The organism is Duganella flavida, from assembly GCF_009857445.1.
In the GTDB taxonomy this organism is placed as follows: domain Bacteria; phylum Pseudomonadota; class Gammaproteobacteria; order Burkholderiales; family Burkholderiaceae_D; genus Rugamonas; species Rugamonas flavida.
Map to the genome: position 1 here is coordinate 170,470 of NZ_WWCN01000011.1, position 55,092 is coordinate 225,561.

A 55,092-nucleotide genomic window follows, 5' to 3' on the forward strand; every position below is an offset into this window, starting at 1 on the left:
GCGAAGTAGTCGAGGTATTCCTGCGCCACCAGTGGATTCAGCAAGTCGGTAATGCTGCGTCCCGCCAGCGGCTCCACCTGGTAGCCCAGGTATTTGTCACAGGCCGGGTTGGTCATCTGGATGCGGCCATCGGCTTCGATGATCAGCAAGCCCTCGGCCATGTTGTTGACGATGGTGCGCAGGCGCTCGGCCTGTTCTTCATGGGTCTCGCTCTTGCTGCGGATTTGCAGTTGCGTACGCACGCGCGCGCTTACTTCCGGCATGCGCAACGGCTTGCTGATGTAATCGACCGCGCCGATATCGAAACCAGCCACCACATCGTCGGTGCCAGTGCGCGCGCTCATGAAGATGACGGGAATGCGCTGCGTCGATGCCTGGCTTTTCAACTGGCGGCAGGTCTCGTAACCGTCCATGCCCGGCATGACGATGTCCAGCAAAATCAAATCAGGATGGACGCGCTGCGCGATTTTCAGCGCGCGCTCGCCGGAGGTCGCGACAAAAGTCTGGTAGCCCTGCTGGACCAGCATCTTGCGCAGCGCCCCGAGATTTTCAGGTGCATCATCAACGATCAATATCGCGGCATCGCGCCGCGTGGCGTAGCTTAGACTTCCAGGAATCATTGGGAATCGCCTTTAACCTGGTGGGTTGCGTTGGCGTGAGACGGCAGTTGCGCGGGTGGGCAACGGCGAGGGCAAGCGAAGGTGATGGGTACGCGTTTCAACAAGGGCACGCCTGATATGAAAGTGACTATCCGTCCAAATCATAACGCGTTGCAAGGGTTGCCGGGGAAAAATAATCCAGCGATTTTCGAGGATAGTCTCGGTTGTGCCGAAGCGCAGCCAGACTTGCGCCTATTGGTATAAGTAATGTTGGCGGGATGCTAAAGGATTCAGGTGTTTTTGTGACTATTGGTGATAAAGTCAGCGCCGGCGGTGTTGTATTTTTGTGGGCGGCGAGCGCCGCCCACGGATGTTGCGAATGTGCTGCTAGTGCTTAGATCTTGGCGGCGATCAGTTTGCCGAGGATCTCGATGCCCTGGCGGATACGCTCCGGCGGCACGGTCACGAAGGACAGACGCAGGGTGTTGGTTTCCGGCTCGTTGGCGTAGAACGGCGAACCTGGTACGAAGGCCACTTTCTGCGCGATCGCTTCATCCAGCAGCTGCATGGCGTTGATATGCTTCGGCAGCGTAACCCAGATGAACATGCCGCCTTCCGGTTTGGTCCACTCGACGCTGGCCGGGAAGTGCTGGGCCATTGCGTCCAGCATGACCTGGCACTGGTCGCCGTACAGGGCGCGGATTTTTGGAATGTGCTGGTCGAGGAAACCATCCTTGATGACTTCGTGCACCACCATCTGGGTCAGCTGCGAAGTGTGCAGGTCGGCCGCTTGCTTGGCCAGTTCCAGGCGGCGTGCCAGTGGCAGCGGGGCGCAAACATAACCGAGGCGGATGCCAGGGGTCAGCACCTTGGAGAAGGAGCCCATGTAGATTACGCCGTCCGGGTTCATCGCCACCATCTTCGGCGATGGCTCGCCCTTGTAGCTCAGCGAGCCATAAGGATCATCTTCGATCAGCGGCAGGCCGTGACGGGCGCAGGTTTCCACCAGTTCCAGGCGGCGCTCAACCGACAGCGAACGGCCGGTTGGGTTCTGGAAGTTAGGCAGGGAGTACAGCAGGCGCGCGCCTTCTGCCACGGCGTCGATCGACGATGGCACCAGGCCATGTTCGTCGGTGGCCACCGATTTGAATTCCGGCAGGTAGACCGAGAACGCTTGCAGGGCGCCCAGGTAGGACGGGGTCTCTACCAGTACGCGGCTGCCTTCGTCGATCAGCACTTTGCCCAGCAGGTCCAGTGCTTGCTGCGAACCGGAGGTCATCAGGATTTGTTCAGGGACGATCTTGGCGCCGCCGGTCGACAGCGAGTCGGCGATCCATTGACGCAGCGGGGTGTAGCCGTCGGTCGGACCGTATTGCAGGGCCACTTTACCGTTCTGGGTCAGCACCTTGTCGTAGGCGACTTTCATTTCTTCGACCGGGAAGGTGGCAGGCGATGGCAGGCCGCCGGCGAAGGAGATGATCTCTGGCTGCTGCGTGATCTTCAGGATCTCGCGGATGAAGGAAGCTTGCAGCTGCTCGGCGCGTTCAGCGAAGCGCCATTCGATCGGGTTTGGATTTTCGATTTTCATACTTGTCTCACTAAGGGATGCTATTTGTACTTACGCGACTTCTGCGATCAATTCGATTTCCACGCAGGCGCCCAGCGGGATTTGCGCCACGCCGAAGGCCGAGCGGGCGTGCTTGCCGGCGTCGCCGAAGACTTCGCCCAGCAGCTCGGAAGCGCCGTTGGTGACCAGGTGCTGTTCGGTGAAGTCTGGGGTGGAATTCACCAGGCTCATCACTTTGACGATGCGCTTGACGCGGGTCAGGTCGCCGCCGACGGCCGCTTGCAGGGTGCCGATCAAGTCGATGGCGATGGCCCGCGCGGCGGCCTTGCCTTCAGCGGTGTCGATGTTCTTGCCCAGCTGGCCGACCCATACGCTGCCGTCGGCGCGTTTGGCGATGTGACCCGATAGGAATACCAGATTGCCGGTTTGGGCGTACATGACGTAGGCGGCGGCTGGCGTAGCCGGTGCTGCCAGGGTGATATCAAGCGCTTTTAGTTTTTCGTAAACAGACATGTGGTTTCCAGTTGTTAGATGTTTTTTGTGTTGAGACTGATATTGTACTCTTGCCGCAGGGGATGCTCACAATAGAGGCAAAATCAAGATACTGTATGGTGTCAGCCCCGTTTTACCTGCATTTTGCGGCCCGTGCCCACCACCGCGATGACGGCAATTGCGAAGATGACAGTTTGCCATTCCAGCGCCTCGCCCAGCACCACGGTAGCCGCCAGTACAGATAGAAAGGGCTGCACTAACTGTACTTGGCCGACCCGCGCCACTCCACCCAGCGCCATGCCGCGATACCAGAAGAAGAATCCGATAAACATTGAAAATACTGAAACGTAGGCGAAGCCGGTCCATGCGGCGGCGCTGGCGTGGGCGATTTGCGGCGCCTCGTGCCACGCCAGCCAGCCGACGACCGGCAGCAGCAGCGGCGCGGCCAGCACCAGCGCCCAGCAGATGGTTTGCTGTCCACCCAGCGTTTGCGAAAGGCAGCCGCCGGCGGCGTAGCCCATGGCTGCCAGCAGTACAGCCAGGAAGATGGCGATATCGGCCGCGTGCAGAGTGCCGCCGCTCTGGCGTAGCGCAAAGCCTGCTACCAGTACAGAGCCTAAGATGGCCATGATCCAGAAGCCTTTGGACGGTTTTTCACCGCCCAGCAGGGCCGCGAACATGGCAGTGGCCAGCGGCAGTACACCGACCAGTACAGCGCCGTGGGCGGCGGGCAGGCTGCGCATGGCGACGGAAGTCAGCCACGGAAAGCCAATCACGCAGCCGATGGCGACCATCGCCAGTGCGGGCAGGGCGCTGCGCGGTGGCAGCGGCGCGCGTTTCCAGTACAGCCAGCCGCCGGCCAGTACAGCTGCCGCCAGCGCGCGGCCGAGGGCAACGAACATCGGCGACAGGCCGTCGGCGCTGGTCCCTGCGCCTACGGCCAGCCGGGTGAAGGGGAGCGTCAGGCTGAAGATGGCGACGCCGATCAGGCCGAGCAGCATGCCGTTCGTTTCGTCGCTCCAGCGGCGGTGGGTGGTAAGAGTGGGTGCGATAGGATTCATGGTTTAATCCTACGTGACAAAACCAGTACAGTGCCAGTACACTTGACAACATAATTCCTCATACTGTGACGGTAAAATGACCAATACACGACCACGCACTTCCCTGTTGGGCGCCGCCGCAGCAGCAGCGGCGGAGGCAGTCAATGAGGCGCTGGCCGCCGCACACGCCCGTTCAATCGCGGCACAGACGCCCGGGCCTGCGGTGGCGTCCGTGCCGGTGTCGGCACCGCCCAAGCCCGCAGCAGGGCCGATGATCGGTTTGCTGCTGCGCGAATCGGGCGAAACGCTGATCGACCAGATCGTGCGTTCGGTGGCGGCGCGCATCGACGACCGTCTGCTGCGCGGCGGCGCGCGCATGCCGTCGATCCGCTCATTCGCGGCTTCGCACAATGTGTCGGCATTTACCGTGGTGGCCGCGTACGACAAACTGGTGGCCACCGGTTATCTTGAGTCGCGCCGCGGCGCAGGATTTTTCGTGCGTGAGCGGCCGGCGATGGCGCTTAACCACGCCGACAGCGGTGCGGCGGTCGCCCCGCTGCGCGCCGCACAATCGGGCTTCGATTCCAAGCCGATTGACGTAGTCTGGCTAGTACGGAATATGTTCCGCCAGATGCCGCACCAGCAAATGCCCGGCTCCGGCGTGATGCCGCCCGAGTGGCTGGATGGCCCGGCCATCGCCAATGCGCTGCGTGCCGTCAGCCGCCAGAATCCTAATCTGCTCCTGAGCTATGGCGTGCCGCAAGGCTTCCTGCCACTGCGCCAGCAGCTGCAGCACAAATTGGCGGAACTGGAAATCGCCGCTGCGCCGGAGCAAATCGTCACCACTGCCGGCGTGACGCAAGCGCTGGACATGGTGGCGCGCGAATTCACCCGTCCTGGCGACACCATCTTCGTCGACGATCCGGCCTGGTTCCTGATGTTCGGCTCCTTCGCCGCGCTGGGGGCGAAAGTGATCGGCATCCCGCGCTTGGCCGACGGCCCGGATATCGCGCGACTGGCGGAGCTGGCGGCGCTGCACAATCCCAAGCTGTACATCATCAACTCCGTGCTGCACAACCCAAGTTCCACCTCGCTGTCGGCGGCCAAGGCCTTCCAGGTACTGCGTCTCTCCGAAGAACACGACTTCCTGATCGTGGAAGACGATATCTACTGCGACCTGCATCCCGGTAGCGCCGTGCAGCCGGCTACCCGATTGGCGGCGCTGGACCAGCTGCAGCGCGTGATCTATCTCGGCGGCTTCTCCAAGACCATGGCCGCCAACCTGCGAGTGGGCTTCATCGCCACCTCGGGCGAACGCGCCGAGCGGCTGGCTGACCGCAAGATGCTGTCCACGCTGACCACCAGCGATATCGGCGAACGCGTGGTGTACAAAGTGCTGTCCGAAGGCTCCTACCGCAAGCACGCCGACCGCATGCGCGCGCGATTGGACGGTATCCGTGCCAAGGCCCTGCGCCAGATGGAGCGCGTCGGCCTGAAAGTAGATGCCTCGCCGCCGGCCGGTATGTTCGTCTGGGTCGATGCGGGCTGCGACACCAACGTCCTGACCGAGCGCGCCATGGCGCACAACCTGCTGCTGGCGCCGGGCAGCCTGTTCTCGCCCAAGCAGCTGCCGTCCACCCGCATGCGCCTGAACGTGGCGGCGATGCAGGAACCAGCCATCTGGCGCTTCCTTGAGCGGGAACTCTTGAAATAGCCCTTATAATCCCCACGTCGTTTAAATCTCAACCAATCAACCATAAGACTATCTCCAAATGGCCGATACTGAAAAACAAACCCTTGGCTTCCAGGCCGAAGTGAAACAGCTGCTGCAGCTGATGATTCACTCCCTGTACTCCAACAAAGAGATTTTCCTGCGCGAGCTGATTTCCAACGCGTCCGACGCGTCCGACAAGCTGCGTTTTGAAGCCATCAACAACGACGCCCTGTACGGCAACGACCACGAACTGAAGATCAAAGTCTCGTTCGACAAAGCCGCGCGCACCGTCACCATTTCCGACAACGGCATCGGCATGAGCCGCGACGAGGCGATTTCGCACCTCGGCACCATCGCCAAATCGGGCACCAAGGAATTCTTCGGCAAGCTGTCCGGCGACCAGCAGCAGGATGCGGCCCTGATCGGCCAGTTCGGCGTGGGCTTCTACTCCGGCTTCATCGTGGCCGACAAGATCACCGTCGAATCGCGCCGCGCCGGCGCCGCTGCGTCGGAAGGCGTGCGCTGGGAATCGGCCGGTGAGGGCGACTACTCGATCGAGCAAATCGAAAAAGTCAGCCGCGGCACCGATATCATCCTGCACCTGCGTGAAGGCGAGGACGAGCTGCTGTCGTCGTGGAAGATCAAATCGATCATCCGCAAATACTCGGACCACATCTCGCTGCCGATCGTGATGCAGAAAGAAGAGTGGGACGAAGAGAAGAGCGAATCCGTCCTCAAAGATGAACTGGAAACCGTCAACCAGGCCAGCGCGCTGTGGGCCCGTAGCAAATCCGATATCACGCCGGAACAGTACGAGGAATTCTACAAACACGTTTCGCACGACTTCCAGCCGCCGCTGACCCACACTCACAACCGCGTGGAAGGCCGCAGCGAATACACCCAGCTGCTGTACATCCCAACCAAGGCGCCGTTCGACCTGTGGGACCGCAACAAGCGTGGCGGCATCAAGTTGTACGTCAAGCGCGTGTTCATCATGGACGATGCCGAGCAGCTGATGCCGACCTACCTGCGCTTCGTCAAAGGCGTGATCGATTCGGCCGACCTGCCGCTGAACGTCTCGCGCGAAATCCTGCAAGAGTCGCGCGATGTGAAAGTGATCCGCGACGGTTCGACCAAACGCGTGATCGGCATGCTGGAAGAACTGGCGAACGCTGATGAGCAGGAAAAGAAAGACAAGTACCAAACCTTCTGGACCGAATTCGGTCAGGTGCTGAAAGAGGGCATCGGCGAAGACGCGACCAACAAGGACCGCCTGGCCAAGCTGCTGCGCTTCGCTTCGACCGCCAACGACAGCGATGAGCAAATCACTTCGCTGGAGCAGTACCTCGCCCGCGCCAAGGAAGGCCAGGACAAGATCTACTTCGTCACCGCCGATAACTACGTGGCCGCGAAAAACAGCCCGCACCTCGAAATCTTCCGCAAGAAGGGCGTCGAAGTGCTGCTGCTGACCGACCGCGTGGACGAGTGGATGCTGTCCTTCCTGACAGAGTTCGAAGGCAAGGAACTGGTCTCGGTAGCGAAAGGTGGCCTGGATCTGGGCGCACTGGAAGATGAAGCCGAGAAGAAGGAACACGAAGAGACTGAAACCTCGTACAAGGATCTGGTTGAAAAGATGAAGGAAGTGCTGGCCGATAAAGCCAAGGACGTGCGCGTCACCTTCCGCCTGACCGATTCGCCGGCCTGCCTGGTGGCGGACGAGCACGAGCTGTCGGGCAACCTGCTGCGTATGCTGAAAGCCGCAGGCCAGGCCGCGCCTGAGTCCAAGCCTATCCTGGAAATCAATCCTGATCACCCGCTGGTGCAGCGCCTGAAGGCCGAAGACGTAGCCAGCTCGTTCAGCGACTGGTCCAACCTGCTGTTCGATCAAGCCTTGCTGGCAGAAGGCGGCTCGCTAAGCGATCCTGCCTCGTTTGTGAAGCGCCTGAACGAACTGCTGCTGGCGAAATAAGCTAACTCCGGGGTCAGGTCCCCCATTTCTACACGGGCTGGGCGCTGCCGTGCAGTACGGCGGAGGCCGTGTAGAATTGGGGGACCTGACCCCGGAGTTGCTTATGAAGAAAACCGCACTTGCGCTGGCTGTTCTGGCCAGCGTGTTCCTCGCTGCACACGCGCAAAATCCCCTGCCGAGCGAAACGCCGGATGAATTCAAGGCGCCGGTCGACAGCTTCGACTATATCAAGCGCTCGGTGATGATACCGATGCGCGATGGTGTCAAACTCAATACCGTCATCGTCATTCCGCGCAAGGCCCGCAACGCGCCGATGCTGCTCACCCGCACGCCGTACAACGCGGCCGATATGACCAATCACGCCGAGAGCTCGCAGATGGACGTCATGTTGCAGGGCTACGATAACCTGCCGGATGTGATCGGGAAGGGCGGCTATATCCGCGTGGTGCAGGATGTGCGCGGCAAGTACGGCTCGGAAGGCGATTACGTGATGAACCGGCCGATGGCGGGGAGCGCGTTCAACGCTTCGCAGGTCGACCATTCCACCGATGCCTGGGATACCATCGAGTGGCTCACCAAGAATGTGCCTGAGTCGAACGGCAAGGTCGGCATCATTGGCGGTTCTTATGATGGCTTCACGCCGCTGATGGCGCTGGTGAATCCGCATCCGGCGTTAAAGGTGGCGGTGCCGATGAATCCTATGGTGGACGGCTGGCGCGGCGACGATTGGTTCCATCACGGCGCGTTCCGGCAGGTGAATCTGGCTTACATCATGGAGCAGGTGGTCACGCGCCGCAACGACGCGCACTGGTTCACCAGCCATTACGACGATTACGATGTATTCCTGCGTGCCGGTTCGGCCGGCGAGCTGGCGCGCCAGCGTGGCGTGGAGCAGAGCGGCTTCTGGCGCAAGGTGGCGGCCCACCCCGCCTATGACAGTTTCTGGCAAAGCCAGGCGGTGGACCAGATCCTCGCCAAACAGCCGGTCACGGTGCCGACGCTGCTGGTGCACGGGTTGTGGGATGCGGAGGATATCTACGGCGCCATTGCGGTCTACAAGGCGATCAAGCCGAACGACAAGGACAACAAGGTGTTCCTCGTGATGGGACCGTGGAATCACGGCGGGCAGGATGGCGATGGCAGCTCGCTCGGGCCGGTCAAATTCAGTAGCGATACCGGTTTGCATTTCCGCGAAGAGATCCTGCTACCTTTCCTTGACAGCTATCTGAAAGATGATGCGCCGGCAGCCAAGATCGCGCCGGTAACGGCTTTCGAAACCGGCACTAACAAATGGCGCGCGCTGGATACCTGGCCGGCAGGCTGCACCACCGGCTGTGCGATTGCGCCGGCCACGCTGCGCCTCGGCGCCAATGCAAAGCTGAACCTGACCAACTCCGTACCAGCGCCACTTAATGCGCCATCGCAGAAAAACGCCTACGACGAATACATCTCCGATCCGGCCAAGCCGGTGCCGTACCGCCAGCGCCCGATCCCGCAGTTCGGCTACGACGAAGCCAAGGGCCAGACCTGGCCACGCTGGCTGGTCGATGATCAACGTGAAGCGTCGGGCCGCACCGACGTACTCACCTACACCACCGGCGTGCTGAGCGCCCCGGTCAAAATCAGCGGCGAACCGATTGCCAACTTGCTGGCCTCCACCAGTGGCACGGACGCGGATTGGGTAGTGAAACTGATCGATGTCTATCCGGATCAAGTGGCCGCGCAACCGGCGATGGGCGGCTACCAGCTGATGGTGTCGGCCGATATTTTCCGTGGCCGCTACCGCGAGAGCTGGGCCACGGCCAAGCCTATCGTTGCCAACGCGCCGCTGCCATACCGCTTCTCGCTGCCGACCGCCAACCATGTGTTCCTGCCGGGCCACCGCATCATGGTGCAGATCCAGTCCAGCTGGTTCCCGCTGTACGACCGCAATCCGCAGACCTTTGTGCAGAATATCTTCTACGCGCAGCCTGCGGATTACAAGAAAGCGACCCAGCGCATCTACCACGACAGTTACATTGAGCTGCCGCTGGTAGGCGCCACCGTCAAGTAGATTTGCGGCGGCGACGCGCCATCATCAGCACGGCCGGCAAGCCGAGACCCAGCATGCCTATGCTGACTGGTTCTGGCACTGGTGAAGTCGGTATAAGGAAGCCGCGGATTTCGCCGCCCGGGAAAGCGCTGCTATGGATGTTGAGGTAGGCACTGCCGGAGTTCAGCCCGGCGAACAAGGCCGCTTCCGCACCGGTAGTGCTGCCGCCGTGCGTCGTCAGGAAGTCGGGATCCCAGCTGCTGGCCAGTGACGTATCAAAGATGTGGTGATAGGCGCCGGTCTGTACGCCGAGCGGGAAGCCGGTGAAAGTGGGGATTTCGGTCGCCACGCCAGCCGTGCCGTCGCCCGGCGTGCTGGTGCAGCAATGAATGTGCGAAGCCGCGCTATCGCCCAGCAGGCCGGCGAAGGCCTCGCCGATTTCCAGCACGTGCGTGGTGGCGTCGAACTTGACGGTCGCCGCGCCGATACCTTCTGAAGTATTGGGCACGGCTTCCTTGGCGCCAGTGAGGATGGTGGTGTAAGTGGCGGCGCTGGCGCCGGCACTGACGATGGCGGCGCACAGCAAGCCTGCCGCCACAGCTGCGTTACGAATACACTGTTTCATGGTTCCTCCCTTGTTAGTGTTTAGATTAGAGAGGAGATCCGTGAGAGAGTTCCCGTATCAGAGCGCTGTTCGGAGTGCAAAAAGTTCCGGGAACAGCACGACGTCCAGCATCTTGCGCAGGTAGCTGACGCCGGCCGTGCCGCCGGTGCCGGTCTTGAAGCCGATGATGCGCTCGACCGTAGTCACGTGGCGGAAGCGCCAGAAGCGGAACGCGGTTTCCATGTCCACCAGTTTCTCGGCCAATTCGTACAGCGCCCAGTAACGGGTGGGGTCGCGGTAGACTTCCAGCCAGGCGTTCTGTACCGAGTCGTCTGCCACGGTAGGCAGGCTAGGGTCGGCGTTCAAGCGTTCGGCGGAAATTGGCAGGCCGTTACGGGCCAGCAGCTTGATTGCTTCATCGTAGATCGATGGCGTGACCAGCGCTTCCTGCAGCAGCGGGAATTCCGGCGTGGTCGCATGGACGTTGAGCAGGGCCGCGTTCTTGTTACCGAGGATGAACTCGATTTCACGGTACTGGTAGGACTGGAAGCCCGACGACGCGCCCAGGTAAGGGCGAATCGCGGTGTATTCCGGCGGCGTCATGGTGGCCAGCACGTCCCAGGCGTGTACTAGCTGGTCCATGATGCGGGCCACGCGGGCCAGCATTTTGAAGGCCGGCGGCAGGTCGTCCGCTTGCAGGTGCGTGCGCACGGCGCGCATTTCGTGCAGCATCAGCTTCATCCACAGTTCGCTGGTCTGGTGCTGGACGATGAACAGCATCTCGTTATGATTCGGCGACAGTGGGTGCTGGGCGTGCAGGATCTGGTTCAGGCCCAGATAGTCGCCGTAGCTCATGTCGTTGCTGAAGTCCATTTTGGCATCGTGCCATTCAGCACTGCCATGCATAGGGCATTTATTTTCGCTCATACTGTTTATCTCGTTTTCAGGTCACGCTTAAGTCACTGCATCGCGTTTGGCGTCGACGTTGTAGTCCTGGCGGTCCAGGATCTCGCGCAGGATTTCCACCGCATCCCATACATCAGCATAGCTGGTGTACAGCGGCGTGAAGCCGAAACGCATGATGGCCGGTTCGCGGTAGTCGCCGATCACGCCGCGCGCAATCAGGGCTTGCATCACGGCGTAGCCGTGCGGATGGGTGAAGCTGACGTGGCTGCCGCGCTGGGCGTGCTCGCGCGGCGTCACCAGACCCAGTGGATGGGCGGCGCAGCGGGCTTCCACCAGTTCAATGAACAGGTCGGTCAAGGCCAGCGATTTGCTGCGGATGGCCGCCATCGTGGTCTGGCGGTGCACGTCCAGGCCGCATTCGACCAAGGCCAGCGAAACGATAGGCTGGGTGCCGCACAGGGCGCGGGCAATGCCGTCGGCTGGTTTGAAATCGGGCGCCATCGCGAACGGATAGGCGTGACCCCACCAGCCTGACAGCGGCTGCTGGAACTTGGCCTGATGTTTCTTCGGCACCCAGATGAAGGCCGGCGCGCCCGGGCCGCCGTTCAGGTACTTATAAGTGCAGCCCACCGCCAGGTCGGCGCCGTCGGCATGCAAGTCGACCGGCACTGCGCCGGCCGAGTGCGCCAGATCCCACACAATCAATGCACCGGCGGCATGGGCGAGGGCGCTGCTGGCCTTCATATCGTACTGGTGGCCGCTGCGGTAGTTCACGTGGGTCAGCATGACCACTGCGGTGTCGGCGCCGATGGCGGCCGGCAGTTCTTCCGGGCTGTCGATCAGCTTGATGCTGTAGCCGCGGTCCAGCCAGGCGGTCAGGCCCTGTGCCATATAGATGTCGGTCGGGAAGTTGGAGCGTTCGGTGACGATCACGCGGCGGCCGGCGCTTGCCGGGTCCTGCGCCTGCATCGTCAGGGCCGCAGCCAGCGCCTTGAACAGGTTGACCGAGGTGGTGTCGGTGACCGCCACTTCGCCATCGACGCCGCCGATCAGCGGGGCCAGCAGGTTGCCGAGGCGCTTAGGCAGCTCGAACCAGCCGGCAGTATTCCAGCTGCGGATCAGGTCATGGCCCCATTCCTGGGCGATGACCTGCTGGGCGCGGACGAGGGAAACTTTCGGGCGAGCACCCAAAGAGTTGCCATCCAGATAAATAACACCGGCCGGCAGGTCGAATTGATCACGGAGTGGGGCGAGCGGATCATGCTGGTCGCGCTCCAGGCAGTCGTTGCGAGTGGTCATTTTGATCGATGCTTGAGGTCTAAAGTAGCGAGTTTAACCTGAAAAACAGCCCGTTGAGCCGCTTTTTCACCGGCATTATCGCCAGCAAACCCGCATGAATGCTGGACTTGAGCACTTTTTTAAAAATTTTTCGATTTTTTTCAAAAAAACCCTAAAGTTCCCCAAATCGCTGCCGTTACCGTTCTTAGATGAGCAAAAAAGCGCGCATCAGGCGGGTTAAAAAAATTTTGAAAGATTTTTAAAAATATTTTCGAAAAACCCTAAAGTTCTCAAAAGAGCTGCCGTTACCGGATTAGATGTCGCAAAAAAGAGTCGTTTTACCGCTTTATTTTTTCGATCAAAACAGGGGTTTCTTGAAACTTCCAACCCGCTTGAAACCCGCGCCGCAAGGGCGTGGATGAGTGATCTGCGAGTGTTTGTCAGACAAACACCGACAGGTCGCGTTCGCTATTTCCCGACGTAAAATACGGAGAGTTGCCTCTTCTCGGTCTCATGTTGCTCAAGCAGAATGTATCTCAACGGAAACGCAAACGTGTTCCGACAGAGAGAAACCTGAGGAGTGGGAAAATGACTGCAAACGACATGATGGCTGAAATTCGCGACGCAAACCTGAGCTATCTGATGCTGGCTCAGCAAATGATCCGCGCCGACAAAGTCACCGCAATCTTCCGCCTCGGCATCGCCGCCGAAATCGCCGACCTGATCGAAGGCATGAGCAACGCGCAGATCCTGAAGCTGGCAGGCGGCAATATGATGCTGGCCCGCTTCCGCTTCGACGACAGCGCCATCCTCTCCATGCTGACCAACTACAACAAGGACCGCGTACTGGCCCAGTCGCACGCCGCCATCCTGATGGCCGGCCAGCCGGTCGAAGAGATCGTTTAATAGCAGCGCAGCGGAGCACAGATCATGGCCACGAAGAAAAGCGTCGTTACGGAAGCCCAGGAAATCCAGCTGGCCATTGAACTGATCCAGCTCGGCGCTCGCCTGCAGTTGCTGGAGTCGGAAGTGTCGCTGTCGCGCGAACGCTTGCTCAAGCTGTACAAGGAACTGAAGGGCGTATCGCCGCCGAAGGGCATGTTACCGTTCTCGACCGACTGGTTCCTGACCTGGCAGCCGAATATTCACTCCTCGCTGTTCATCAATATCCACAGCTTCCTGGTGACCCATGCTGGCGCTACCGGCGTCGAAGCGGTGATGAAGGCCTACAAGCTCTACCTCGAACAAATGCCGCCCGAACCAGGCGAAGAACCGCTGCTGTCGCTGACCCGCGCCTGGACCCTGGTGCGCTTCTTCAGCAGCAAAATGCTGGAAACCGCGCCGTGCACCAAATGCCAGGGCAAATTCGTGGTCAACGCCATGGACTTGAACGGCAGCTACGTCTGCGGCCTGTGTCACATGCCTTCGCGTGCCGGCAAGACCAAAAAATCCCGCGACGCCGAGGCGCTGGCTGCGTAAAATGCGCGGCGTGACCTTAACCTATCTCCAACGTATCTCCCGCGCGCCCGCCGTGCGGGCCATGCTGATCCAGTGCGGCGCCATGCCGCTCACGCTGGCCATCATTTATGTGATGGCCAGTTTTCGTTATCCCGTCGATTACCTGACTGTGGCCGTGGTGCAGGGCCTGCTGGCCGCGTTCCTGACCTGGAAGCTGGCGCTGGCCGGCTGGTGGCGCGCCATCCAGCTGCTGTTTCCGCTGGCAGTGCTGACCGCGCTGGCGCTGCAGCTGCCATCGTGGCTGTTCGGCGCAGCGTTCTTGCTGCTGCTGGGCTGGTACTGGTCGACCTTCCGCACCCAAGTGCCGTATTACCCATCCGGCCCGGCCGTGTGGGATGCGGTGCGCCAGCTGCTGCCGGCCGATCGTCCGCCGCGCGTGATCGACATTGGCAGCGGCCTCGGCGGCTTGGTCATGTATCTGTCGCGCACGCGGCCGGATGCGGTAGTGGCGGGCATCGAGCTGGCGCCGCTGCCGTTCTTATATAGCTGGCTGCGCGCCAAACTGGCCGGCGGCCGCGCCCAATTCCTGCTTGGTGATTACGAAAAACTGGACTTCAGCCGCTACGATCTGGTGTTCGCCTACTTGTCCCCAGCGGCCATGCCTGGCCTGTGGCGCAAGGTCTCCGCCGAAATGCGCCCCGGAGCTATGCTGGCGAGCTATGAATTTATCGTCCCGGAAAGATCACCCGATCGCATCGTGCATGCGACAGAGGGCGACGTTCCACTCTACATATGGTACTTTTAAGCATCATTTGACGTTATTCTCTTGCCCGCTTACCCCTACTCAGGATATTGTAGTTCTATATGTAAATTATTTAAAAACCGGCCCCGCTCAGACACAATTCGGCCGGTTTTCGCACTGGGGAGTCAGGACACTTGTTAGTCATCATTGGATATGTAGTGGTCTGCGTCGGCGTGTTCGGCGGGTTTGCCATGAATGGCGGGCATCTGGCCGCGCTGATGCAGCCGCTGGAGGTGGTCATGATCGGCGGCGGCGCGCTGGGTGCTTTCCTGGTCGGTAACAACGCCAAGACCTTGAAAGCGACGCTGGCTGCGCTCCCGACCCTGTTCAAGGGCTCGCGCTACAGCAAAGATCTCTACATGGAGATGATGTCGCTGCTGTTTGACGTGCTGTCCAAGGTGCGCAAGGAAGGCCTGATGTCGATCGAAGGCGATATCGACAGCCCCGAGCAAAGCCCGCTGTTCAGCAAATACCCGAGCGTGCTGGAAGACCATCATATCGTTGAATTCATGACCGATTACCTGCGCCTCATGGTGTCGGGGAATATGGATGCGTTCCAGATCGAGAACCTGATGGATATCGAGATCGAGACCCACCACCACGAGGGCGCCGCGCCGGCCCACGCCATCGCCAAGCTGGGCGACGGTATGCCGGCGTTCGGTATCGTGGCGGCGGTGATGGGCGTGGTGCACACCATGGAATCGGTGGGCTTGCCGCCGGCCGAGCTGGGCATCCTGATCGCGCACGCGCTGGTCGGTACCTTCCTCGGTATTCTGCTGGCTTACGGTTTCGTCGGCCCGCTGTCCAGCCTGCTGGAGCAAAAGCTGGATGAGTCGACCAAGATGTACCAATGCGTGAAGGTCACGCTGCTGGCCAGCCTGAACGGCTATGCACCAGCGCTGGCGGTGGAGTTTGGCCGCAAAGTGCTGTACTCGACCGAGCGTCCTACCTTTAGCGAGCTGGAAGACCACATCAAGAAATCGAAGTCGAAGTAAGCCATGCAGCGCACTAACACCAGTTTAAGGAATCATCATGGCTGAAGAGGGCTTACGGCCTATCATCGTCAAGCGCATCAAGAAAGGCGGCGGCGGACACCACGGCGGCGCCTGGAAGATTGCGTATGCCGACTTCGTGACGGCAATGATGGCCTTCTTCCTGCTGATGTGGCTGCTCGGTTCCACCACCAAGGGCGACCTCAACGGTATTTCCGAATACTTCAAGACCCCGCTGAAAGTAGCGATGGAAGGCGGCTCCGGCAGCGGCGACAGCTCGTCCATCATCAAGGGCGGCGGCAAGGACCTGACCCGCACCGACGGCCAGGTCAAGGCCAGCGACGATCCCAGCACCAAGAAAACCTTCAACCTGACCGCCGCCAAGGCCGCGATGGAAGCGGAAGAAAACCAGCGCCTGAAAGCACTCAAGGAAAAGATCGAGAACAAGATCGACGCCAACCCGCTGCTGAAGAAATACAAGGAGCAACTGCTGCTGGACATCACCAACGATGGCCTGCGGATTCAGATCGTCGACGAGCAAAACCGCCCGATGTTCGCGCTGGCCAAGGCCGAACTGCAGTCTTACACCAAAGACATCCTGCACGAGATCGGCTTCGTGCTGAATGACGTGCCGAACCGCATCGGCCTGTCCGGCCACACCGACTCCACGCCGTATATGAGCGAGACCGGCTATAGCAACTGGGAATTGTCGGCGGACCGCGCCAACGCCTCGCGTCGCGAGCTGATCGCCGGCGGCATGCAGGATTCCAAGGTGCTGCGCGTGGTCGGACTGGCCTCGGCCGTCAACCTCGACAAGGCTGATCCATTCAACCCGATCAACCGCCGCATCAGCATCGTGGTGATGAACAAGCGCGCCGAAGAGAGCGTGCTGCGCGACGGCCGCAAGATGGAAGTCGGCGCCGAAGACGACGCTGCACCGGCCGCTGCCGCCGCCGCGCCGGCTGCACGCTCCGGTCCGCCAGTAAGAAAATGATGTACGCAAAAGCGCAAGTGAAGTAGAACGAGACTGTTATGACGAGAAAAAAAATTCTGGGTTCCCACGTCAAGCGCCTGCTGTCCGGCGTGTCTGACCACGGTCGCCGTCACCTGACCGAAGTCGAGACCGACCTGATCCAGACCGGCCTGTTGCTGGAGGAAGCGATAGAAAAGCTGTCCTTCAACTTCATGGCGATCCACCAGACGGTGGAGGCGGAGCAAGCCACCATCCAGCTGCTGCTGGACGGCGGTACCGCCACTCCCGAACAACGCGCCCGGCTGGAGGCGCTGCAAGGCCAGGTGGGCAACTATGTGAATGCTGCCATCACCAGCCTGCAATTCCAGGATATGACCAGCCAGCTGCTGGACCGCACGCTCAAGCGCGTGACCGGCTTGCGCGAATTCCTCGGCACCCTGGGCGCGCATGGCTCGGAAATGCTGCCCGACAGCGACAACGAACAAATCGTTGAACTGCTGGGCAAGGTCAGCATGGCGCTGGCGATACAGAGTTTGGAACTGCGCAGCGTGTTGCGCAAAGCAGTCAGTCAGCAACACCTGGAGAGCGGCGACATCGAGCTGTTCTAAAACTAAATAACAATTTGATTTACGAGTGAGAATAAAGATGGCTAAGACTATACTTGCGGTTGATGATTCCAGTTCCCTGCGCCAGATGGTGGCCTTCAGCCTGAAAGCGGCTGGCTATCAAGTGGTGGAAGCCGTGGACGGCCAGGACGGCCTGGAAAAAGCCAAGCTGCAGAACGTCGACATGGTGCTGACCGACCAGAATATGCCGCGCATGGACGGCCTGGAACTGATCAAGCTGCTGCGCGAACTGCCTAGCTATGCCAAGACTCCCATCCTGATGCTGACCACGGAATCGTCCGACGAGATGAAAGCCAAGGGCCGCGCCGCCGGCGCCAATGGCTGGCTGGTCAAGCCTTTCGATCCACAGCGGCTGATCGAGGTCGTGAAAAAGGTGATTGGTTGATCTAGAGAGCGCGCAATGATGCTGACCGTACATAGCGTACCGATTGGAGTATCACCATGACCATCGATATAAGCCAGTTTTACCAGGTCTTTTTCGATGAGGCCGAAGAGCTGCTGGCTGAAATGGAGCGGCTGCTGCTGGCCGTCAATGTGGACTCGCCCGATGCCGAGGACCTGAACGCCATCTTCCGCACCGCCCACTCTGTCAAGGGCGGCGCGTCGACGTTCGGCGTCACCGACATGACCGAGGTGACCCACGTTCTGGAAACCCTGCTGGACCGCATCCGCAAGGGCGAGATGCGGCTCACTGCCGAGCACGTCGACGCCTTCCTGGCCGCCAAGGACATCCTCAAGATGCAGCTGGACGGGCACCGCCTCGGCAGCAATGTCGACCAGGATGCCGTGGCCAATGTGCGCATGATGCTGCAATCGCTGGCGCAAGACGTGCCGGTGGGCGCGCTGGCGCCAGTGGCGGCCTTCAATGCGCCGGAAGTCCAGGTGGTCGATCACAGCGGCGGCCGCCGTTACCGGCTCGAATTGCCGGCCATGCAGCACCGCGAAGTGACGGCGCTGGGCGAAGAGCTGGGCCTGATGGGCCATGTCTCGATTACGCCGCTGGACAAGGACCGCAACGCGATGGTGGTCACCACCCGCGAAAGCCTGGATGACATCATTGCCATCTGCTCGTTCGTGCTGAATCCGGAAGAGATGAAGATCAGCGAGCTGCCGGCCCTGAACGATGACCAGGCCAAGCTGGAAGACGCCGCGCGCGCCAAGGTGGAGGACGAGCTGGGCTACGGCTTCTTCGACGTGGCCGAACTCAAGCCGGCCCATGCCACAGGCGAGGGCTATGGTTTCTTCCAGCCGCTGGAAGAAATCCGCGCCAACGCCAACGCCGCCTCCGACGATGCGCAAGGTTATGGTTTCTTCCAGCCGGTGGAGCAAATCCGCGCTGCCGCCGGCATCGTGATCGAGACGCCGCCGGAAGAAGAAAAGAAAGTCGTCAAGAAGGAAGAAAAGGAAAAAGCGCCGGCGCAGGGCGCGGAATCGGCCTCGATCCGGGTGTCGATTGAAAAAGTCGACCAGCTGATCAATCTGGTCGGCGAGCTGGTGATCACGCAAGCGATGATTGAGCAGCGCGTCGATTCGCTGGATCCGATGGTGCACCAGCGCCTGTTGAGCAGCGTCAGCCAGCTGACCCGCAATACCCGCGACTTGCAGGAATCGGTGATGTCGATCCGCATGATGCCGATGGACTTTGTGTTCTCGCGCTTCCCGCGCATGGTGCGCGACCTCGCGACCAAGCTGGGCAAGAAGGTCGACTTCATTACCAATGGTGCCGCGACCGAGCTGGATAAAGGCCTGATCGAACGCATCGTCGACCCGCTGACCCACCTGGTCCGCAACTCGATCGACCACGGCATCGAGATGCCGGAAGTGCGCCGCGCCGGCGGCAAGAGCGATGCCGGCCGTTTGTTCCTGTCGGCCTCGCACCAGGGCGGCAACATCATCATCGAGGTATCGGATGATGGTGGTGGCCTTAACCGGGAGCGGATACTCGCCAAGGCCGAGCAGAACGGTTTGCCGGTCAGCGATAGCATGAGCGATGCCGAAGTCTGGCAGCTGATCTTCGCGCCGGGCTTCTCGACTGCCGAAACCGTGACCGACGTGTCCGGCCGTGGCGTCGGCATGGACGTGGTCAAGCGCAACATCACGGCGATGGGCGGGGTAGTGGACATTCGTTCGGCCAAGGGCTTTGGCACCACCATCTCGATTTCGCTGCCGCTGACGCTGGCGATTTTGGATGGCATGTCAATCCGCGTCGGTGAAGAAGTCTACATCCTGCCGCTCGGTTTCGTGATCGAATCGCTGCAGCCGGTGCCGGAAGACGTCAAGGAAATCAGCGGCAAGGGCCGCGTCATCAAGGTGCGCGGGGAATACCTGCCGCTGGTGCCGCTGCACCAGATGTTCGACATCACACCGCGTTTCAGCGACCCGTGCCAGGGTATTGTGATCATCGTCGAAACCGACGGCCGCAAGGCTGGCCTGTTTGTGGATGACCTGGTCGGCCAGCAGCAGGTGGTGGTCAAGAACCTGGAATCCAACTACCGCAAGGTGGCCGGCATTTCGGGCGCAACGATTTTGGGCGACGGCGGCGTGTCGCTAATCCTGGACGTCGCCGCGTTGATACGCTCGTCGCGTCAGCTGGCAGACGAATCGATTTTTTCTTCATAGGGGGCCAACATGGCAGAGATAAAAACCGCAGTCGCCGCAAGCGACATCGCCGGCCACGAATACCTGGCCTTCAAGCTGGGTTCGGAAGAGTACGGCATCGACATCCTGAAAGTGCAGGAAATCCGCGGCTACGAGGCGGTGACCCGCATTGCCAACGCCCCGGAGTTCATCAAGGGCGTGATCAACCTGCGCGGCATCATTATTCCTGTGGTGGACATGCGAATTAAGTTCAACCTGGGTTCGCCGGTGTATGATCAGTTTACCGTGGTCATCATTTTGAACATCGCCGGCCGCATCGTGGGCATGGTGGTTGATTCGGTGTCCGACGTCACCACCCTGACGCCGGAGCAAGTGAAGCCGGCGCCGGAAATGGGCACCGCCTTCAGCAGCGATTACATGATCGGCCTGGGCACCATCGATGAGCGCATGCTGATCCTGGTGAACATCGACAAACTGATGTCCAGCCCGGAAATGGGCTTGATCGAACAACTGGCTGCCTGATTCATTCAGGGCCAACTCGCCGGCGCCGCGACCCCGCGCCGGTCTCGCATTACTACGGACGCGTCCCAAAAAGAAGGCCGCGCCGCCACATCACGACACACAGCATAGAAAGAGGGGAGATTCACAATGAATTTACGCGACTTCAAAATCGGCGCTCGTTTGCGTATCGGTTTCGGCATTATTTTGCTGATCTTGGTCGCCATCGTGTTGATGACCAACTACCTGAACTACAGCAATAAGAACAAGCTGACCCAGGGATTGGAAACCGCCACGGCCAAGAACCTGGAAGCCGGCACCATGAAGAGCGCCATGCTGCAAACCGGTATCGCCATGCGTAATATCGGCCTGCAGTCGGACGTCAGCCTGATGCAGAAGGAAGAGCAGAAGGTGAAAGACCAGCGCGCCCGCTATGAAAAAGCGCTGGCCGAACTGAAAGCCCAAAACCTGAGCGACGCCGAGAAAAAAATCCTGACCGATCTGGCGGCGCTGGACGCCGACACCGAGGCCGCCTTCAAGGAAGCCATCGGCCAGATTCTGGCGTTTAACAGCGAAGGCGGCGCGAAAGTGATTTCCGGCCGCATCGACCCGCTGAACACCCAGACCCTGGAACTGATTAACAAGCTGGTCGACATGCAGCAAGCCAGCGCCAAGGAAGTGATGGCCGGTTCGGTCACCGCCGACCGCAGCCTGATGGTAGTGCTGTTCGTGCTGGGCGGCGTCGCTGTGGCGCTGGGCGTTGCCTGCGCTACCGTGATCACCCGTTCGATTACCGTGCCGCTGTCGGGCGCAGTCGAAGTGGCGCAGAAAGTGGCGGCCGGCGAGCTGACCTCGCAAGTCCAGGTTGAAGGCCAGGATGAAACCAGCGAGCTGCTGCAAGCACTCAAGGACATGAACGAAAGCCTGGCCAAGACCGTGGGCGATGTGCGCACCGGTACTGAACTGATCTCGACCGCCTCGCAGGAAATCGCTTTCGGCAATGCCGACCTGTCGGCCCGTACCGAATCGCAGGCCAGCTCGCTGGAAGAAACCGCGTCCTCGATGGAAGAACTGACCTCGACCGTGAAGCAGAACGCCGACAACGCCCGCCAGGCTAACCAGCTGGCGGTCACCGCCTCGTCGGTGGCGGAAAAGGGCGGCACCGTGGTGTCGCAGGTGGTGGAGACCATGGGCTCGATCACCGCATCGTCGCGCAAGATTGCCGACATTATTTCGGTCATTGACGGCATCGCCTTCCAGACCAACATCCTGGCGCTGAACGCGGCAGTGGAAGCCGCCCGCGCGGGCGAGCAGGGCCGCGGCTTTGCGGTGGTAGCGTCGGAAGTGCGTAACCTGGCCCAGCGGTCGGCGGGTGCAGCGAAAGAAATTAAAGAGCTGATTAGCGACTCGGTTGAGAAAGTCGACGCCGGCAGCAAGCTGGTGGATGAAGCTGGCCAGACCATGGACCTGATCGTGACGTCGATCCGCCAGGTGGCCGACATCATGGGCGAGATCACCGCCGCGACGCAGGAACAGAGCAACGGCATCGAGGAAGTCAACCAAGCCATCTCGCAGATGGACGAAATGACCCAGCAAAATGCCGCGCTGGTGGAAGAGGCTGCCGCTGCAGCGGAGAGCATGCAAGAGCAGGCCGAGTTGCTGTCGCAAGCGGTCAGCATCTTCAAGCTGTCGCATGACGACGCCGCGCGCCGTGCTGCACCGGCTCCGGCCGTGCGCCGTGCACCGGTCGCTGCTGCACCGGCCAAGGCTGCAGCGCCGGCCATCGCCGCACCGCGTCCGAAACCAGCAGCACCGAAGAAAGCCCCAGCCGCCGCTGCATCTGGCGGCGATGAGTGGGAAGAGTTTTAAGCGTTACCGTCGCTCCCGCGTAAGCGGGAGTCCATGCTGAGTATGGATTCCCGCCTGCGCGGGAACGACGTTGGCATAGTACGTCGAAAAAGGATTTAACATATGCCGCAATCAAAAGATACTGTCAAAGAATTTGACTTCAACGCCAAGGATTTCGAACGCGTTCGCGGCTTGATTTACAAGCGCGCCGGCATTTCGCTGGCCGACAGCAAGCAAGAGATGGTCTACAGCCGCCTTGCCCGTCGCCTGCGCGCCACCGGCATCGATTCGTTTGCCAAATACCTCGACGACCTGGAAGCCGGCCGTCTCGGCGAAGAGTGGGAATCGTTCACCAACGCCCTCACCACCAACCTGACCTCGTTCTTCCGCGAGGCTCACCACTTCCCGCTGCTGGCCGAACACATCAAGGGCAAGCGCGAGCCGCTGACCATCTGGTGTTCCGCCAGCTCCACCGGCGAAGAGCCGTACTCGATCGCCATGACGGTGTGCGAAGCGTTCAACACGCTCACGCCCAACTGCCAGATCATCGCCACCGACATCGACACCAACGTGCTGGCCCACGCGGCCAACGGCGTCTATACGATGGACCGGCTGGACAAGATGCTGCCCGAGCGCCAGCGCCGCTTTTTCCTGAAAGGCAAGGGCGACCGCGAAGGCCACGCCCGCGTGCGCCAGGAATTGCGCAATATGATCACGTTCAAGCAGCTGAATTTGCTGGCTGATGGTTGGCCGATCAGCGGCCAGTTCGACGTCATCTTCTGCCGCAATGTGATGATTTATTTTGACAAAGCGACCCAGCGCAAGATTCTTTCGCGCTTCGTGCCGCTGATGAAACCGGATGCGCTGCTGTTCGCAGGGCACTCGGAGAACTTCCTGTATGTCTCGGAGTCGTTGAAACTGCGCGGCAAGACCGTCTACGAACTGGACGATAACGCTGCGGCCCGCAAAGCACCGCAACGCACATGAGAATAAAACATGGACCTCGAACAATTTGCCACGAACGTTTATTACGATAGGACGTTCGACTGCCAGGCGGCCAAGATTTTGCCGGGCGAGTACTACCACACCAACAAGGACATGCTGATCGTGACCGTGCTGGGCTCTTGTGTGTCGGCCTGCATCCGCGACCGCACCACCGGCCTGGGCGGCATGAACCACTTCATGCTGCCCGATGGTGGCGGTGATGCTGGCAGCCCGGTGTCGGCCTCGGCCCGTTACGGCACCTACGCGATGGAGATCCTGATCAATGACTTGCTCAAGGCCGGCGCCAAGCGCGAAAATCTGGAAGCCAAGGTGTTTGGCGGCGGCGCGGTGCTGAAAGGCTTCACGGCGATTAACGTCGGCGAACGCAACGCCGCCTTCGTGCTGAATTTCCTGAAGGTGGAAAAAATCCGCGTGGTGGCGGAAGACTTGAACGATATTTATCCACGCAAGGTGTACTTCTTCCCACGCACCGGCAAGGTGCTGGTCAAGAAGCTGATGCAAAGCCATAACGACACCCTCGTTAAACGCGAAATCGAATACGCCAGCCGCCTTAAAGTGGCACCTGTGGGCGGTGAGATTGACCTGTTCTAAATGATTGAGAAGGTAGTACTGTGATGAAGACCAAAGTCCTGGTGTGCGACGACTCCGCACTGATCCGCAGCGTGATGACTGAGATCATTAATTCCCAGCCCGACATGGAAGTGGTCGGCGTGGCGCCCGACCCGCTGGTCGCGCGCGAACTGATCAAACAAACCAATCCCGACGTGCTGACGCTGGACGTCGAGATGCCGAAAATGGACGGCCTCGATTTTCTGGAAAAACTAATGCGCCTGCGGCCGATGCCGGTGGTGATGGTGTCCTCGCTGACCGAGCGCGGTTCCGAGATCACCATGCGCGCGCTGGAGCTGGGCGCGGTCGACTTCGTCACCAAGCCGAAGATTTCGATCCAGGCCGGCATGCGCGAATACACCGAGCTGATCACCGATAAAATCCGCGCCGCCTCCAAGGCCCGGGTGCAGGCGCGCCGCCTGCCGCAGCCGGGCGCCGAGGGCCACGCTGCGACGCCGCTGTCGGCCTTGCGCAACCCGTTGCTGTCGTCGGAAAAACTGATCATCATCGGCGCCTCCACCGGCGGCACCGAGGCGATCCGCGAATTCCTGATGCAGATGCCGTCCGACTGCCCGGGCATCCTGATTACCCAGCACATGCCGGAAGGCTTCACCCGCTCGTTTGCCAAGCGGCTGGACTCGCTGTGCAAAATCTCGGTGCAGGAAGCCCAGGGCAATGAGCGTGTGCTGCCGGGGCACGCCTACATCGCGCCGGGCCACTCGCACCTGTACCTGACCCGTAGCGGCGCCAACTACATGACCCGCATCGACCAGGCCGAGCCGGTTAACCGCCACCGTCCGTCGGTGGATGTGCTGTTCCGTTCCGCCGCGCAGTGCGCCGGTAAAAATGCGGTTGGGGTTATCCTGACTGGCATGGGCAAGGATGGCGCAGCCGGTATGTTGGAGATGAGGAACGCTGGGGCGTATAATTTTGCGCAGGACGAGGCAAGCTGCGTGGTATTCGGCATGCCGCGTGAGGCGATTGCAGTGGGAGCGGCGCATGAAATTGGCGCCTTGCAAGCACTGCCGGGCATGGTACTAGGTTATCTCGCACAGCACGGGATGCGCGCACTGCGTGTTTAAATCACCAACTGTGACGTTTTACTGCTACTTTGTTCGCCTTCAAGCAACGAAAATGCTATCCTACAACTTGTTGCCAATTGTAGGCACTATTAACAACCGCGTAGAGAATCAACGGAGCAATTCATGGCTGATCCAAAGATGAAATTTTTAGTTGTTGACGATTTTTCGACGATGCGTCGCATCGTCCGAAATCTGTTAAAAGAACTGGGTTATGCCAATGTCGACGAGGCAGAAGATGGCGTGATGGCGCTGGCCAAGCTGCGTGCTGAGACGTTCGACTTCGTCGTGTCCGACTGGAACATGCCGAATATGGACGGTCTGACCATGTTGCAAAACATCCGTGCCGATCCAGCCCTGGCCAAACTGCCAGTGTTGATGGTGACTGCCGAAGCGAAAAAGGAAAACATCATCGCGGCGGCGCAAGCCGGCGCCAACGGCTACGTGGTGAAACCATTCACCGCAGCTACGCTGGACGAAAAACTGAACAAAATCTTCGAAAAACTCGGAGCTTAATATTGTTGAGTAATAAAGCAGGTTCGCGGGTCTTGATTACGGGATAGTGCCATGCACCAAACCAACTTCCTCGTCCGCGAACCCTTGCTTGACCCGAAACAACGGGTCGTAGGCTACGAACTGACGTGGCAGCAACCCTCGGCTGGCGACTCGACGCTTGATGCGCTGGAGTCGCTGGTGGGGTTTGTTGCCAGCCAAGTCCTCGATGAGGATGGCGGCTGGCTGCTGCGTGACAAGACTCTTTTCCTTGAAGCAGTGCCGGCGATGCTCTCGACCGACGCGCTGCACGAATTGCCGCCACAGCACACCGTGCTGTCGATCAAGGCGGCTGAACTCGCAAATCCCGATACCATGGCTGCCGTGCAAGGCTTGCGCGCGGGCGGCGTTGGCGTCCTGTTGCGCGAGGCCGACCTGACCCGTATTGGCAGCCGCCTGTCGACCATGTCCTCATATGTGGAAATGCGCTTCACCGGTGCTGATGTTGGCACGCAGGCGCGTACCTACGCGGCCTTGAAGCAGTCTTCGGTGGGCATGATTGCGCGTCCGGTCAGCAACTGGGCTGACTTTGACGCCTGCGCGGCGCTGGGACTGAACGCCTTCGTTGGCAAGCTGCACCTGACACCGCGTCCGTCGACCGATAGCAAGGGCCTGAATCCGGCCCAGACCATCATCATGCAGCTGATGCAGATGGTGCGGCAGAATGCTGACATCGCCCAGCTGGAGGCGGTGCTCAAGCGCGACGCCACCCTGTCGTACAAGCTGCTGCGCTTCATCAACTCGGCCGGTTTTGGCGCGGGCAGGGAAGTGCAGTCCTTGCGCCAGGCCCTGACCTTGCTGGGCTACACGCCGCTGTACCGCTGGCTGACCTTGCTGCTGGCAACGGCCAGTACCTCGGGCTATTCGCCGGTGCTGCTGGAAACGGCGGTGGTGCGCGGCCGCCTGGCTGAGCTGCTGGCGCAGTCGGCGCTGGGCAAGAGCGAGGCGGAGAATGTGTTCGTAGCGGGCATGTTCTCGCTGCTGGACCGGCTGCTGGGCATCCCGATGCAGGAAGTGCTGGCCAACATCCAGCTGTCCGACGACGTGGTGACGGCGCTGCTGACGCGCAGCGGCAAATACGGCCCTTACCTGGCCCTGGCCGAAGCCTGCGAACTGAATTCCGACCTGGTGGCCTCGCTGGCCGCAACGCTGAAGTTGAGCCCGCTGGACGTCAACAAAGCCCACCTTTCGGCCCTGGCCTGGGCCCAAAACGTCGCTGCCTGATCTACATCAAACACTGAACGTGTAGTCGTTGACGCCCCGGCTTGCGCGGCGCAAGATGGCTTCACTATGAACGCCAATTCCGACAGAGAGTACATCGACAACAAGCTTGGCGACGTCCGCACCGCCGTTGACGACCTGCGCGTAACGATGAACGAGCGGTTTGATGCGCTACGCCAGACGATGGACGCACGGTTTACTGCCACCGACACCAAGATTGATAGCATCGCCCCCAAAATCATCTCCGATTTTATAAAGTGGGGAGTCGGGCTGTTTGTTACCACGATCGCATTGAACGTGGCGTTAGTCAGCGTGGTATTGCATGTGGCGTTGCGGGAGCCGCCGCCATCACCGCCGCCCGCGGCGGCGCCGGTCCAGCCCATCAGCACGCCGTCAGTCATTATCCAGCTAACGCCGCAGGGCGCGACCGTGTTACCAGCCGCGCCGTCTGCGGCTAAGCCTTAGATTTCCAGGTTGTCGATCAGGCGGGTCGAGCCGAGTTTGGCGGCGGCCAGCACCACCAGCGGTGCGCCTTGCGCCAGGTCGCCGGCGTTCGGCGGTTGCAGGTCGTTGCGCTTGCGGATCGAGATGTAATCCGGCTTCCAGCCACGCTTGGCCAGATCGTCCATCGCCTTGTGCTCCAGCTGGAACACGTCCAGATGCCCGGCGCGCACTTCATCCGCCACAGCATTCAGCGTTTGATACAGCGCCGGCGCCTCGGCACGCTCCGTCTCCGACAGATACATATTGCGCGACGACAGCGCTAGGCCGTCATCTGCACGCCAGGTATCGGCCGCGATAATCTCGGTTGGCATGGCAAACTGGCGCGTCATGTTACGGATGATCATCAGCTGCTGGTAATCCTTCTTGCCAAATACGGCCACGCGCGGCTGCACGCACGAGAACAGCTTGGTCACCACCGTGCACACGCCGTTGAAGAAGCCCGGACGGAACTCGCCCTCCAGCGTATTGCCGAGGCCATCCGGCGGCTGCACGCGGTATTCCTGCGGCTCCGGATACAGATCCTTCTCGGTCGGCGCGAACAGCACGTACACGCCTTCCTTTTCCAGCTTCTCAACGTCAGCCTGGAAGGTGCGCGGGTATTTGTCGAAGTCCTCGTTCGGGCCGAACTGCAGGCGGTTGACGAAGATCGACGCCACCACAGGGTCGCCGTGCTTGCGCGCGAGGCGCATCAGCGACAGGTGGCCTTCGTGCAGATTGCCCATGGTCGGCACAAACGCGGTGCGCAGCTGGCCGCTCAGTTGGTCGCGCAATTCTTCAATCGAGGTGATGATTTTCATGGTGTAGACTCATTCTGGTTGCCAGCTTACGCTGGCGAGTAGGCCAGTCGCACATAAATCGGTGCGAACGGTTCGGCCTGGGTAATTTCAATCAGGGTTTCTTTGGCCAGCTCCAGCAGCGCCACAAAATTGACCACCACCACCGGCACGCCGCCGGCGATGTCGAACAAGTCGGCAAATTCCACGAAGCGGCTCGATTGCAGGCGGCGCAGGATGCCGGTCATGTGCTCGCGTACCGACAACTCCTCGCGGCTGATTTTGTGGTGCTGGGTCAGCTTGGCGCGCTTCATCACGTCCAGCCAGGCTTGCTGCAAATCGACTGGCGCCACCTCCGGCCAGGTCGGAATCAGGCTTTGCTCGATGAAGATCTGGGTGCGGACAAAATCGCGGTCGACTTGCGGGATCGTGTTCAGGTCGTAGGCGGCCAGCTTGATCTGTTCGTATTCCAGCAAGCGGCGCACCAGCTCGGCGCGCGGGTCGTCGGCCTCGATATCGAGATCGGCCTGGCGCTGCGGCAGCAGCATGCGCGACTTAATCTCGATCAGCATGGCCGCCATCAACAGGTATTCCGCTGCCAGCTCAAGGTTGGATAGGCGGATCTGGTCGACGTACTTCAGGTATTGCAGCGTCAGCTGCGCCATCGGAATGTCGAGGATGTTGAAGTTTTGCTTGCGGATCAGGTAGAGCAGCAGGTCCAGCGGACCTTCGAACGCGTCGAGGAAAATTTCCAGCGCGTCGGGCGGGATATACAGATCGGTCGGCAGCTTGAGCAGCGGCTCACCGTAGAGGCGGGCATGGGCCGGGACTTCCGCCACGGCGGCATCGTTGGCCGCAATGTCACCAACCGGAAGGCCGTCATCGGCTTCCGGTACTGGCGGCGCCAAGTCAGCCGTATCGTCTGGCAACATCCTTGCCGCCCCGCGCGTGTCTTAGACCTTGTTCTGGTAGACGTAAGCTTGTTGCTTGACGGCCGAGGCCAGCTGACGCTCTTGCTCATCCAGCGAGACCGGAGGACGATCCCACAGCAGCGCACGGCCTTGTTGTTGGCCAGCTTCAATGCCAGGATTCTTTTCCTTCAACGCCTTGATGAACAGGGTGTGCTCGGATTCGTACATCGAATGTTGTTTAGAAAGTTTCATATTATCTAAGTGGGTGGATCAGCAACGGCTATTTTACCGCGCCCCGGCGTTCCCGCGCTATTTCTATCGCTCGCCAGGCACTGGTATCAGGTATGCTTTAGCCGATAATGTTGCAGCTTTTATAAAAAATGACTTCACGCCTCACGCCCAAAACCGTTTTCCTGCTCACTTTGCCGCCCTTGCTGTGGGCCGGCAACGCCATCGTTGGCCGCCTGCTGCACGACATGCTGCCGCCGGTGTTGCTGAATTTCCTGCGCTGGGCGATTGCCTTTTTCCTGCTGCTGCCGCTGGCTGGACCGGTGTTCCGCCGCGACGCCGGACTGTGGCAACACTGGCGCCGCTACGCTGTACTGGGCCTGCTCGGCATCGGCATGTACAACGCGCTGCAATACATGGCGCTGCAAAGCTCGACGCCGATCAACGTCACGCTCGTAGCGTCCGGCATGCCGGTGTGGATGATGCTGACCGGTTGGCTGTTCTTTGGCGTGCCGGTCAACCGCAAACAGGTGGCTGGCGCGGTGCTGTCGATTGCTGGCGTGTTGCTGGTACTGGCGCGCGGCGAATGGCGGCACGTGCTGGAGTTGCGGCTGGTGGCGGGCGACTTGTTCATGATCCTGGCGACCATCGCGTGGTCGCTGTACAGCTGGCTGCTGTTGCGGACCAGGGAGCCGGCCGCCATCCGTGCTGACTGGGCCAGCTTCCTGTTGGCGCAGGTGGCGTTTGGCGCCGTCTGGTCGGGTGGCTTCGCACTGGGCGAGCAGGCGCTGGGGGCGATTCCGGTGCAGTGGAGCTGGACGCTGGCGGCAGCGTTGCTGTACGTGGCCACGTGCCCGGCCATCATCGCCTTCGGCTGTTGGGGCGCGGGCGTGCGCGAGGCCGGGCCGTCGGTAGGTGCATTCTTTGTGAATCTGACGCCGCTGTTCACTGCCGTGCTGTCGTCAGCCTTCCTCGGCGAAACACCGCATGGCTATCACGCCGCCGCGTTTGTGCTGATTGTCGGCGGCATCGTGGTGTCCGCACGCCGAAGCTAATCGCCGGTCGCGGCCTTGAGCGCGTCGATGAAGACGCGGACTTTTTGCGGCAGGTGCGAGGTGGCAGGGTAGAGCGCGTGGATATCGCTCTCGGATAGCGACCACTCGGGCAGCAGGCGCACCAGACGGCCAGCCGCCACGTCGTCCTGCACCGAGAACGTGGTGGCGCGCAGCAGGCCATCGCCGGCCAGTGCGGCGGCGCGGCTGGCGTAGGCCGTGTTGGTTGAAAACACGATGTTCTGCAAGCGCACTTCGTGCGTCGCACCCGCAGCGTTTTCCAATGTGAAGAAATTCGACTGCGCCACCACCGTCAGCGCAATCGCCGGCAACTGTGCCAGCTCCTGCGGCGTTGCTGGCGTGCCGTGCTGCGCGATAAACGCCGGGCTGGCCACCAGCCAGCGCCGCAAAGTACCTACCCGGTTGGCCTGGTGACCCGAGTCGCCCAGCTTGCCGAGACGGACCGCCACATCAATGCCCTCCGCGATCAGGTCGATGCGATGGTCGGCACACACCAGATCCACTTTCAACGCCGGATGTTGCGCCCGTAGCGCCGACAGCAGCGGCGCCACCACCAGCACGCCATAGTCGATGGGCGAGGCTACGCGCAGTGTGCCTTGCGGGCTGTGGCGGCCGGTGCGCGCCTGCTCGATCGCTTGCGTGGCCGATTGCAGCAACTGGCGGGACGCCTCGTAAAAATCACGCCCGGCCTCGGTCAGGCTCAGCTTGCGGGTCGAGCGCAGCAGCAAGCCGACGCCGATTTCCTGCTCCAGCAACTGCATATGCTTGCTGACCATCGACTTGGCCAGCCCCAGCCGCTCGGCGGCAGCCGTCAGCGAGCCGGCCTCGACGACGGCGACGAAGGTGGTCAGGCGGTTGAGGTTGATGGCGCTGAGATCGATCATGTGCTGATTGTACACTTTAAGTGGACTCTGATTCCGGTTTTGTCCGGCTTATCAGCACGATGATAGCTCCCTATACTGGCTTCATTATCCAATTACCCACCAAGGAGTCATCATGAAACTGTACGGCATCCCGCTTTCTGGCCACACCCACCGCGCGCACCTGTTCCTGAGCCTGCTGAACCTGCCGCATGAGGTGATTGCTGTCGACCTGAAAAACGGCGAGCACAAAAAAGAGCCGTTCCTGGGCATGAATGCCTTCGGTGAAATCCCGGTGCTGCAAGACGGCGACGTCACGCTGGCCGACTCGAACGCCATCCTGGTCTATCTCGCTTCCAAGTACGACGATAGTGGCCGCTGGCTGCCGCGTGACCCGGTCGCTGCCGCCAACGTGCAGCGCTGGTTGTCGGTCGCTGCTGGCAAGGTCGCCTTCGGTCCGGCCGCTGCGCGCTTGGTCACCGTGTTCGGCGTCCCGCTCGATCATGCGCGCGCACAAGAGCTGGCCGTGCGCCTGTTCGACGTGATGGAGCGCGAACTGCAAAGCCGCCGCTGGCTGGTCGGCGATCACGCCACCATTGCCGACGTCGCCGCTTACAGCTACGTCGCCCACGCACCGGAGGGCGGCGTGTCGCTGAAACCCTATCCAAACATCCGCGCCTGGCTGGACAATGTCCGCGCGCTGCCGGGCTTCGTGGCGATGCCCGCCACCAAAGCAGGTCTTGCACCCGAGGAGAACTAAATCATGACCCCCTTCCACGCTGGCGAATTGGCGATCCAGGAGCGCGTAGGCGTGCGCGATCACATGGCTGGCGCGGCTGCATTCATCCGCGACTACTTGCCGGAGCAGCATCGGCAGTTCTATGGCCAGCTGCCGTTCTTCTTCCTCGGCGCGCTGGACGCGGCGGGGCAGCCGTGGGCAACCATGCTGGCGGCCGAGGCAGGCTTCGTCAGCTCGCCGGATGAACGCACGCTGCACATCAGCGGCGGCATGCTGGCGGGTGATCCGCTGGAAGGGCAATTACACGCAGGTGATCACGTGGGCGGCCTCGGGCTGGAGCCGACCACGCGCCGCCGCAACCGCGTCAACGGCGAGATCGTCGCGGCGGACGAGGGCAGCCTGCGCATCGCCGTCACGCAAAGCTTTGGCAACTGCCCGCAGTACATCCAGCACCGCCAGCACAGCGCCGCGCCGGATGACGGCCACAAAGTGCAAGTACTGCGCGGCGTGGCGCTGACGGCTGCCGACCGAGAGTTGATCGCACGCGCCGATACCTTCTTCATCGCCACCGCCAACATGAATGAGGAAGCGGGCCGTGGTCGTGGCGTCGATGTGTCGCATCGCGGCGGCCGGCCAGGCTTCGTGCGCATCGACGATGAGCGCACGCTGACCTCACCCGAATTTGTCGGTAACTTCTTCTTCAACACGCTGGGCAATGTGAACGAGTATCCGCGCGCCGGCCTGCTGTTCATCGACTTCGAGCGCGGCGACATGTTGCACATCGCGGTCGACGCAGAGATCATCTGGGACGGGCCGCAACTGCAAGCCTTCGCCGGTGCCGAGCGCCTGCTGCGCTTCCACGTGCGCGAAGTAGTGCGCAACGTCGCCGCGCTGCCGTTCCGCTGGACCGACGCGAAGCCTGCCATGCAAGTGGCACGTACCGGCAGCTGGAGCGAAGCGGATAGCGCGCAGTCAGCCGCCATGCTGTCGCAAAGCTGGCGTGCGTTCAATGTGGTAAAAGTGGAGCAGGAAAGCGATGACGTGAGCTCGTTCTACTTTGAACCAGCTGACGGTCTGGGTGTGGCGGCGCACGAGCCGGGCCAATACATCTCGCTGCGCGTGCCGGAATGGGCAGAGGGCGGCGCGGCTTTGCAGGAACGCAGCTACACGATTTCCGATGCCGCCAATGGCCGCAGCTACCGCATCAGCGTCAAACGCGCCGGTGTGGTGTCGTCTTGGCTGCATGCGCATCTCGCGCCGGGCGGGCAGATTGAGTTGATGGGGCCAGCAGGGGACTTCACGTTTGAAGAAGGCACAGGGCGGCCGGTGGTAATGCTGTCGGCCGGCATCGGCATCACACCGATGATCGCCATGCTGAACAGCGTGTTGGTGAACGGCAGCCGCACGCGGCACCGGCATCCGATTTACTTCATCCACGGCGCACGGGAAGTTGCGCATCCGTTTGCCGTGCACTTGCAAACGCTGGCCGCAGGCCACAGCAATCTGGCAGTGCACATGCAGCGCAAGCGCATCGACATCAACCTCCTGCGCGAACTGCCGAAGGACGATTACGACTATTACCTGTGCGGCCCGGCCGGCTTCATGCAAGCTATGTACGCCGCCCTACGCGAGTTGCACGTGCCAGACCAGCGCATTCGCCTCGAATCGTTTGGGCCCTCCAGCCTGCTGCGCAGTACGTCGTCCCTTACGTCGGCGGCATAGGCGGCCGGCGAACCGGGTCCTTGATCTCCGGATGCGGCGTGGTAGGCGCGGCTTCCGGTGTGGCGGCTTTGCCATTGTGCTTGCCGCATTTGGCGCTATTGGCGGCAGTAGCTTGGCTGGCCTTGGCCTGCACTTCGACGCTCTCGCCGCCACTGGCATCAACGCCGCCTTGCATGCCGCTGCAATCCGACTTGCCTGGCTTATTGGCTTTGGCGGCCTTGGTTTTGACTGACGCATCGGGATTGGCCTGCTGAGCAACAGCCGTTGTACCAAGCGAGCCCGCCAGTAGCAATATCGCCCAAGTGTTCTTCATGATTACCTCCATAGGAAGCAGTCATTGTTTCATCGTGATGCGTGTGTCAGTGTAGGACGAACACTTGTGTGAATGTCAGTACCGCAGCAGGCGGCGCATGACGAGGGGGGCGGGTTCGAGCGGATTGGCGTGGGAGTATTCCAGCTCTTCGGCCAGCTCGAACTCGTAGGCGGTGTAGAAGTCGATGAGTTTGGGCTGGCCGGCGCGCACTGCCAGCCGCACTTCCTGCACGCCGGCGGCCAGGCTGTGGTGGATCACCGCTTCCAGCAGGTGCTGAGATAAATTGGTGCCGCGATACTCCGGCAGCACGCCCATGCGGCAGATTTCCCACACGTCCGGCTCCGCATCCAGCGGCAGCCAGCGCACCGAGCCGATCGCCTGATCGTCGACCATCAAAACAAAACCGCCGCCATCGCGCAGATGTTCTGCAACGATGACGGCGGTTTCGCGGTGGCCGCTGGAAGTAACGCTGACCTTGCCGGCCCACGCAGCACGCGTAAGACCGGCGATCAGTTTGGCATCGTCCTTCGTTGCCTCACGTACAACAATACGCACCACAACGTTCATGCCGGCAGTCCTTAGCTGATACGCATGCCTGGCTCAGCGCCTGGCCATGGATTCAGGATGTAGATCCCTGGCTTGGTTTTCTCATCCACTGCCGAAGCAGCCATAACCATGCCTTCCGATACGCCAAACTTCATCTTGCGTGGCGCCAGGTTGGCGACCAGCACGGTCAGCTTGCCAACCAGGTCTTCCGGCTGGTACATCGACTTGATGCCCGAGAAGACGTTGCGCAGGCGGCCTTCGCCAGCGTCCAGCGTCAGGCGCAGCAGCTTGTCCGAGCCTTCCACGTGTTCGCAGTTGACGATCTTGGCGATACGCAGGTCGACTTTGAAGAAGTCGTCCACCGAAATTTCCGGTGCAATGACTTCGATGCCGGTTTCGGTCACGGCGACAGCTGGCGCGGCCTTGGCTTTGGCTGGCTTCTCGGCTTTGACGACTGGTGCGGCGGCAGCGGCTGCACCAGCGGCAGGCGCGTCAAACAAGTCTTCAATCATCTTCGGATCAACGCGGGTCATCAGGTGCGAGTACGCGCCGATGGTGCGGCCCAGCAGGGCGCTCGATACCACGCCGTTGGCGACATTGGTTTGCGCCCAGTCGAACTGCTCGTCGTTGAGGAACTTGGCCACGTTGGCAGCAACGCCCGGCAGTACTGGCGACAACAGGATGGACAGCTGGCGGAACAGGATCAGCGCGGTGGTGCAGACGTCGTGCAGTTCAGCGACTTTCGATTCATCCTTGGCCAGTATCCACGGCTTGTTCTCATCCACGTACTGGTTGGCGAAGTCGGCGATCTCCATGATCTCGCGCAGCGCTTTGCCGAATTCACGCGACTCGAAGTTGGCGGCGATGTTGGCCTGGCGTTCCACGCCGTCCGCCGTCACCAGCGCGCGCTTGATCCACGACTGCGCGTTCTCAGACAGGCTGGTCGCCAGCTTGCCGTCGAATTTCTTGGCGATGAAACCGGCGCAGCGCGAAGCGATGTTCACGTATTTGCCGATCAGGTCCGAGTTCACACGCGCCACGAAGTCTTCGCCGGTGAAGTCCAGATCTTCCACCTTGGAGTTCAGCTTGAAGGCGATGTAGTAGCGCAGCCATTCCGGATTCATGCCCAGGTTCAGGTAGCGCAGCGGCGAGATGCCGGTGCCGCGCGACTTGGACATTTTCTCGTTGTTGACGGTCAGGTGGCCGTGCACCGCCACGCGCATGCGCTCGATGGTCGGGTGATCGGCAAACTTCAGCATCGCTGGCCAGAACAGCAGGTGGAACGAGACGATGTCCTTGCCGATGAAGTGAATTTGCTCGGCTTCAGGATCTTTCAGGAAGGCGTCGTAGTCCAGACCTTTCTTGCCGAAGTAGTTTTTCAGCGAGGCCAGGTAGCCAACCGGCGCATCCAGCCAGACGTAGAAGTACTTGCCCGGTGCGTCAGGAATCGGGATGCCGAAGTACGGCGCATCGCGCGAGATATCCCAGTCGGCCAGCTTTTCGCCGGCTTCGCCCAGCCATTCGGAGACTTTGTTGACCATCTCAGGCTGCAAGCGGCCTGGGGTGTTCAGCCAGTCGCGCAGGAATTCGTAGCAGCGCTTGTCCGACAGCTTGAAGAAGTACTGTTCCGACGGTTTCAGCACCGGCGTCGCGTTGGTGAACACCGAGAATGGATTCACCAAGTCGGTTGGCTGGTAAGCTGCGCCGCACACTTCGCAGTTGTCGCCGTACTGGTCTTTGGCGCCGCATTTCGGGCATTCGCCCTTGATGTTGCGGTCGGCCAGGAACATGCCTTTGACCGGATCGAAGAAACGGTCCACGGTCTTGGTCTGGATCAGGCCAGCGTCGCGCAGCTTGCGATAGATGCCCTGCGACAGTTCGACGTTTTCCGGCGAATCGGTCGAGTACCAGTTATCGAAGGCGATGTGGAAGCCATCCAGATACTGGGCGCGGCCGGCAGCGATCTTGGCCACGAACTCCTGTGGCGTGATGCCTTCCTTCTCGGCGGCGATCATGATCGGGGTGCCGTGGGTGTCATCGGCGCCCACAAAGTGGACTTCGCGCGCAGCACCGCCGTCGCGCTGCATTCGCTGGAACCGGACCCAGATGTCAGCCTGGATGTACTCCATCATGTGGCCAATATGGAAAGCGGCGTTTGCGTAGGGCAGGGCAGTGGTGACGAACAGCTTGCGAGTCATGGTTGTTGCACTTTGTGGGTGGAAAAGGAGCATTTTAACAGCGGATGCTGCGATTGCGCAGGTTGCGCTAGAATGAGCACCTAATTAACGGAGAGTTACATGAGCATCGCAGTAGAAGACGTCAAGGCCGCCCTGTCGAAAATCGTTGATCCAAATACAACGAAAGACTACGTGAGCGGTAAGTCCGTGAAGAATTTGAAGGTCGATGGCAGCGCAGGCAACGATATTTCGCTGGACATCGAACTGGGCTACCCTGCCAACAGCCAGATCGATAGCATCCGCAGCAGCGTGATCGCCGGCCTGAAGACCTTGCCTGGCGTGGGCAATATCAGCGTCAGCGTCTACAGCAAGATTCTTGCGCACACCGTGCAGCGTGGCCTGAAGCCGATGGTGAATGTGAAGAACATCATCGCGGTGGCCTCGGGCAAGGGCGGTGTGGGCAAGTCGACCACCGCCGCCAACCTGGCGCTGGCGCTGGCTTCCGAAGGCGCTTCGGTGGGCCTGCTGGATGCCGACATCTACGGCCCATCGCAGCCGATGATGCTAGGCGTGTCCGGCCGTCCTGAAACCAAGGATGGCAAATCGATGGAGCCGCTGGAGAACTACGGCGTGCAGGTTTCCTCGATCGGCTTCCTGATCGATCCGGACGAGCCGATGGTGTGGCGTGGCCCGATGGTCACGCAAGCGCTGCAACAGCTGCTGGAGCAAACCAACTGGCGCGACCTGGACTACCTGATCGTCGACATGCCGCCGGGCACCGGCGACATCCAGCTGACGCTGTCGCAAAAAGTACCGGTCACCGGCGCTGTGATCGTGACCACGCCGCAGGATATCGCGCTGCTGGACGCGCGCAAGGGCCTGAAGATGTTCGAGAAAGTCGGCATCCCTATCCTCGGCGTGGTGGAAAACATGAGCGTGCACATCTGCACCAACTGTGGCCACGCGGAAGAAATCTTCGGCCACGGCGGTGGTGAAAAAATGTGCAAGGACTTCGGCGTGGACTTCCTCGGCGCGTTGCCGCTGACGATGGCCATCCGCCAGCAAGCCGATTCCGGCAAGCCAACCGTGGTCGCTGACCCGGACGGCAAAGAAGCGGCGATCTACAAGCAAATCGCCCGCAAAGTGGCAGTACAAGTGGCTGAAAAAGCCAAGGATATGACCAGCAAGTTCCCTACCATCGTCGTCAAAAACGACTAAACAGGAGAAACACCATGATGAAATCGGTATTGGCTGCAGCATTGATGACCCTGAGCGCTGCGGCGTTCGCCCAGCAATCGGTGTCTTTCGTCGAGCCTGCAAATGGCGCGACCGTAAGCAGCCCTTTCAAGGTCAAGTTTGCAGTGTCGGGCATGGACGTCAAGCCGGCCGGCGACATGACGGCCAATACCGGTCACCATCATTTGCTGGTCAACGCCACGCCGATTAAGGCAGGCGAAGTGATCCCGGCCGACGAAAAGCACATCCACTTCGGCAAAGGCCAGACCGAGACCGAGCTGACTCTGCCGCCGGGTAACTACACCTTGACCATGCAATTTGCCAACGGCCTGCACCAGGCTTACGGCCCGGGCATGAACAAGGAAATAAAGATCACCGTCAAGTAATGCCTGCACGGCCGGCCGTTCTCAGCATCCGCAAAGCCCCGCGCCAGCGCCGCGCCGCGCATACGGTGGACGCGATCCTGGAAGCGGCTGCGCTGGTGCTGGAGTCGGATGGGCTGGAAGGCTTCAACACCAATGCTGTCGCCCGCCGTGCCGGCGCCAGCATCGGCACGCTGTACCAATACTTTCCCAGCAAAGATGCCTTGACGCTCGCGCTGCTTCAACGCGAAGAAGGCACGTACCGCGAAGCGGCCGCCGCTGCCGCCGCGCTGCCGGACTGGCGCGTAGCGCTGACCACCTTCATCCAGGTCTCCGCTCGCCAGCAGCTTGCACGACCCAACCTGGCACGCCTGCTGGATCAGGAAGAAGGCCGCCCCGACATCCGCGCCGCGCTGGACAAAGGCCACAGCTTCATCATTCTGATGGCCGCGATTTTAGAAAAGGCCGCCGCCCACGGCGACACCATGCGCGCCGCCGCCGACCTGCTAGCCATTATCCGCGGCATGACCGACGCCGCCGGCGAACGCGGCGAACGCGACCCCGCCGATCTGGCCCGCCGTATCAGCGCCGCCGTCTTTGGCTATTTGAGTCTCTATATATGAACACTACTTTGGAAACGCCGGCGCTGTTGCTGGATGAGGCGCGCATGATGCGCAATGTGGCGCGCATGCAGTCGCGCATGGATCAGTTGGGCGTGGCGTTTCGGCCGCATGTGAAGACCAGCAAGTGTGTCGAGGTGGTCAAGCGGCAGATGGCGGCTGGGTCGCGTGGCATCACGGTGTCGACGCTGAAGGAGGCGGAGGAGTTTTTTTGCGCCGGCATCAACGATATTCTTTATGCAGTCGGCATTGTGCCGAACAAGTTGGATCATGCGCTCAAGCTGATCCGCGATGGTCTGCGCCTCACGCTGCTGCTGGAGTCGGTGGCGATGGCGGAGCAGGTAGCGCGGCATGGCGCCGAGCATGGCGTCTGCTACGACGTAATGATCGAGATCGACACCGACGGCCACCGCTCCGGCGTTAAGCCTGACGATCCGGTGCTGCTGCAAATCGCCGCTGCGCTGCAAGGCGGGGCACGCTTGAAGGGCGTGATGACGCATGCCGGCGCTTCGTATGACTGCAACACGCCGGAAGCACTGCAAGCGATGGCCGAGCAGGAGCGCTCGCGCTGCGTCGCCGCTGCCACGCTGCTGCGCAACGGCGGTCACACTTGCGAAGTGGTCAGCGTCGGCTCGACGCCGACTGCGCTGAGCGCTCAGCATCTGGACGGCGTGACCGAGGTGCGCGCTGGTGTCTATATCTTCTTCGATATGGTGATGGCCGATGTGGGCGTTTGCACCATCGATGAAATCGCGATTAGCGTGCTGTGCACGGTCATTGGCCATCAGCCCGATCAAGGCTGGGTCATTACCGATGGCGGCTGGATGGCGATGAGCCGCGATCTTGGACGCGACCATCACGGCTACGGCATGGTCTGCGACGGCGATGGGCAGCCTGTGCCGGAACTGGGCTTCGGCAAAGCCAACCAGGAACACGGCGTGCTGCAATGGCGCCGTGAGCCAGGCGTAGATATCACCCAGCGCTTCCCGGTCGGCAGCAGCCTGCGCATTCTACCTAACCACGCTTGCGCCACGGCCGCGCAGCACGGCAGCTACCACGTGATTCCGCAAAACGGCGGTGACTGGCCGGTCTGGCCGCGCTTTAACGGCTGGTAAAAGCGAGCAATAAGCTCAAGGTGGCCGTAAGTCCTTGAGCCGCAAGGCTTTTCGGCGGTGGGAAAGCGAGTTGAGGGCAGGGCGCCCGGAATCTATTCTGTTGACTTCACCAACAGGAGAAATACCGATGAAATTTAATCACCTCAGCTTCCCATCCAGCGACGTGCGAGCCACTGCCAACTTCTTCGTGCAGCACCTCGGCTGCTCACTGGAGTTCATCAGCCCGGCCGCAGCCATGCTCAAGCGCGCTGGTTTCGACATCGTCATCGAAGCCAAAGACCATACCGTGGTGTGGCCGCACAACTTCCATCTCGGCTTTGAGCTGTCCTCGGTTGACGAGCTCAGCGAGCTGTATCAGCACCTGCTGGCGCAAGGCGTGACCATGCAAACCGGCCTGTTCCAGCATGAGCGCGGTTCGCGCTTCTTTTGTGCTGCGCCGGGCGGCCTGTTGTTCGAAATGAACACCCGCGCCGATGCCCACGAGCGCTATCGCGCCAGCTTTGAGCGCCAAGCCCGTGCCGACGCGGTAAAATAGCTGCTTTTACATCTCAGCTTTTTACTTCGATGAACGCACCAGCCAAGCCTATCCGCACCCGTTTCGCTCCTAGCCCAACCGGTTACCTCCACCTCGGCGGCGCCCGCACGGCGCTGTACTCGTGGGCCTTCGCCCGTCACTTCGGCGGCACCTTCGTGTTGCGTATTGAAGATACCGACCTGGAGCGCTCCACCCCGGAAGCCGTGCAAGCGATTATCGAAGGCATGGAATGGCTGGGCCTGACCCACGACGAAGGTCCGTTCTACCAGATGAAGCGCATGGATCGCTACCGCGAAGTCGTCGGCCAGATGCTGGAAGCCGGCACCGCCTACCACTGCTACTCCTCGCAGGAAGAAGTGCAAGCCATGCGCGACAAGGCCACCGCCGCCGGTGAGAAGCCACGCTACGATGGCACCTGGCGTCCGGAAGAGGGCAAAGTACTGCCGGCGATTCCAGAAGGCCGTAAGCCAGTGGTTCGTTTCAAGAACCCGCTGGATGGCGAAGTGACCTGGAACGACTTCGTCAAAGGCACTATCACGATCGGTAATAAAGAGCTGGACGATCTGGTGATCGCTCGCCCGGACGGCACGCCTACTTATAACTTCTGCGTTGCCATCGACGACCTGGACATGGAAATCTCTCACGTCCTGCGCGGTGATGACCACGTCAACAACACGCCACGCCAGATCAACATCCTGCGCGCCATCGGTGCACAGTTGCCTGAGTACGGCCACCTGCCGATGATCCTGGGTTCGGACGGCGCCAAAATGTCCAAGCGCAAGGACGCAGTCAACGTCATGCAATACCCGGCCGAAGGCTATCTGCCGGAAGCCATCCTGAACTATCTGGCGCGCCTGGGCTGGAGCCACGGTGACGACGAAGTATTCTCGATGGAGCAGGTGTGCTCGTGGTTCGACGGCTCGCACCTGTCCAACTCGGCCGCACAGTTCAACATCGAAAAACTGAACTGGCTGAACAACCACTATATTAAGCAAGCCGACAACGAACGTCTGGCCAGCCTGGCTCAGCCACGCATGCAAGCCAACGGCGCCGTGTTTGAAGGCGCGCCGGCGCTGCCTGTTGTATTGGGCCTGCTGAAAGAGCGTACTAATACTGTCAATGAACTGGCCGATGCCGCCATGCTGTTCTACCGCGAGCCGCAGCCGGATGCAGCTCTGCTGACTCAGCACTTCACCGACGCTGTTAAACCAGCACTGGCTGATTTCGCCGAGCGTTGCAAAACCGTTGAGTGGAACAAGGCCGCGCTGGCCGCCATGATTAAAGAAGTGCTGGCTGCACACGGCCTGAAGATGCCGCAGATCGCCATGCCGCTGCGTCTCTTTATTACTGGCCAGCTGCAAACGCCAGCGATTGACGCCGTGCTGGAAATCTTCGGTCGCGACACCGTTGTGGCGCGCCTGGCAAAGTTCCTCTAAGTTTTTCATTGAAGCAGGGGCAAAGTTGCAAAAGGGTATTTGCATAATACGGAGCCTCTGCTATACTCTTGTCTCTCGCGCAAACGGGGGTATAGCTCAGCTGGGAGAGCGCTTGCATGGCATGCAAGAGGTCAGCGGTTCGATCCCGCTTACCTCCACCAGTTTGCAGAGAAATGTAGTACGGTAGTTCCAAGGTCCCCATCGTCTAGAGGCCTAGGACATCACCCTTTCACGGTGAGTACCGGGGTTCGAATCCCCGTGGGGACGCCAGCTTCGCCAAGGCTGGTTTGCAGTAAAGCTTCTGTGCCCTGAGGGGGTATAGCTCAGCTGGGAGAGCGCTTGCATGGCATGCAAGAGGTCAGCGGTTCGATCCCGCTTACCTCCACCAACATGCACAGGAGATTGTTGTAAAAGGTAGTTCCGAGGTCCCCATCGTCTAGAGGCCTAGGACATCACCCTTTCACGGTGAGTACCGGGGTTCGAATCCCCGTGGGGACGCCAGCTTCGCCAAAGCTGGTCGGTAGTAGTGGATGTGTTTTACGCCCGGGGGGTATAGCTCAGCTGGGAGAGCGCTTGCATGGCATGCAAGAGGTCAGCGGTTCGATCCCGCTTACCTCCACCATTAGCGTAGAATGCATATTGTATTGAGAAGTTCCTTGGTCCCCATCGTCTAGAGGCCTAGGACATCACCCTTTCACGGTGAGTACCGGGGTTCGAATCCCCGTGGGGACGCCAAAAAGCGTAAAGAAATGATCAAGCCGCCATGAAGCGGCTTTTTTTACGTCTATCGTTTTAAGCGCAGGCTTTGCCGTGATCGGCGCGGTTGCCTTTGGCCTTCGCTTCCGACTCGCTCATGTATTCACCGGCTTTGGTTTTGCCGTACCAGCGGCCACCTGGGCAGTGATACACCTTTGAATCTGTATTGACCCAGACTTTGCCATCACCACCGCTTGCGGCTGCCTTCGCGGGTTTTGCTGCGGGCGCAGGTGCGGCGGCAGGTGCGGGTGCTTCGGCAGGCGCTGCGCCAGCTTTTTTGTCGACGCCGCCGTGTCCGCGGCAAGCACCTTTCAATGTGGCGCCGGAGTAGGGCGTTCCATCTTTGCAGGTTGCGGTAACGGGTGTCTGAGCGTAGGCAGAGAAGTAGAAGGAGATAGCAAGTACGGCCGAAAACAGGATTTTTTTCATGACGAACTCCCAGCGAGCACGGAAATACGTGCGTGTCTTGATGGTATTGGAATTTTTCGATTCCCCCTTCCTTCTTGTTCAGCCCGGCGTCATACTTGTTGTTTTCCCATCGTCGCGCTTGCTATGAAACTCAGTCTAAAACTCCCCCTCGCTTTTATCGCTGTCCTGCTGGTCGCGCTAGTGGCTGGATTGGTGGGCATATACAGTCTTAATCACGTTGTAGTCGATTCCGGTAAGACGGTGCAGGACAATTTTGCACGCGAGCGTGCAGTCGGTTACATCGCTGTCGCTTACAAGGTGGAAGTCCTGCACTGGAAAAATGTGCTGCTGCGGGCGGCCGATGCGGCTTCCCAACAACAGGAGTGGAATGCTTATCTGGCAGCCGAGACGGAAGTCGATAGCAAGGCGCGAGCGGTGCTGGCGCAACTGGATGGCGATGCGCGCCGAACCATGACGCGCTTTGTCGAACTGCATGCGCAGCAGAAGGCGCGATACACTGCGGCGCGCGCCATGCTGGCCGATGGTGGCGCAGTGACTGCTGCGGATGCCAGCGTGCGCGGCATCGATGTCGAGCCGGCCAGCTTGCTGGCGGATAGCATCGGCCTGCTGACCAAGTCCAGCGCCGCGATTACCGAGGAGGCCGCCGCGAGCGGCTCGCGCACGGTCACCGTGACCACGGTGCTGATGCTGCTGGTGGCTGCGGTGGTGGTGGCGGCCAGCCTGGCGCTGAGCCGCACCATCGTTCGTCCGTTGCAGCATGCACTGTCAGTGGCGCAAGCGATTACGAAGGGCGACCTCAGTGGCCGCAAGCCGCCGCCGCGTCCTGATGAATTGGGCCAGATGCTGAGCGCGCTCGGCGAGATGACCGCCAGCCTGCACCGCATCGTGACGCAGGTGCGCGGCGGCACGGAGGCGATTGTGTCGGCGTCGGCGGAAATCGAGTCCGGCAGCGCCGACTTGTCCGCGCGCACCGAGCAGCAGGCTGGCGTGCTGGAAGAGACTGCTGCGTCGATCGAGCAGCTGACGGCCACCGTGCGCCAAAATGCCGACAACGCCGACCAGGCGCGCGAGCTGGCGGCCGGTGCGGCCGATGTGGCGCAGCGCGGCGGCGAGGCAGTGGCGCAGGTGGTGAAGACCATGGCTGGTATCCAGCGTGCAGGGCAGGAGATGGGGACGATCATTGCCACGATTGATGGCATCGCTTTCCAGACCAATATCCTGGCCCTGAATGCGGCGGTTGAAGCGGCGCGTGCCGGTGAGCAGGGGCGCGGCTTTGCTGTCGTGGCCAGCGAAGTGCGCACGCTGGCGCAGCGCAGTGCCGAGGCGGCGCGCCAGATCAAGCAACTGATCGAAGCGTCCAGCGAGCAGATCGAGCAGGGCGGTGTGCTGGTCGATCGCGCTGGTGCCACCATGACTGAACTGGTGGGCAGCGTCAGCCGTGTTAGTGACATCATTGCGGAGATCAGCCACGCCAGCCAGGACCAGCGTGCCGGTATCGAGCAGGTCAACCAAGCCATTGGTGACATGGACCAGGTGACGCAGCAGAATGCTGCATTGGTGGAGCAGTCTGCCGCAGCGGCGGGTGCGATGCGCGAGCAGGCGGTAGACTTGGCGAAGGTGGTCGACGTGTTCGAGCTGAAGCGCGCGCGTTACTGAGATTGCCGTGATTCCGTTGCAGGGCTGCCAATCTTGCTGTGATTTTTCAGCAAAACAACGGTTTGCTATTGCGTTCGGGGAACTACGCTGCCATAATACGCGCCTTGGAAATGTCCCCATCGTCTAGAGGCCTAGGACATCACCCTTTCACGGTGAGTACCGGGGTTCGAATCCCCGTGGGGACGCCAACAGATATTTCCAGGTTGAGTAGTAAAAGGCCAGTACGGACAGTTTCTGTCCCCATCGTCTAGAGGCCTAGGACATCACCCTTTCACGGTGAGTACCGGGGTTCGAATCCCCGTGGGGACGCCAAATCATGCAAAAAGCCGCCTAGTGCGGCTTTTTGCATTTCTCAGGTATCATCCAGCCTCGATTTTAGCTTGCTCACCATGACTCCATTCCGCCGCCTCGATCTGTTCTGCCGCGTTGTCGACAACTACGGCGATATCGGTATTTGCTGGCGTCTTGCCAAACAGCTGGTGCGCGAGCATGGTCTGGCGGTGACCTTGTTCGTGGATGATCTGGTGAGCTTCCGGCGCATCTGCCCGCAGGTTGATACGGCTGCCGAACGCCAGCAAGTAGACGGTATCACCGTGCGCCACTGGCGTGGCCAGGACGGCGTCTACAGCAAGGACGAAGTGGCCGACATCGTGATCGAGTTCTTTGCGGTCGATCTCCCGCCCGGCTACATCGATGCGATGGCGCAGTGCCAGCCGCGCCCAGTGTGGTTCAACCTCGAGGGTCTGACAGCGGAGGAGTGGGTGGAAGGTTGCCATCGCCTGCCGTCGCTGCAGCCGCGCTCGATGATGAAGCACTTTTTCTTCCCCGGCTTCACCGATAAAACCGGCGGCCTGCTGCGCGAGGCGGGACTGGAACAGGAGCGCCTGCAATTTGACACGCCGGCCTTTTTGCGGACGCTGGGCCTGACGGACGCTGAAATCGCATCGACCAAAATTTCGCTGTTCTGCTATCCGCACGCGCCGGTGTCGGCCTTGTTCGAGGTGTGGCAAAACAGCGCCCAGCCGATCACCTGTCTGGTGCCGGAAGGTGTGGCGGCCGATGCGGTACGGGCCTTCCTAGGCGATGCAGGCCGTGTTGCCACCCAAGGCGCGCTGACGGTGCGCGTGCTGCCGTTCGTGCCGCAGCCGGACTACGACAAACTATTGTGGGCCTGCGACCTGAATTTCGTGCGTGGCGAGGATTCCTTCGTGCGCGCACAATGGGCTGGCAAGCCCTTCATCTGGCACATCTACCCGCAAGACGAGAATCTGCATCACAAAAAACTACGCGCCTTCCTGCAGCGCTATGCCGGCGAATTGCCGGGCCTGGCTGAATTCGCCCTGCGCTGGAATGGCGCGCCGGTACGTGGCGAGGCTGATAACTGGGCCGCCTACTGGACTGCACTGGCAGCCGAAACCGGCGCCGCCACGGCCCGCGCCGCCGCATGGCAGCAGCAGATGCTGTCACACGGCGACCTGGCCTCCAATTTGCTGGCGTTTGCCGCCACGCTGAGATAGGCGCTTAGCCAAAAAACAGGTACAATGCCGGGTTGAACTCTGTACCGCTTTTTTCGATCAAACGTCAGACGACGATGATCTTTACGCAACCACCTTATTACATAAATTCGCTATGAAACCAGCAAAAGAAATTCGCGTCGGCAACATTATCATGGTTGACGCTAAGCCATTCATCGTACTGCGTTCGGACGTCAACGGTTCGAGCCGCACTGGCTTCACCTACAAATGGAAAATGAAGAATCTGCTGACCGGCGCTCCATTCGAAAGCGTGTTCCGCGGCGACGACAAATTTGACGTAGTGGTTCTGGACAAGAAGCCAGTAACCTACTCGTACTTCGCAGATCCATTGTTCGTGTTCATGGATGCTGACTACGAACAGTACGAAATCGAAGAAGAAAACCTGGGCGACGCCCTGAACTACCTGAAAGACGGCATGGAATGCGAAGCCGTGTTCTACGACGGTAAAGCCATCTCGGTTGAACTGCCAACCACCATCCAGCGTCAGATCATCTACTCGGAGCCAGCAGTTAAGGGCAACACCTCGGGTAACGTGACCAAAGAAGCCAAGCTGGAAAACGCTATCGAATCGAAGCAGTTCTCGATCCAGGTGCCACTGTTCGTGTCGCAAGACGACGTCATCGAAATCGACAGCCGTACCAACGAATTCAAGAAAGTTGTTCGCGGCTAAGCGATAACTTTTTAGTAAGGAGCACGCCCGCGCAAGCCGGCGTGCTTTTTTTTCATTAATTTTTGTGGTGTAACTAGCAAGGTGCTGATATATTAATGCAACGCAACAAATGCGGCGCATTAATGCAACCAACCACGAGGATGGCATGAATCGCAGGGATTTCGTAAAACTCGGCACGCCGCCGGGTAAACAGCTGGGCACCGGTGGCATCCTCGACGCCGGTGTCGACGAGCAGCAGCGCTTGATGGAGGCCGGTAAATTGACGTCGCATTGGCTGACGTCGCAGTACCTGACGCGCATCAAGCTGGCCGCCAAGCCGGGGATAGAGATCTATTCGCACGCGCTGAAGACCGCGCTGGATATGGACCGCGAGCGCAACCTGAAACGGGTATGCGGGCCGCTGCACGGCATTCCGGTCCTGCTTAAAGAGGGCAGCGAAGTGGCTGGTGTGCAGCTGCGCGCCGCCGGCGCCGTCATCATCGGCAAAATCAAGCATGACCAGTTGGACGCCTTGACGCTGTCGTCGATCCTGGGCGTGGAGCGGCACGACCCGATCATGCAGGAGCACCACGCCGGCATTCAAAACGCGCTGCTGGACTTGAAATCGCGTGGCGCGCTACTGGTCGATAAAGCGATCAGCGTGCTAGTGTTTCAGCACGTGGCGGAAAGTGGGCTCGATGCCCATCGCGTGCAGGTGCCGGACGATCTCTTCCAGCGTAGCATCCTTCAATAGCAGGCCGGCGGGCATGGCGCCCGGCTGGCTGGCGGCAGTGGTGCCCGGCGCCGGTGCGGCATCGTGCTTGCCCCGCAGCGTGGCTATCGCCTGCGTGAACTCTTCTTCGCTGATGCTGTTTAAACGGTCGAGGAATGCAGCTTGCGCGGCATCCGGCGGCGCCATCTCCAATCCTAAATCCTCTGCCAGCGCGCCGCCCATACTTGGGTTGACGAATGCGGCCCACAAGCCGGTGGCACGGTTTTGCGATGGCGGCAAATCGATGCGGCTACGCCCGAAATCAATCTGCTCATCTTCAAAGTACGCCTTATGCAGCAAGGCCAGGAACTGTTTTGCCTGGGTCTCCGGCACCGGCTGCGCCAGCGACAACCACAAACGATAGCACTCGCCGCCCGATACGCTGACCGCAGGTGCAGGCAAGCCAAGCTCCGTCTGCAGTGCATTGGCGACATCGCACAGGCGCGCCCAGTGCTGCTCGTCGGCGGCCTTGTGGAAGTCGATCACCAGCGTGCGCACCATGCCGCCAGCGTTGACCAGGTCTATCGTCGGCGCATCGTATTGCTTGCCGGCGAACAGGTACAGTCTTTGTAGTTCAGATGTTAATTTTTGCATGCTTCCATTGTACTATGCAGCTTGTCGCAGCCGTGGCGCTGCATCACCTGGGGAGTCTTGATGCGTAATGCAGTTTTTGCAGTTTTTGCAGTTTTGGCTTTAAGCGCAGGTTGGACGATGGCGAGCGAATTCGCTACACCGCATCGTTTCGATGTCGGTGGTGGGCGCAAGATGAATATGTATTGCAGCGGCCAGGGGCCGCTCACCGTGGTATTCGACGCGCCGTCCGGTGATGCCGGCTGGTCGTGGTATCGCGTGCAGCCGGAAGTGGCGAAGCATGCGCGGGCCTGCGTGTTCGACCGCGCTGGCTTCGGTTTCAGCGATCCGGTTCAAACGCCGAATACCTCCGAGAGCGTGGCCGAAGACTTGCATAAGCTGCTGGCCGCAGCAGGCGAGAAAGGCCCGTACGTCATGGTTGGCAATTCGCTGGGCGGCGCTAATGTGCAGGTATTCACCTATCGTTATCCATCCGAAGTGAAAGGACTGGTGCTGGTGGAAGCGCAGCACGAAGACGAAACCATACGCCTGAACAAAGTCACGGACGGCAAGATAAAACAGATTTACGCGATGGTCGAAGGGCAGGGTAAATACTGCCTGGCAGCTGCGCGCAAAGGCTTCGCTAAAGACGCCGAAGCGCAGAAAAACTGCATCGGCGAACCGCTGGAAAACTTCGGTCTGCAACTCGGTGCGGCGGTGCTGGCCTCCGAGTCCAAGCTGTCGTACTGGCAGGCCAATGTGGCGGAATATGCAGCCATTGCTAAAAGCGACGAGCAGCTGCGCAAGCTGCGTCGCCCATTTGGCGATATTCCGTTGGTGGTGCTGACGCGCGGCGTCAGTCCCTACGCGGTGCCGGACCAGCCGCAAAGCGCGATGAACAAGGCCACCGAAGATGAGAACTTCGCGGTGCAGAAGGAGTTCACCAAGCTGTCCACGCGCAGTACACAGCGCGTGGTGGCCGGCGCCAGCCACGTGATTCAGGGCGAGAAACCTGAAGCCGTGGTGGACGCGGTGCTGGAAGTGCTGAAGCAGGTCACACCGTAACGCCCAGCTCCTGCAGGATTCGCTCCTTCATCTGCTGCAGTTCGGGGTTGGAGAGCTTGCGCGGATGCGGGTGCGGTACTTCAAACACCGCCTGGATGCGGGTCGGACGCGGCGACAGTACCAGCACGCGGTCGGCCATGAACAGCGCTTCCTCCACATCGTGCGTAATCAGCAGCACGGTGTGGCGTTCTTCGCCGAGGATGCGTAGCAGCTCGTTGCGCATCTTCAGGTTCATCAAGGCATCCAATGCGGAGAAGGGTTCGTCCATGTACAGGATCTCCGGCTTGACCACCAGCGCCCGCGCGATCTCCACCCGTTTCAGCATCCCACCCGAGAGTTCGTGCGGATAGCTGTTCTCGAAGCCCTTGAGGCCCACCATGTCGGCATAGTGGTCGGCCAGCGCTGCCTTGTCGCCGTGGCCATCGCCGGTCAGGCCGAACATCAGGTTTTGCTGCACCGTCAGCCAAGGGAACACGGAGCCATGCTGCGAGATGGCGATGCCTTTTGGGCTAGGGCCGTGCCGCACCACGCCGTCGATGCGCACGTCGCCTTCGCTGGCCGGCTCGAAGCCGGCGATCATTTTCATCAGCGTCGATTTGCCGCAGCCGGATGGACCGACGATGGCGACGAATTCGCCGTCCTTCACGGACAGGCTCACGCCGTCCACTACCTGCAGGCCTTTGAAGTGCTTCTTGATGTCGTTGACGACGATCTTAGCGTCCATAGCGCCACCTTACCGATTTGAGTCCTTCGAGCTTGCGCATTACCACGTCCAGTATCAGGCCGATGATGCCGATGATGATCATGCCGGCCACCACCAGGTCGTAGCGGTTGCCGGCATTCCGCGAATCCATGATCAGGTAACCGAGGCCGGAGCGTAGCGCGATCATTTCGGCCGCCACCACTACCAGCCAGGCCACGCCCAGCGCGATGCGCATGCCGACGATAATCTCCGGCAGCACCGCAGGAATAATCACCTGGCGGAACAGCACATAGCGCGAGACGCCGAAGTTCTCGGCCGCGCGCAGGTAGCGCCGTTCGATGGTGTGCACGCCGGCGGCAGTCTGCACGATCATTGGGAACACGGAGGCGATGAAGATCAGGAATACCGGCGACAGGTTGCCGACGCCGAACCACAGGATCGCAATCGGAATCCATGCGATCGGCGAGATCGGGCGCAGGATCTGGAAGATGGGATTGAGCGTGATGTAAGCGCCTTCCACTCGGCCCATCCACAGGCCAAGCGGAATCGCCACCGCTGCCGCTAGGCCGAAACCGCAGCCGACCCGGAACAGCGATGCGCCGATGTGCTCCCACAGCGTGCCGTCTTCCACCAGCTCCATTGTGCCGGTGACGACCTGGCCCGGCGTGGGGAAGATCACGCTTTCGGTTTGCACCACGATCACCCACCACACGGCGATCAGTGCGAGCATCACTGCCAGCGGCGGCAAGATGGTTTTGAGTTTTTCCATGCTGGTCCTGTGTGATTTATCTGTGCATCTTTTTCCATGCGCGGACGGCACGCCATTGCAGGCGTGGCCAACCGGCGGCTGGCATTTCGTCCACCACCACTCGCATTTGTCCGCTGGCGTGTGCGGTGCAGGCGAAGTCGTTGACGGAGACGGTTTCAAACGGCAGCCGGAAACTCTGGCCCGGCATGATGAGTACTGGTCCGAAAATCTGCGGCACGTTGTCGAGATTGCGCAGCAGGAGTACATCGTTGGCGCCGTGCGTCAGGTGGATTTCTGGTGGCAGGATCTCGACCTTGTCGCCGGCCGCGCGGCGCGCGTAGGTACCGGCCGGGATCTCAAATAGTTCGTCGCGCGACGCCAGCGCAATCGGCGCATAAGCCGCCCACGCGGTGAGGACTAGCGCAGCAGCGCACAGCGCGCCCACGGCCAGCAGGAGGCGGGAGCGCGGCATCTTCAATTTTTCAGCAGCAGTTTGACGTCGTGCACCACATCGTCGGCGGTACGGCCGTAGGGCAGCAGTGCGCGCAGCTTACCGGCGCGGTCGACGAAGTACAGGTAGGACGAATGGCCGATGGTGTAGTCCTTGCTGCCTGCAATTTGCTTACGGGTGGCGGTGATGCCGTAGTCCTGGCGTACCTTGGCCATTTGTTCCGGTGTGCCGGTGGCGCCGATGAAGCTTGGATCGAAGGCGCGCAGGTAGGTGCGCATGCGTTCTTCCGTGTCGCGTTCCGGATCAACGGTGACGTAGATGACTTGCAGCTCGGCGGCCTGCGCGCCCAGCTGCTGGCGAGCCTGCGCCAGCTTCGCCAGCGACACCGGGCAGACATCCGCGCAGGAGGTGTAGCCGAATTCCAGCAGTACCAGCTTGCCACGGTACTGGCTCAGTTTCAGCGGCTTGCCGTCCGAACCCTTGACGCTGAAGTCGGGCGCCATGCGGGGCGGATCGAAGGTGCCGGCTTTGAGGCCGAGGTTTTCTGCGGCATGGGTGCTGATGGCTGCGGTGCATGCCGCCAGTAGCAGCGTGGCGAGGAGGGTCTTCACAGGCTGATGGTCACAGGTTTGATCGCTTTGACGAAGCTGTCGTCCACATAGTTTTCGTAGGCGATGGGGCGCTTGATGGTGCCAGCTTCAATCGACAGCTGCATCAATTCGTCGAACTCCGCGCGGATCATGCGCAGGTCACCATAGGTAACGCGGTCGGCCGGGTTCTGCATCACGAAGCGCAGCACGTTTGGATCCTGGTTAAAGTACTTACGGCCGGCGGCGATGGTGACGGCTTTCTCGCGGCTGGCCGGCGTCGAGTCCAGCCAGTTGCCGGCCGCCTGCACGTAGTTGACCAGTTCCTGCACCAGCGGGCGGTTTTCCTTGATCAGCTCTTCGCGCACGGTGAGCACGCAGCAGATGTAGTTGCGCCATTCGTCGCGCGTCATCGCCAGCGGACGGGCGTAGCCGGCACGCTGCGCTGCTGCACCAAACGGCTCGCCGGTGCAGTAGCCATCGACCGCCTTGGCGTAAAGCGCAGCCGGCATGTCGGGCGGCGCCATCTCGACGATCTCAATATCTTTCGGCGACATCTTTTCTCGTGCCAGCATCTTGCGCAGGAACAGGAAGTCCACCGCAAAGCGGCTCGGAATGGCGATGCGCTTGCCTTTCAGGTCGGCGAATTTCTTGTGGCTTGAATCGGTGCGCACCATGATGACCGCGCCCGAGCGGTGGCCCAGCGAGACGATCTTGACCGGGATGCGCTTGTCGGCCAGGTCCATCACCAGCGGCGCCAGCATGTATGCGGCTTGAATGCGGCCCGTCATCAGCGATTCCTTGACCTCGGGCCAGCCGTTGTATTTGCTGTATTCAAAACCGCGCGGCAAGGCGCCGGGTTTGCCGGTGGCTGCTGCCTTGGCCATGCAGGCCACTGGCAGGGTAAGGTTGCAGGTGACGGGCAAGCCGCCCACCTGGATCGGTGATTCGGCGGCGCTGGCGCTGGCAGAGGTCAGCAGCGGCAGCGCCGGTACGGCGGCAGACAGCATGCCTCCCAGCAGTTGGCGGCGTAGAGGCGAATCCACTTCTGGTGCTTCCGGAGCGTACATGGCGTGTCTCTTCCACCGTATTGTTACTGTAATTGTACTACATGGCTTTGTGTACCAATACAGCGTCGGCCCTGTACAGGTCCGGTGCGATGCGCTTGAGGTCAACCAGCTTGGGCGCGTCGTTGTAGACGATGTAAGGATCGCTTGGATGCAGTGTGAGGTAGTTCTGGTGGTAGGACTCTGCGGCGTAGAATTTCTTGTCCATCTCGATCTTTGTCACCAGCGGCTTTTTGTAGGCGTGCGAAGCGTCCAGCTGGGCGATGTACTTTTCTGCCACCGCGCGCTGCGATGCCGTTTGCGGGAAGATGGCCGAGCGGTACTGGGTGCCGCTGTCCGGTCCCTGGCGGTTCAGCTGCGTCGGATTGTGCGCCACCGAGAAGAATACCTGGAGCAGCTTGCCGTAGCTGATTTGCGTTGGATCGTAGGTGATCTTCACCGATTCCGCGTGACCGGTATCGCCGCGTTCTACCCATTCATAGCTGGCGGTGCGGGCTTCGCCGCCGGTGTAGCCGGAAACGGCGCTGGTTACGCCCTTCACGTGCTGGAACACGCCTTGTACGCCCCAGAAGCAGCCGCCCGCAAAGATGGCGGTTGCTGAGTGTTCGCTGCCGGCCGGTTCATCTACGGCAGGCGGTGCGATGACCACGGCTTCCTCAGCCGCGCAGGCGGTGAGGGCGCTGAGCAGTGCGATTGGTGCGGCGAGTTTGAGTACGATGTTTTTCATGTTGATGCTCCTTTTAACCGAAGGTGAAGACGTAGGCTTGTACGCCTGAATCGAGGAATTCAATGCTGAAGGTGTGGTCACCCACCGGACCCGATTGGCGCACCAGCTGGTACAGGCGCTGGCTGTCGATGGTGCCGCTGCCGTTGGCCGCGACATCCGCGCCGTGGTCCTTGCCCGGCGCAGCGCCGTCGATGGTCACGCGGAAGCGCACTGGTTTTCCGTCCTTGCCCGGGCCGAGCACGAGGTGCAAGTCACGCGCATGGAAGCGGTAGACGATGCTGCCATTGGCTTGGTTCAGCGTCACTTGCTCCGGCTGCGACAGCCAGTTGCCGGCCAGGCCCCACTGGTTCAGCGCTGGTTTGGCAGGCGCCGTGTATTGACGGGCGGCGTTGGCTGCCTGCTTTTCCGGTGAGGCGAAGTTTTCGGCGCGGTCGTAGCCCAGATAAGTCTCCGGCGAGCTGACTTGGCCCATGTCTGACTGCTGCTGGATACCTTGTGCATCTTCGGCGCTGACCACGGTGTTGGTGACGTCTTTGCGGCCGGCTTCTTCCAGCAACTGCTGGATCACCTGCTCCGACTCGGCGTAGTCGCCTTCACCGAAGTGGTGGTGGCGGATCTGGCCTTTGGCGTCGATGAAGTAATGTGCAGGCCAGTACTGGTTGCCGAAGGCGCGCCAGATGGCGTAGTCGTTGTCGATCGCCACCGGGAAGTTGATGCCTTGATCTTTCACGGCCTTACGCACGTTGTTGACGTTACGCTCGAAGGCGAATTCCGGCGCGTGCACGCCGATCACCACTAGCCCTTGGTCGCGGTACTTGTCGGCCCAGGCCTTGGTGTAGGGCAGGGTGCGCAGGCAGTTGATGCAGGAGTAGGTCCAGAAGTCGATCAGCACCACTTTGCCTTTCAGCTGTTCAGCGGTCAGTGGTGCGGTGTTCAACCACTCGACCGCGCCGTTCAGCGACGGCAGCTTGCCTTCAACCGGCAGCGTGTCGGCTGCAGGGGTCATCGCCCGCCGCGCCATCATGGCCGGGCCGCCAGCCATCGCTGTCCGGGACATCATCGCGCCGCCTGCTGGTGCCTCTTTCGGCTCGCCGCGCGGGGCCAGCGTATCGATCAGTTTTTGCTCCACGCCAGAAGTGGCGACGGTCGACACCTCTTTCAGCAAGCCGGTATCCAGCCCGGTCGCAATTGCCGCCACGCCGGCCAGCATTGCCACGCCTAGGCCGCGGCGCACCCATTCGCCAGCGCCCAGCGAACGCTTCATCACGCTGAAGACTTTGCCACCGACCAGCAGCGCCAATGCCAGCGAAGTCGCCGCACCAGCCGCATAGGCCAGCAGCAGCAAGGTCGTGCCGACGCTGGCGCCGTTCAGCGCCGCGCCAGTCAGCACAAGGCCCAGCACCGGACCGGCGCACGGCGCCCACAGCAAACCAGTCGCCACGCCAAGCAGGAAGGACGAGCTGGCGCCGGAGCGCTCGCTGTCGGCGGCTTTGTTGGACAGTTTATCGCCCAGCGCCACCAGCGGCTTGGTCAAGCGGTCCGCCAGGTGCGGCAGCAGCAGCGTCAAGCCGAAGAAGGCCATCAGCAGCAGCGCAATCCAGCGTCCATACTGGTTGGCTTGCACCACCCAGCCGCCGCCGACTGCAGCCAGCGTCGCTACCAGCGCAAAGGTCAAGGCCATGCCGGCCAGCAGCGGCAGGCCGCTACGCACAAACGGTTGGCCGGTGCGGGCAAACACAAACGGCAGTACCGGCAGGATGCACGG

At 60.8% G+C, this 55,092-nt stretch carries 56 protein-coding genes and 8 tRNA genes (2 of these 64 cut by a window edge); 41 read left to right on the plus strand and 23 right to left on the minus strand.

The window, feature by feature from the left end; all coding sequences use genetic code 11:
• From GTP46_RS18065 to GTP46_RS18080, 4 genes are all read right to left on the minus strand, one after another.
• On the minus strand, positions 1–620 hold the 5' end (the start) of the coding sequence (locus GTP46_RS18065; protein WP_161008025.1) for a diguanylate cyclase domain-containing protein. Its footprint begins 754 nt before the window's first position; the window shows 620 of its 1,374 coding nt (coding positions 1–620); it begins with the start codon at positions 618–620; its stop codon lies beyond the left edge, outside the window.
• A gap of 373 nt (positions 621–993) precedes the next feature.
• Complete coding sequence (locus GTP46_RS18070) at positions 994–2,187, minus strand: aminotransferase-like domain-containing protein (RefSeq protein WP_161008026.1); 1,194 nt, start codon at positions 2,185–2,187, stop codon at positions 994–996.
• 30 nt (positions 2,188–2,217) lie between these two features.
• Entirely contained in the window at positions 2,218–2,679 is a 462-nt protein-coding gene (locus GTP46_RS18075; protein ID WP_072780445.1) for a RidA family protein, read from the minus strand.
• 101 nt (positions 2,680–2,780) lie between these two features.
• A complete protein-coding gene (locus GTP46_RS18080; RefSeq protein WP_229259007.1) occupies positions 2,781–3,719 on the minus strand; it encodes a DMT family transporter in 939 nt (312 codons plus the stop codon).
• A gap of 76 nt (positions 3,720–3,795) precedes the next feature.
• Between GTP46_RS18080 and GTP46_RS18085 the strand changes: the two genes are divergently transcribed.
• From GTP46_RS18085 to GTP46_RS18095, 3 genes are all read left to right on the plus strand, one after another.
• A complete protein-coding gene (locus tag GTP46_RS18085) occupies positions 3,796–5,412 on the plus strand; it encodes an aminotransferase-like domain-containing protein (protein WP_202414329.1) in 1,617 nt (538 codons plus the stop codon).
• Between the two features lie 58 nt (positions 5,413–5,470).
• Positions 5,471–7,381, plus strand: a complete 1,911-nt coding sequence (gene htpG, locus GTP46_RS18090; RefSeq protein ID WP_161008027.1) for a molecular chaperone HtpG — start codon at positions 5,471–5,473, stop codon at positions 7,379–7,381.
• 103 nt (positions 7,382–7,484) lie between these two features.
• Positions 7,485–9,434 (plus strand): CocE/NonD family hydrolase, encoded by a 1,950-nt coding sequence (locus GTP46_RS18095; protein ID WP_161008028.1) that lies wholly within the window; start codon positions 7,485–7,487, stop codon positions 9,432–9,434.
• Here the strand turns inward: GTP46_RS18095 and GTP46_RS18100 are convergent.
• From GTP46_RS18100 to kynU, 3 genes are read right to left on the minus strand one after another with little or no spacing between them, the layout of a single operon-like run.
• Positions 9,427–10,038 carry a CHRD domain-containing protein gene (locus tag GTP46_RS18100; protein ID WP_161008029.1) on the minus strand — a complete coding sequence of 204 codons (612 nt, stop codon included), beginning with the start codon at positions 10,036–10,038 and terminating at the stop codon, positions 9,427–9,429. The two genes, GTP46_RS18095 and GTP46_RS18100, sit on opposite strands and share 8 nt — an antisense overlap.
• A 57-nt stretch (positions 10,039–10,095) precedes the next feature.
• Complete coding sequence (kynA, locus tag GTP46_RS18105) at positions 10,096–10,944, minus strand: tryptophan 2,3-dioxygenase (protein WP_161008030.1); 849 nt, start codon at positions 10,942–10,944, stop codon at positions 10,096–10,098.
• Between the two features lie 27 nt (positions 10,945–10,971).
• Complete coding sequence (gene kynU, locus GTP46_RS18110; RefSeq protein ID WP_161008031.1) at positions 10,972–12,222, minus strand: kynureninase; 1,251 nt, start codon at positions 12,220–12,222, stop codon at positions 10,972–10,974.
• A gap of 567 nt (positions 12,223–12,789) precedes the next feature.
• Here kynU and flhD point away from each other — a divergent pair.
• The 16 genes from flhD to GTP46_RS18190 all read left to right on the plus strand — a co-directional run bounded on the left by flhD (position 12,790) and on the right by GTP46_RS18190 (position 26,927).
• Positions 12,790–13,107, plus strand: a complete 318-nt coding sequence (flhD, locus tag GTP46_RS18115; RefSeq protein WP_090177486.1) for a flagellar transcriptional regulator FlhD — start codon at positions 12,790–12,792, stop codon at positions 13,105–13,107.
• 24 nt (positions 13,108–13,131) lie between these two features.
• Positions 13,132–13,680, plus strand: coding sequence for a flagellar transcriptional regulator FlhC (flhC, locus tag GTP46_RS18120; RefSeq protein ID WP_161008032.1), 549 nt, complete (start codon positions 13,132–13,134; stop codon positions 13,678–13,680).
• Between the two features lies 1 nt (position 13,681).
• Complete coding sequence (locus GTP46_RS18125; protein ID WP_229259008.1) at positions 13,682–14,464, plus strand: class I SAM-dependent methyltransferase; 783 nt, start codon at positions 13,682–13,684, stop codon at positions 14,462–14,464.
• A gap of 131 nt (positions 14,465–14,595) precedes the next feature.
• Positions 14,596–15,456: a flagellar motor stator protein MotA gene (gene motA, locus GTP46_RS18130; RefSeq protein ID WP_161008033.1), complete on the plus strand. Its 861-nt coding sequence runs from the start codon at positions 14,596–14,598 to the stop codon at positions 15,454–15,456.
• Between the two features lie 37 nt (positions 15,457–15,493).
• Positions 15,494–16,447: a flagellar motor protein MotB gene (gene motB / locus GTP46_RS18135; protein WP_161008034.1), complete on the plus strand. Its 954-nt coding sequence runs from the start codon at positions 15,494–15,496 to the stop codon at positions 16,445–16,447.
• Positions 16,448–16,485: 38 nt separating this feature from the next.
• Positions 16,486–17,034 (plus strand): chemotaxis protein, encoded by a 549-nt coding sequence (locus GTP46_RS18140; RefSeq protein ID WP_161008035.1) that lies wholly within the window; start codon positions 16,486–16,488, stop codon positions 17,032–17,034.
• A gap of 37 nt (positions 17,035–17,071) precedes the next feature.
• The gene (locus GTP46_RS18145; protein ID WP_092273000.1) at positions 17,072–17,437 is read left to right on the plus strand and encodes a response regulator; all 366 of its coding nucleotides are present in this window, start codon (positions 17,072–17,074) and stop codon (positions 17,435–17,437) included.
• A 56-nt stretch (positions 17,438–17,493) separates the two neighbouring features.
• The gene (gene cheA, locus GTP46_RS18150; RefSeq protein WP_161008036.1) at positions 17,494–19,671 is read left to right on the plus strand and encodes a chemotaxis protein CheA; all 2,178 of its coding nucleotides are present in this window, start codon (positions 17,494–17,496) and stop codon (positions 19,669–19,671) included.
• Positions 19,672–19,680: 9 nt separating this feature from the next.
• Positions 19,681–20,172, plus strand: a complete 492-nt coding sequence (locus GTP46_RS18155) for a chemotaxis protein CheW (RefSeq protein ID WP_161008037.1) — start codon at positions 19,681–19,683, stop codon at positions 20,170–20,172.
• Positions 20,173–20,298: 126 nt separating this feature from the next.
• Positions 20,299–22,017, plus strand: coding sequence for a methyl-accepting chemotaxis protein (locus GTP46_RS18160; RefSeq protein WP_161008038.1), 1,719 nt, complete (start codon positions 20,299–20,301; stop codon positions 22,015–22,017).
• 102 nt (positions 22,018–22,119) lie between these two features.
• A complete protein-coding gene (locus GTP46_RS18165) occupies positions 22,120–22,983 on the plus strand; it encodes a CheR family methyltransferase (protein WP_161008039.1) in 864 nt (287 codons plus the stop codon).
• Positions 22,984–22,992: 9 nt separating this feature from the next.
• Positions 22,993–23,592 (plus strand): chemoreceptor glutamine deamidase CheD, encoded by a 600-nt coding sequence (gene cheD, locus GTP46_RS18170; protein ID WP_161008040.1) that lies wholly within the window; start codon positions 22,993–22,995, stop codon positions 23,590–23,592.
• A 23-nt stretch (positions 23,593–23,615) separates the two neighbouring features.
• Positions 23,616–24,692, plus strand: a complete 1,077-nt coding sequence (locus GTP46_RS18175) for a protein-glutamate methylesterase/protein-glutamine glutaminase (RefSeq protein ID WP_161008041.1) — start codon at positions 23,616–23,618, stop codon at positions 24,690–24,692.
• 123 nt (positions 24,693–24,815) lie between these two features.
• Complete coding sequence (gene cheY / locus GTP46_RS18180) at positions 24,816–25,205, plus strand: chemotaxis response regulator CheY (protein WP_026334356.1); 390 nt, start codon at positions 24,816–24,818, stop codon at positions 25,203–25,205.
• A gap of 51 nt (positions 25,206–25,256) precedes the next feature.
• A complete protein-coding gene (locus GTP46_RS18185) occupies positions 25,257–26,465 on the plus strand; it encodes an EAL and HDOD domain-containing protein (RefSeq protein ID WP_161008042.1) in 1,209 nt (402 codons plus the stop codon).
• Between the two features lie 66 nt (positions 26,466–26,531).
• The gene (locus GTP46_RS18190) at positions 26,532–26,927 is read left to right on the plus strand and encodes a hypothetical protein (protein WP_161008043.1); all 396 of its coding nucleotides are present in this window, start codon (positions 26,532–26,534) and stop codon (positions 26,925–26,927) included.
• On the opposite strand, the gene panC is transcribed toward GTP46_RS18190, so the two are convergent.
• Genes panC through GTP46_RS18205 form a run of 3 tightly spaced genes read right to left on the minus strand, consistent with a single transcriptional unit; the run spans position 26,924 to position 28,902 of the window.
• Complete coding sequence (gene panC, locus GTP46_RS18195; RefSeq protein ID WP_161008044.1) at positions 26,924–27,763, minus strand: pantoate--beta-alanine ligase; 840 nt, start codon at positions 27,761–27,763, stop codon at positions 26,924–26,926. The two genes, GTP46_RS18190 and panC, sit on opposite strands and share 4 nt — an antisense overlap.
• A gap of 26 nt (positions 27,764–27,789) precedes the next feature.
• Positions 27,790–28,671 carry a segregation and condensation protein A gene (locus tag GTP46_RS18200; RefSeq protein WP_161008045.1) on the minus strand — a complete coding sequence of 294 codons (882 nt, stop codon included), beginning with the start codon at positions 28,669–28,671 and terminating at the stop codon, positions 27,790–27,792.
• 21 nt (positions 28,672–28,692) lie between these two features.
• Positions 28,693–28,902, minus strand: a complete 210-nt coding sequence (locus tag GTP46_RS18205) for a DUF3460 family protein (RefSeq protein WP_161008046.1) — start codon at positions 28,900–28,902, stop codon at positions 28,693–28,695.
• A 128-nt stretch (positions 28,903–29,030) separates the two neighbouring features.
• On the opposite strand from GTP46_RS18205, the gene GTP46_RS18210 reads away from it, so the two are divergent.
• On the plus strand, positions 29,031–29,933 hold the full coding sequence (locus GTP46_RS18210) for a DMT family transporter (RefSeq protein ID WP_161008047.1): 903 nt from the start codon (positions 29,031–29,033) through the stop codon (positions 29,931–29,933).
• On the opposite strand, the gene GTP46_RS18215 is transcribed toward GTP46_RS18210, so the two are convergent.
• Positions 29,930–30,835 (minus strand): LysR family transcriptional regulator, encoded by a 906-nt coding sequence (locus tag GTP46_RS18215; protein ID WP_161008048.1) that lies wholly within the window; start codon positions 30,833–30,835, stop codon positions 29,930–29,932. The genes GTP46_RS18210 and GTP46_RS18215 overlap by 4 nt on opposite strands.
• 112 nt (positions 30,836–30,947) lie before the next feature.
• Here GTP46_RS18215 and GTP46_RS18220 point away from each other — a divergent pair, with 112 nt between their 5' ends.
• Positions 30,948–31,571, plus strand: a complete 624-nt coding sequence (locus GTP46_RS18220; protein WP_161008049.1) for a glutathione S-transferase family protein — start codon at positions 30,948–30,950, stop codon at positions 31,569–31,571.
• A gap of 3 nt (positions 31,572–31,574) precedes the next feature.
• Positions 31,575–33,272 (plus strand): FAD-binding oxidoreductase, encoded by a 1,698-nt coding sequence (locus GTP46_RS18225; protein ID WP_161008050.1) that lies wholly within the window; start codon positions 31,575–31,577, stop codon positions 33,270–33,272.
• Here the strand turns inward: GTP46_RS18225 and GTP46_RS18230 are convergent.
• The 3 genes from GTP46_RS18230 to metG all read right to left on the minus strand — a co-directional run bounded on the left by GTP46_RS18230 (position 33,256) and on the right by metG (position 36,329).
• Positions 33,256–33,585: a hypothetical protein gene (locus GTP46_RS18230; RefSeq protein WP_161008051.1), complete on the minus strand. Its 330-nt coding sequence runs from the start codon at positions 33,583–33,585 to the stop codon at positions 33,256–33,258. The two genes, GTP46_RS18225 and GTP46_RS18230, sit on opposite strands and share 17 nt — an antisense overlap.
• 75 nt (positions 33,586–33,660) lie before the next feature.
• The gene (locus GTP46_RS18235) at positions 33,661–34,140 is read right to left on the minus strand and encodes a GNAT family N-acetyltransferase (RefSeq protein ID WP_161008098.1); all 480 of its coding nucleotides are present in this window, start codon (positions 34,138–34,140) and stop codon (positions 33,661–33,663) included.
• Positions 34,141–34,163: 23 nt separating this feature from the next.
• Positions 34,164–36,329, minus strand: coding sequence for a methionine--tRNA ligase (gene metG / locus GTP46_RS18240; RefSeq protein WP_229259009.1), 2,166 nt, complete (start codon positions 36,327–36,329; stop codon positions 34,164–34,166).
• A gap of 99 nt (positions 36,330–36,428) precedes the next feature.
• Between metG and apbC the strand changes: the two genes are divergently transcribed.
• The 12 genes from apbC to GTP46_RS18300 all read left to right on the plus strand — a co-directional run bounded on the left by apbC (position 36,429) and on the right by GTP46_RS18300 (position 42,347).
• Positions 36,429–37,526, plus strand: coding sequence for an iron-sulfur cluster carrier protein ApbC (gene apbC, locus GTP46_RS18245; protein WP_161008053.1), 1,098 nt, complete (start codon positions 36,429–36,431; stop codon positions 37,524–37,526).
• A 14-nt stretch (positions 37,527–37,540) separates the two neighbouring features.
• Positions 37,541–37,930, plus strand: coding sequence for a DUF4399 domain-containing protein (locus tag GTP46_RS18250; RefSeq protein ID WP_161008054.1), 390 nt, complete (start codon positions 37,541–37,543; stop codon positions 37,928–37,930).
• Entirely contained in the window at positions 37,930–38,529 is a 600-nt protein-coding gene (locus tag GTP46_RS18255; RefSeq protein WP_161008055.1) for a TetR/AcrR family transcriptional regulator, read from the plus strand. The genes GTP46_RS18250 and GTP46_RS18255 overlap by 1 nt, the downstream gene beginning before the upstream one ends.
• Entirely contained in the window at positions 38,526–39,641 is a 1,116-nt protein-coding gene (locus GTP46_RS18260) for an alanine racemase (RefSeq protein WP_161008056.1), read from the plus strand. The genes GTP46_RS18255 and GTP46_RS18260 overlap by 4 nt, the downstream gene beginning before the upstream one ends.
• Positions 39,642–39,768: 127 nt before the next feature.
• Entirely contained in the window at positions 39,769–40,176 is a 408-nt protein-coding gene (locus GTP46_RS18265) for a VOC family protein (RefSeq protein WP_161008057.1), read from the plus strand.
• Positions 40,177–40,205: 29 nt separating this feature from the next.
• Entirely contained in the window at positions 40,206–41,612 is a 1,407-nt protein-coding gene (gltX, locus tag GTP46_RS18270; RefSeq protein ID WP_161008058.1) for a glutamate--tRNA ligase, read from the plus strand.
• Between the two features lie 85 nt (positions 41,613–41,697).
• Positions 41,698–41,773, plus strand: a tRNA-Ala gene (locus tag GTP46_RS18275).
• A gap of 33 nt (positions 41,774–41,806) precedes the next feature.
• Positions 41,807–41,882 (plus strand) — tRNA-Glu (locus GTP46_RS18280).
• A 42-nt stretch (positions 41,883–41,924) separates the two neighbouring features.
• Positions 41,925–42,000 (plus strand) — tRNA-Ala (locus GTP46_RS18285).
• Between the two features lie 37 nt (positions 42,001–42,037).
• Positions 42,038–42,113, plus strand: a tRNA-Glu gene (locus tag GTP46_RS18290).
• Between the two features lie 45 nt (positions 42,114–42,158).
• A tRNA-Ala gene (locus GTP46_RS18295) sits at positions 42,159–42,234 on the plus strand.
• A 37-nt stretch (positions 42,235–42,271) separates the two neighbouring features.
• Positions 42,272–42,347, plus strand: a tRNA-Glu gene (locus GTP46_RS18300).
• A gap of 57 nt (positions 42,348–42,404) precedes the next feature.
• Here GTP46_RS18300 and GTP46_RS18305 read toward each other — a convergent pair.
• On the minus strand, positions 42,405–42,797 hold the full coding sequence (locus tag GTP46_RS18305) for a DUF3761 domain-containing protein (RefSeq protein WP_161008059.1): 393 nt from the start codon (positions 42,795–42,797) through the stop codon (positions 42,405–42,407).
• Between the two features lie 123 nt (positions 42,798–42,920).
• Between GTP46_RS18305 and GTP46_RS18310 the strand changes: the two genes are divergently transcribed.
• From GTP46_RS18310 to GTP46_RS29895, 6 genes are all read left to right on the plus strand, one after another.
• Entirely contained in the window at positions 42,921–44,453 is a 1,533-nt protein-coding gene (locus GTP46_RS18310; RefSeq protein WP_161008060.1) for a methyl-accepting chemotaxis protein, read from the plus strand.
• A gap of 112 nt (positions 44,454–44,565) precedes the next feature.
• A tRNA-Glu gene (locus GTP46_RS18315) sits at positions 44,566–44,641 on the plus strand.
• A 48-nt stretch (positions 44,642–44,689) separates the two neighbouring features.
• Positions 44,690–44,765 (plus strand) — tRNA-Glu (locus GTP46_RS18320).
• Positions 44,766–44,842: 77 nt separating this feature from the next.
• A complete protein-coding gene (earP, locus tag GTP46_RS18325; RefSeq protein WP_161008099.1) occupies positions 44,843–45,970 on the plus strand; it encodes an elongation factor P maturation arginine rhamnosyltransferase EarP in 1,128 nt (375 codons plus the stop codon).
• A 112-nt stretch (positions 45,971–46,082) separates the two neighbouring features.
• Entirely contained in the window at positions 46,083–46,658 is a 576-nt protein-coding gene (locus GTP46_RS18330; protein WP_161008061.1) for an elongation factor P, read from the plus strand.
• Between the two features lie 145 nt (positions 46,659–46,803).
• Complete coding sequence (locus GTP46_RS29895) at positions 46,804–47,391, plus strand: amidase (RefSeq protein WP_229259010.1); 588 nt, start codon at positions 46,804–46,806, stop codon at positions 47,389–47,391.
• On the opposite strand, the gene GTP46_RS18340 is transcribed toward GTP46_RS29895, so the two are convergent.
• Entirely contained in the window at positions 47,302–48,003 is a 702-nt protein-coding gene (locus GTP46_RS18340; protein ID WP_161008062.1) for a hypothetical protein, read from the minus strand. The two genes, GTP46_RS29895 and GTP46_RS18340, sit on opposite strands and share 90 nt — an antisense overlap.
• A gap of 117 nt (positions 48,004–48,120) precedes the next feature.
• Between GTP46_RS18340 and GTP46_RS18345 the strand changes: the two genes are divergently transcribed.
• Positions 48,121–49,044, plus strand: a complete 924-nt coding sequence (locus GTP46_RS18345; protein ID WP_161008063.1) for an alpha/beta fold hydrolase — start codon at positions 48,121–48,123, stop codon at positions 49,042–49,044.
• On the opposite strand, the gene GTP46_RS18350 is transcribed toward GTP46_RS18345, so the two are convergent.
• The 7 genes in view from GTP46_RS18350 to GTP46_RS18380 are tightly spaced (at most 37 nt apart) and all read right to left on the minus strand, a layout consistent with a single transcriptional unit that may run on beyond the window.
• Entirely contained in the window at positions 49,034–49,768 is a 735-nt protein-coding gene (locus tag GTP46_RS18350; RefSeq protein ID WP_161008064.1) for an ABC transporter ATP-binding protein, read from the minus strand. The two genes, GTP46_RS18345 and GTP46_RS18350, sit on opposite strands and share 11 nt — an antisense overlap.
• Positions 49,758–50,516, minus strand: a complete 759-nt coding sequence (locus tag GTP46_RS18355) for an ABC transporter permease (protein WP_161008065.1) — start codon at positions 50,514–50,516, stop codon at positions 49,758–49,760. Before GTP46_RS18355 ends, GTP46_RS18350 begins: the two co-directional genes overlap by 11 nt.
• Before the next feature lie 16 nt (positions 50,517–50,532).
• Positions 50,533–50,967, minus strand: coding sequence for a cupredoxin domain-containing protein (locus GTP46_RS18360; protein WP_161008066.1), 435 nt, complete (start codon positions 50,965–50,967; stop codon positions 50,533–50,535).
• Positions 50,968–50,969: 2 nt separating this feature from the next.
• On the minus strand, positions 50,970–51,557 hold the full coding sequence (locus GTP46_RS18365; RefSeq protein ID WP_371869692.1) for an SCO family protein: 588 nt from the start codon (positions 51,555–51,557) through the stop codon (positions 50,970–50,972).
• Positions 51,554–52,603, minus strand: coding sequence for an ABC transporter substrate-binding protein (locus tag GTP46_RS18370; protein ID WP_161008067.1), 1,050 nt, complete (start codon positions 52,601–52,603; stop codon positions 51,554–51,556). The genes GTP46_RS18365 and GTP46_RS18370 overlap by 4 nt, the downstream gene beginning before the upstream one ends.
• A gap of 37 nt (positions 52,604–52,640) precedes the next feature.
• Positions 52,641–53,327 (minus strand): peptide-methionine (S)-S-oxide reductase MsrA, encoded by a 687-nt coding sequence (gene msrA / locus GTP46_RS18375; protein ID WP_161008068.1) that lies wholly within the window; start codon positions 53,325–53,327, stop codon positions 52,641–52,643.
• Between the two features lie 13 nt (positions 53,328–53,340).
• Positions 53,341–55,092, minus strand: partial view of a redoxin family protein gene (locus tag GTP46_RS18380; RefSeq protein WP_161008069.1) — the 3' portion only. 51 nt of this gene lie beyond the right edge of the window; the window shows 1,752 of its 1,803 coding nt (coding positions 52–1,803); the start codon falls outside the window, past its right edge; its stop codon occupies positions 53,341–53,343.

Excerpts from the sequence above, each read along its gene's own strand:
- GTP46_RS18070 (WP_161008026.1), bottom strand. The coding sequence starts at position 2,187 with ATGAAAATCGAAAATCCAAACCCGATCGAATGGCGCTTCGCTGAACGC.
- GTP46_RS18075 (WP_072780445.1), bottom strand. The coding sequence starts at position 2,679 with ATGTCTGTTTACGAAAAACTAAAAGCGCTTGATATCACCCTGGCAGCA.
- GTP46_RS18080 (WP_229259007.1), bottom strand. The coding sequence starts at position 3,719 with ATGAATCCTATCGCACCCACTCTTACCACCCACCGCCGCTGGAGCGAC.
- GTP46_RS18085 (WP_202414329.1), top strand. The coding sequence starts at position 3,796 with ATGACCAATACACGACCACGCACTTCCCTGTTGGGCGCCGCCGCAGCA.
- htpG (WP_161008027.1), top strand. The coding sequence starts at position 5,471 with ATGGCCGATACTGAAAAACAAACCCTTGGCTTCCAGGCCGAAGTGAAA.
- GTP46_RS18095 (WP_161008028.1), top strand. The coding sequence starts at position 7,485 with ATGAAGAAAACCGCACTTGCGCTGGCTGTTCTGGCCAGCGTGTTCCTC.
- GTP46_RS18100 (WP_161008029.1), bottom strand. The coding sequence starts at position 10,038 with ATGAAACAGTGTATTCGTAACGCAGCTGTGGCGGCAGGCTTGCTGTGC.
- kynA (WP_161008030.1), bottom strand. The coding sequence starts at position 10,944 with ATGAGCGAAAATAAATGCCCTATGCATGGCAGTGCTGAATGGCACGAT.
- kynU (WP_161008031.1), bottom strand. The coding sequence starts at position 12,222 with ATGACCACTCGCAACGACTGCCTGGAGCGCGACCAGCATGATCCGCTC.
- flhD (WP_090177486.1), top strand. The coding sequence starts at position 12,790 with ATGACTGCAAACGACATGATGGCTGAAATTCGCGACGCAAACCTGAGC.
- flhC (WP_161008032.1), top strand. The coding sequence starts at position 13,132 with ATGGCCACGAAGAAAAGCGTCGTTACGGAAGCCCAGGAAATCCAGCTG.
- GTP46_RS18125 (WP_229259008.1), top strand. The coding sequence starts at position 13,682 with ATGCGCGGCGTGACCTTAACCTATCTCCAACGTATCTCCCGCGCGCCC.
- motB (WP_161008034.1), top strand. The coding sequence starts at position 15,494 with ATGGCTGAAGAGGGCTTACGGCCTATCATCGTCAAGCGCATCAAGAAA.
- GTP46_RS18140 (WP_161008035.1), top strand. The coding sequence starts at position 16,486 with ATGACGAGAAAAAAAATTCTGGGTTCCCACGTCAAGCGCCTGCTGTCC.
- GTP46_RS18145 (WP_092273000.1), top strand. The coding sequence starts at position 17,072 with ATGGCTAAGACTATACTTGCGGTTGATGATTCCAGTTCCCTGCGCCAG.
- cheA (WP_161008036.1), top strand. The coding sequence starts at position 17,494 with ATGACCATCGATATAAGCCAGTTTTACCAGGTCTTTTTCGATGAGGCC.
- GTP46_RS18155 (WP_161008037.1), top strand. The coding sequence starts at position 19,681 with ATGGCAGAGATAAAAACCGCAGTCGCCGCAAGCGACATCGCCGGCCAC.
- GTP46_RS18160 (WP_161008038.1), top strand. The coding sequence starts at position 20,299 with ATGAATTTACGCGACTTCAAAATCGGCGCTCGTTTGCGTATCGGTTTC.
- GTP46_RS18165 (WP_161008039.1), top strand. The coding sequence starts at position 22,120 with ATGCCGCAATCAAAAGATACTGTCAAAGAATTTGACTTCAACGCCAAG.
- cheD (WP_161008040.1), top strand. The coding sequence starts at position 22,993 with ATGGACCTCGAACAATTTGCCACGAACGTTTATTACGATAGGACGTTC.
- GTP46_RS18175 (WP_161008041.1), top strand. The coding sequence starts at position 23,616 with ATGAAGACCAAAGTCCTGGTGTGCGACGACTCCGCACTGATCCGCAGC.
- cheY (WP_026334356.1), top strand. The coding sequence starts at position 24,816 with ATGGCTGATCCAAAGATGAAATTTTTAGTTGTTGACGATTTTTCGACG.
- GTP46_RS18185 (WP_161008042.1), top strand. The coding sequence starts at position 25,257 with ATGCACCAAACCAACTTCCTCGTCCGCGAACCCTTGCTTGACCCGAAA.
- GTP46_RS18190 (WP_161008043.1), top strand. The coding sequence starts at position 26,532 with ATGAACGCCAATTCCGACAGAGAGTACATCGACAACAAGCTTGGCGAC.
- panC (WP_161008044.1), bottom strand. The coding sequence starts at position 27,763 with ATGAAAATCATCACCTCGATTGAAGAATTGCGCGACCAACTGAGCGGC.
- GTP46_RS18200 (WP_161008045.1), bottom strand. The coding sequence starts at position 28,671 with ATGTTGCCAGACGATACGGCTGACTTGGCGCCGCCAGTACCGGAAGCC.
- GTP46_RS18205 (WP_161008046.1), bottom strand. The coding sequence starts at position 28,902 with ATGAAACTTTCTAAACAACATTCGATGTACGAATCCGAGCACACCCTG.
- GTP46_RS18210 (WP_161008047.1), top strand. The coding sequence starts at position 29,031 with ATGACTTCACGCCTCACGCCCAAAACCGTTTTCCTGCTCACTTTGCCG.
- GTP46_RS18215 (WP_161008048.1), bottom strand. The coding sequence starts at position 30,835 with ATGATCGATCTCAGCGCCATCAACCTCAACCGCCTGACCACCTTCGTC.
- GTP46_RS18220 (WP_161008049.1), top strand. The coding sequence starts at position 30,948 with ATGAAACTGTACGGCATCCCGCTTTCTGGCCACACCCACCGCGCGCAC.
- GTP46_RS18225 (WP_161008050.1), top strand. The coding sequence starts at position 31,575 with ATGACCCCCTTCCACGCTGGCGAATTGGCGATCCAGGAGCGCGTAGGC.
- GTP46_RS18230 (WP_161008051.1), bottom strand. The coding sequence starts at position 33,585 with ATGAAGAACACTTGGGCGATATTGCTACTGGCGGGCTCGCTTGGTACA.
- metG (WP_229259009.1), bottom strand. The coding sequence starts at position 36,329 with ATGACTCGCAAGCTGTTCGTCACCACTGCCCTGCCCTACGCAAACGCC.
- apbC (WP_161008053.1), top strand. The coding sequence starts at position 36,429 with ATGAGCATCGCAGTAGAAGACGTCAAGGCCGCCCTGTCGAAAATCGTT.
- GTP46_RS18250 (WP_161008054.1), top strand. The coding sequence starts at position 37,541 with ATGATGAAATCGGTATTGGCTGCAGCATTGATGACCCTGAGCGCTGCG.
- GTP46_RS18255 (WP_161008055.1), top strand. The coding sequence starts at position 37,930 with ATGCCTGCACGGCCGGCCGTTCTCAGCATCCGCAAAGCCCCGCGCCAG.
- GTP46_RS18260 (WP_161008056.1), top strand. The coding sequence starts at position 38,526 with ATGAACACTACTTTGGAAACGCCGGCGCTGTTGCTGGATGAGGCGCGC.
- GTP46_RS18265 (WP_161008057.1), top strand. The coding sequence starts at position 39,769 with ATGAAATTTAATCACCTCAGCTTCCCATCCAGCGACGTGCGAGCCACT.
- gltX (WP_161008058.1), top strand. The coding sequence starts at position 40,206 with ATGAACGCACCAGCCAAGCCTATCCGCACCCGTTTCGCTCCTAGCCCA.
- GTP46_RS18305 (WP_161008059.1), bottom strand. The coding sequence starts at position 42,797 with ATGAAAAAAATCCTGTTTTCGGCCGTACTTGCTATCTCCTTCTACTTC.
- GTP46_RS18310 (WP_161008060.1), top strand. The coding sequence starts at position 42,921 with ATGAAACTCAGTCTAAAACTCCCCCTCGCTTTTATCGCTGTCCTGCTG.
- earP (WP_161008099.1), top strand. The coding sequence starts at position 44,843 with ATGACTCCATTCCGCCGCCTCGATCTGTTCTGCCGCGTTGTCGACAAC.
- GTP46_RS18330 (WP_161008061.1), top strand. The coding sequence starts at position 46,083 with ATGAAACCAGCAAAAGAAATTCGCGTCGGCAACATTATCATGGTTGAC.
- GTP46_RS29895 (WP_229259010.1), top strand. The coding sequence starts at position 46,804 with ATGAATCGCAGGGATTTCGTAAAACTCGGCACGCCGCCGGGTAAACAG.
- GTP46_RS18340 (WP_161008062.1), bottom strand. The coding sequence starts at position 48,003 with ATGCAAAAATTAACATCTGAACTACAAAGACTGTACCTGTTCGCCGGC.
- GTP46_RS18345 (WP_161008063.1), top strand. The coding sequence starts at position 48,121 with ATGGCGAGCGAATTCGCTACACCGCATCGTTTCGATGTCGGTGGTGGG.
- GTP46_RS18350 (WP_161008064.1), bottom strand. The coding sequence starts at position 49,768 with ATGGACGCTAAGATCGTCGTCAACGACATCAAGAAGCACTTCAAAGGC.
- GTP46_RS18355 (WP_161008065.1), bottom strand. The coding sequence starts at position 50,516 with ATGGAAAAACTCAAAACCATCTTGCCGCCGCTGGCAGTGATGCTCGCA.
- GTP46_RS18360 (WP_161008066.1), bottom strand. The coding sequence starts at position 50,967 with ATGCCGCGCTCCCGCCTCCTGCTGGCCGTGGGCGCGCTGTGCGCTGCT.
- GTP46_RS18370 (WP_161008067.1), bottom strand. The coding sequence starts at position 52,603 with ATGTACGCTCCGGAAGCACCAGAAGTGGATTCGCCTCTACGCCGCCAA.
- msrA (WP_161008068.1), bottom strand. The coding sequence starts at position 53,327 with ATGAAAAACATCGTACTCAAACTCGCCGCACCAATCGCACTGCTCAGC.